General features: G+C 63.2%; 60 protein-coding genes, 1 tRNA gene and 2 pseudogenes (2 of these 63 running past the window's edge). 37 read left to right on the plus strand and 26 right to left on the minus strand.

Features of this window, described 5'->3' with window-relative positions; genetic code table 11:
- On the minus strand, positions 1–524 hold the 5' portion of the coding sequence (locus FLM21_RS17730) for a S24 family peptidase (RefSeq protein WP_148716851.1). 244 nt of this gene lie to the left of the window's left edge; only the first 524 of its 768 coding nucleotides appear in the window; the start codon lies at positions 522–524; the stop codon falls past the left edge of the window.
- A gap of 105 nt (positions 525–629) precedes the next feature.
- On the opposite strand from FLM21_RS17730, the gene FLM21_RS17735 reads away from it, so the two are divergent.
- Together FLM21_RS17735 and FLM21_RS17740 are read left to right on the plus strand one after the other, a co-directional pair.
- Positions 630–833 (plus strand): helix-turn-helix domain-containing protein, encoded by a 204-nt coding sequence (locus FLM21_RS17735; RefSeq protein WP_148716852.1) that lies wholly within the window; start codon positions 630–632, stop codon positions 831–833.
- Positions 834–873: 40 nt separating this feature from the next.
- Entirely contained in the window at positions 874–1,161 is a 288-nt protein-coding gene (locus FLM21_RS17740) for a hypothetical protein (RefSeq protein ID WP_148716853.1), read from the plus strand.
- 226 nt (positions 1,162–1,387) lie between these two features.
- Here FLM21_RS17740 and FLM21_RS17745 read toward each other — a convergent pair whose 3' ends face one another.
- Positions 1,388–1,636, minus strand: a complete 249-nt coding sequence (locus FLM21_RS17745) for a hypothetical protein (protein ID WP_148716854.1) — start codon at positions 1,634–1,636, stop codon at positions 1,388–1,390.
- Between the two features lie 29 nt (positions 1,637–1,665).
- Here FLM21_RS17745 and FLM21_RS17750 point away from each other — a divergent pair, with 29 nt between their 5' ends.
- Together FLM21_RS17750 and FLM21_RS17755 are read left to right on the plus strand one after the other, a co-directional pair.
- Entirely contained in the window at positions 1,666–2,349 is a 684-nt protein-coding gene (locus tag FLM21_RS17750; RefSeq protein ID WP_148716855.1) for a toxin YdaT family protein, read from the plus strand.
- Positions 2,342–2,641, plus strand: coding sequence for a hypothetical protein (locus FLM21_RS17755; RefSeq protein ID WP_148716856.1), 300 nt, complete (start codon positions 2,342–2,344; stop codon positions 2,639–2,641). Before FLM21_RS17750 ends, FLM21_RS17755 begins: the two co-directional genes overlap by 8 nt.
- Here the strand turns inward: FLM21_RS17755 and FLM21_RS17760 are convergent.
- Positions 2,634–3,290, minus strand: a complete 657-nt coding sequence (locus tag FLM21_RS17760; protein WP_148716857.1) for a hypothetical protein — start codon at positions 3,288–3,290, stop codon at positions 2,634–2,636. The two genes, FLM21_RS17755 and FLM21_RS17760, sit on opposite strands and share 8 nt — an antisense overlap.
- 27 nt (positions 3,291–3,317) lie before the next feature.
- Between FLM21_RS17760 and FLM21_RS17765 the strand changes: the two genes are divergently transcribed.
- The 3 genes from FLM21_RS17765 (at position 3,318) to FLM21_RS17775 (ending at position 5,284) form a co-directional block, all read left to right on the plus strand.
- Positions 3,318–4,214 carry a hypothetical protein gene (locus FLM21_RS17765; RefSeq protein ID WP_148716858.1) on the plus strand — a complete coding sequence of 299 codons (897 nt, stop codon included), beginning with the start codon at positions 3,318–3,320 and terminating at the stop codon, positions 4,212–4,214.
- Positions 4,177–4,776 (plus strand): replication protein P, encoded by a 600-nt coding sequence (locus tag FLM21_RS17770; RefSeq protein ID WP_148716859.1) that lies wholly within the window; start codon positions 4,177–4,179, stop codon positions 4,774–4,776. Before FLM21_RS17765 ends, FLM21_RS17770 begins: the two co-directional genes overlap by 38 nt.
- Before the next feature lie 67 nt (positions 4,777–4,843).
- A complete protein-coding gene (locus FLM21_RS17775; protein ID WP_148716860.1) occupies positions 4,844–5,284 on the plus strand; it encodes a hypothetical protein in 441 nt (146 codons plus the stop codon).
- Between the two features lie 57 nt (positions 5,285–5,341).
- On the opposite strand, the gene FLM21_RS17780 is transcribed toward FLM21_RS17775, so the two are convergent.
- On the minus strand, positions 5,342–5,791 hold the full coding sequence (locus FLM21_RS17780) for a hypothetical protein (protein WP_148716861.1): 450 nt from the start codon (positions 5,789–5,791) through the stop codon (positions 5,342–5,344).
- Positions 5,792–5,889: 98 nt separating this feature from the next.
- On the opposite strand from FLM21_RS17780, the pseudogene FLM21_RS21425 reads away from it, so the two are divergent.
- The 3 genes and pseudogenes from FLM21_RS21425 to FLM21_RS17790 form a co-directional block, all read left to right on the plus strand.
- Positions 5,890–6,039 (plus strand): annotated as a pseudogene (locus FLM21_RS21425) (transposase); the annotation flags it as partial.
- Positions 5,967–6,998, plus strand: coding sequence for an IS3 family transposase (locus FLM21_RS17785; RefSeq protein ID WP_246120753.1), 1,032 nt, complete (start codon positions 5,967–5,969; stop codon positions 6,996–6,998). The pseudogene FLM21_RS21425 and the gene FLM21_RS17785, both read left to right, overlap by 73 nt.
- 51 nt (positions 6,999–7,049) lie before the next feature.
- Complete coding sequence (locus FLM21_RS17790; RefSeq protein WP_246120755.1) at positions 7,050–7,541, plus strand: DUF4376 domain-containing protein; 492 nt, start codon at positions 7,050–7,052, stop codon at positions 7,539–7,541.
- An 82-nt stretch (positions 7,542–7,623) separates the two neighbouring features.
- On the opposite strand, the gene FLM21_RS17795 is transcribed toward FLM21_RS17790, so the two are convergent.
- Positions 7,624–8,967 carry a hypothetical protein gene (locus tag FLM21_RS17795; protein WP_148716863.1) on the minus strand — a complete coding sequence of 448 codons (1,344 nt, stop codon included), beginning with the start codon at positions 8,965–8,967 and terminating at the stop codon, positions 7,624–7,626.
- Between the two features lie 130 nt (positions 8,968–9,097).
- Between FLM21_RS17795 and FLM21_RS20965 the strand changes: the two genes are divergently transcribed.
- The 4 genes from FLM21_RS20965 (at position 9,098) to FLM21_RS17810 (ending at position 11,060) form a co-directional block, all read left to right on the plus strand.
- Positions 9,098–9,484, plus strand: a complete 387-nt coding sequence (locus FLM21_RS20965; protein ID WP_187359971.1) for a hypothetical protein — start codon at positions 9,098–9,100, stop codon at positions 9,482–9,484.
- Positions 9,485–9,576: 92 nt separating this feature from the next.
- Positions 9,577–10,131: a glycoside hydrolase family protein gene (locus FLM21_RS20970; protein WP_187359972.1), complete on the plus strand. Its 555-nt coding sequence runs from the start codon at positions 9,577–9,579 to the stop codon at positions 10,129–10,131.
- A complete protein-coding gene (locus FLM21_RS17805) occupies positions 10,128–10,718 on the plus strand; it encodes a hypothetical protein (protein ID WP_148716865.1) in 591 nt (196 codons plus the stop codon). The genes FLM21_RS20970 and FLM21_RS17805 overlap by 4 nt, the downstream gene beginning before the upstream one ends.
- 18 nt (positions 10,719–10,736) lie before the next feature.
- Positions 10,737–11,060, plus strand: a complete 324-nt coding sequence (locus tag FLM21_RS17810; protein WP_148716866.1) for a hypothetical protein — start codon at positions 10,737–10,739, stop codon at positions 11,058–11,060.
- A 10-nt stretch (positions 11,061–11,070) separates the two neighbouring features.
- Here the strand turns inward: FLM21_RS17810 and FLM21_RS17815 are convergent, their stop codons facing one another.
- Positions 11,071–11,658, minus strand: a complete 588-nt coding sequence (locus FLM21_RS17815) for a hypothetical protein (protein ID WP_148716867.1) — start codon at positions 11,656–11,658, stop codon at positions 11,071–11,073.
- Between FLM21_RS17815 and FLM21_RS17820 the strand changes: the two genes are divergently transcribed.
- The 4 genes from FLM21_RS17820 (at position 11,657) to FLM21_RS17835 (ending at position 13,959) form a co-directional block, all read left to right on the plus strand.
- Complete coding sequence (locus FLM21_RS17820) at positions 11,657–12,088, plus strand: hypothetical protein (protein WP_148716868.1); 432 nt, start codon at positions 11,657–11,659, stop codon at positions 12,086–12,088. The two genes, FLM21_RS17815 and FLM21_RS17820, sit on opposite strands and share 2 nt — an antisense overlap.
- Before the next feature lie 56 nt (positions 12,089–12,144).
- Positions 12,145–13,250, plus strand: a protein-coding gene (locus tag FLM21_RS17825; protein WP_373281780.1) for an IS3 family transposase whose coding sequence is annotated in 2 segments (ribosomal slippage) — positions 12,145–12,394 and positions 12,394–13,250 — 1,107 coding nt in all. Because the reading frame shifts where the segments join, the coding sequence is not laid out codon by codon here.
- 15 nt (positions 13,251–13,265) lie between these two features.
- Positions 13,266–13,751 (plus strand): hypothetical protein, encoded by a 486-nt coding sequence (locus FLM21_RS17830; protein WP_148716870.1) that lies wholly within the window; start codon positions 13,266–13,268, stop codon positions 13,749–13,751.
- A gap of 13 nt (positions 13,752–13,764) precedes the next feature.
- Positions 13,765–13,959: a hypothetical protein gene (locus FLM21_RS17835; RefSeq protein ID WP_148716871.1), complete on the plus strand. Its 195-nt coding sequence runs from the start codon at positions 13,765–13,767 to the stop codon at positions 13,957–13,959.
- A gap of 37 nt (positions 13,960–13,996) precedes the next feature.
- Here FLM21_RS17835 and FLM21_RS17840 read toward each other — a convergent pair whose 3' ends face one another.
- The 3 genes from FLM21_RS17840 to FLM21_RS17850 form a co-directional block, all read right to left on the minus strand.
- Positions 13,997–14,233 carry a hypothetical protein gene (locus FLM21_RS17840; RefSeq protein WP_148716872.1) on the minus strand — a complete coding sequence of 79 codons (237 nt, stop codon included), beginning with the start codon at positions 14,231–14,233 and terminating at the stop codon, positions 13,997–13,999.
- Between the two features lie 986 nt (positions 14,234–15,219).
- Positions 15,220–15,295: transfer RNA gene (locus FLM21_RS17845), tRNA-Thr, on the minus strand.
- Between the two features lie 55 nt (positions 15,296–15,350).
- Complete coding sequence (locus FLM21_RS17850; RefSeq protein WP_148716873.1) at positions 15,351–15,662, minus strand: DUF2322 family protein; 312 nt, start codon at positions 15,660–15,662, stop codon at positions 15,351–15,353.
- A gap of 100 nt (positions 15,663–15,762) precedes the next feature.
- Between FLM21_RS17850 and FLM21_RS17855 the strand changes: the two genes are divergently transcribed.
- Positions 15,763–16,275: a CREC-EF hand family protein gene (locus tag FLM21_RS17855; RefSeq protein ID WP_187359973.1), complete on the plus strand. Its 513-nt coding sequence runs from the start codon at positions 15,763–15,765 to the stop codon at positions 16,273–16,275.
- Here FLM21_RS17855 and FLM21_RS17860 read toward each other — a convergent pair.
- The 12 genes from FLM21_RS17860 to FLM21_RS17915 all read right to left on the minus strand — a co-directional run bounded on the left by FLM21_RS17860 (position 16,272) and on the right by FLM21_RS17915 (position 25,920).
- A complete protein-coding gene (locus tag FLM21_RS17860; protein WP_148716875.1) occupies positions 16,272–17,309 on the minus strand; it encodes an HD-GYP domain-containing protein in 1,038 nt (345 codons plus the stop codon). The genes FLM21_RS17855 and FLM21_RS17860 overlap by 4 nt on opposite strands.
- Before the next feature lie 52 nt (positions 17,310–17,361).
- Positions 17,362–17,556 carry a Fe-S cluster assembly protein IscX gene (gene iscX, locus FLM21_RS17865; RefSeq protein WP_148716876.1) on the minus strand — a complete coding sequence of 65 codons (195 nt, stop codon included), beginning with the start codon at positions 17,554–17,556 and terminating at the stop codon, positions 17,362–17,364.
- 3 nt (positions 17,557–17,559) lie between these two features.
- Positions 17,560–18,030: a YbaK/EbsC family protein gene (locus tag FLM21_RS17870; protein WP_148716877.1), complete on the minus strand. Its 471-nt coding sequence runs from the start codon at positions 18,028–18,030 to the stop codon at positions 17,560–17,562.
- Positions 18,031–18,369, minus strand: a complete 339-nt coding sequence (gene fdx / locus FLM21_RS17875) for an ISC system 2Fe-2S type ferredoxin (protein ID WP_148716878.1) — start codon at positions 18,367–18,369, stop codon at positions 18,031–18,033.
- A complete protein-coding gene (gene hscA / locus FLM21_RS17880) occupies positions 18,369–20,222 on the minus strand; it encodes a Fe-S protein assembly chaperone HscA (RefSeq protein ID WP_148716879.1) in 1,854 nt (617 codons plus the stop codon). Before hscA ends, fdx begins: the two co-directional genes overlap by 1 nt.
- A gap of 41 nt (positions 20,223–20,263) precedes the next feature.
- Positions 20,264–20,797 carry a Fe-S protein assembly co-chaperone HscB gene (gene hscB, locus FLM21_RS17885; protein WP_373281781.1) on the minus strand — a complete coding sequence of 178 codons (534 nt, stop codon included), beginning with the start codon at positions 20,795–20,797 and terminating at the stop codon, positions 20,264–20,266.
- Positions 20,798–20,814: 17 nt separating this feature from the next.
- Positions 20,815–21,138, minus strand: coding sequence for an iron-sulfur cluster assembly protein IscA (gene iscA, locus FLM21_RS17890; RefSeq protein ID WP_148716880.1), 324 nt, complete (start codon positions 21,136–21,138; stop codon positions 20,815–20,817).
- 50 nt (positions 21,139–21,188) lie between these two features.
- On the minus strand, positions 21,189–21,569 hold the full coding sequence (gene iscU / locus FLM21_RS17895; protein ID WP_148716881.1) for a Fe-S cluster assembly scaffold IscU: 381 nt from the start codon (positions 21,567–21,569) through the stop codon (positions 21,189–21,191).
- Between the two features lie 62 nt (positions 21,570–21,631).
- On the minus strand, positions 21,632–22,840 hold the full coding sequence (locus FLM21_RS17900) for an IscS subfamily cysteine desulfurase (RefSeq protein ID WP_148716882.1): 1,209 nt from the start codon (positions 22,838–22,840) through the stop codon (positions 21,632–21,634).
- 24 nt (positions 22,841–22,864) lie between these two features.
- A complete protein-coding gene (gene iscR, locus FLM21_RS17905) occupies positions 22,865–23,347 on the minus strand; it encodes a Fe-S cluster assembly transcriptional regulator IscR (protein WP_148716883.1) in 483 nt (160 codons plus the stop codon).
- 117 nt (positions 23,348–23,464) lie between these two features.
- Positions 23,465–24,220 carry a serine O-acetyltransferase gene (gene cysE / locus FLM21_RS17910; protein WP_148716884.1) on the minus strand — a complete coding sequence of 252 codons (756 nt, stop codon included), beginning with the start codon at positions 24,218–24,220 and terminating at the stop codon, positions 23,465–23,467.
- A gap of 71 nt (positions 24,221–24,291) precedes the next feature.
- A complete protein-coding gene (locus tag FLM21_RS17915; protein ID WP_148716885.1) occupies positions 24,292–25,920 on the minus strand; it encodes an alpha-glucosidase in 1,629 nt (542 codons plus the stop codon).
- Positions 25,921–26,113: 193 nt separating this feature from the next.
- Between FLM21_RS17915 and glgB the strand changes: the two are divergent.
- From glgB to uvrB, 8 genes and pseudogenes are all read left to right on the plus strand, one after another.
- Positions 26,114–28,276, plus strand: a pseudogene (glgB, locus tag FLM21_RS17920) (1,4-alpha-glucan branching protein GlgB); the annotation flags it as partial.
- A 10-nt stretch (positions 28,277–28,286) separates the two neighbouring features.
- A complete protein-coding gene (glgX, locus tag FLM21_RS17925) occupies positions 28,287–30,356 on the plus strand; it encodes a glycogen debranching protein GlgX (RefSeq protein WP_148716887.1) in 2,070 nt (689 codons plus the stop codon).
- Entirely contained in the window at positions 30,353–31,993 is a 1,641-nt protein-coding gene (locus tag FLM21_RS17930) for an alpha-D-glucose phosphate-specific phosphoglucomutase (protein ID WP_187359974.1), read from the plus strand. The genes glgX and FLM21_RS17930 overlap by 4 nt, the downstream gene beginning before the upstream one ends.
- Before the next feature lie 91 nt (positions 31,994–32,084).
- Positions 32,085–33,359 carry a glucose-1-phosphate adenylyltransferase gene (glgC, locus tag FLM21_RS17935; RefSeq protein ID WP_148716889.1) on the plus strand — a complete coding sequence of 425 codons (1,275 nt, stop codon included), beginning with the start codon at positions 32,085–32,087 and terminating at the stop codon, positions 33,357–33,359.
- Between the two features lie 131 nt (positions 33,360–33,490).
- Entirely contained in the window at positions 33,491–34,924 is a 1,434-nt protein-coding gene (gene glgA, locus FLM21_RS17940; protein WP_148716890.1) for a glycogen synthase GlgA, read from the plus strand.
- A gap of 35 nt (positions 34,925–34,959) precedes the next feature.
- Entirely contained in the window at positions 34,960–37,410 is a 2,451-nt protein-coding gene (glgP, locus tag FLM21_RS17945) for a glycogen/starch/alpha-glucan family phosphorylase (protein WP_148716891.1), read from the plus strand.
- Positions 37,411–37,633: 223 nt separating this feature from the next.
- Positions 37,634–38,137: a MarR family winged helix-turn-helix transcriptional regulator gene (locus tag FLM21_RS17950; RefSeq protein WP_187359975.1), complete on the plus strand. Its 504-nt coding sequence runs from the start codon at positions 37,634–37,636 to the stop codon at positions 38,135–38,137.
- A gap of 7 nt (positions 38,138–38,144) precedes the next feature.
- Complete coding sequence (gene uvrB, locus FLM21_RS17955) at positions 38,145–40,163, plus strand: excinuclease ABC subunit UvrB (RefSeq protein WP_148716893.1); 2,019 nt, start codon at positions 38,145–38,147, stop codon at positions 40,161–40,163.
- 63 nt (positions 40,164–40,226) lie between these two features.
- Here uvrB and FLM21_RS17960 read toward each other — a convergent pair whose 3' ends face one another.
- From FLM21_RS17960 to fhuE, 4 genes are all read right to left on the minus strand, one after another.
- Complete coding sequence (locus FLM21_RS17960) at positions 40,227–41,717, minus strand: hypothetical protein (protein WP_148716894.1); 1,491 nt, start codon at positions 41,715–41,717, stop codon at positions 40,227–40,229.
- Between the two features lie 227 nt (positions 41,718–41,944).
- Positions 41,945–42,148 (minus strand): hypothetical protein, encoded by a 204-nt coding sequence (locus FLM21_RS17965; RefSeq protein ID WP_148716895.1) that lies wholly within the window; start codon positions 42,146–42,148, stop codon positions 41,945–41,947.
- Positions 42,145–43,284, minus strand: coding sequence for a PepSY-associated TM helix domain-containing protein (locus FLM21_RS17970; RefSeq protein ID WP_148716896.1), 1,140 nt, complete (start codon positions 43,282–43,284; stop codon positions 42,145–42,147). The genes FLM21_RS17965 and FLM21_RS17970 overlap by 4 nt, the downstream gene beginning before the upstream one ends.
- 6 nt (positions 43,285–43,290) lie before the next feature.
- Positions 43,291–45,486 carry a ferric-rhodotorulic acid/ferric-coprogen receptor FhuE gene (fhuE, locus tag FLM21_RS17975; RefSeq protein ID WP_148716897.1) on the minus strand — a complete coding sequence of 732 codons (2,196 nt, stop codon included), beginning with the start codon at positions 45,484–45,486 and terminating at the stop codon, positions 43,291–43,293.
- 375 nt (positions 45,487–45,861) lie between these two features.
- Here fhuE and FLM21_RS17980 point away from each other — a divergent pair, with 375 nt between their 5' ends.
- A complete protein-coding gene (locus FLM21_RS17980; RefSeq protein ID WP_187359976.1) occupies positions 45,862–47,052 on the plus strand; it encodes a carbohydrate-binding protein in 1,191 nt (396 codons plus the stop codon).
- A gap of 141 nt (positions 47,053–47,193) precedes the next feature.
- Positions 47,194–47,673, plus strand: a complete 480-nt coding sequence (locus FLM21_RS17985) for a DUF1579 domain-containing protein (protein WP_148716899.1) — start codon at positions 47,194–47,196, stop codon at positions 47,671–47,673.
- Between the two features lie 26 nt (positions 47,674–47,699).
- Here FLM21_RS17985 and FLM21_RS17990 read toward each other — a convergent pair whose 3' ends face one another.
- Positions 47,700–49,007 (minus strand): aminotransferase class I/II-fold pyridoxal phosphate-dependent enzyme, encoded by a 1,308-nt coding sequence (locus FLM21_RS17990; protein WP_148716900.1) that lies wholly within the window; start codon positions 49,005–49,007, stop codon positions 47,700–47,702.
- Between FLM21_RS17990 and FLM21_RS21565 the strand changes: the two genes are divergently transcribed.
- The 8 genes from FLM21_RS21565 to FLM21_RS18025 form a co-directional block, all read left to right on the plus strand.
- Complete coding sequence (locus tag FLM21_RS21565; RefSeq protein ID WP_281284956.1) at positions 49,006–49,128, plus strand: hypothetical protein; 123 nt, start codon at positions 49,006–49,008, stop codon at positions 49,126–49,128. The genes FLM21_RS17990 and FLM21_RS21565 overlap by 2 nt on opposite strands.
- A gap of 60 nt (positions 49,129–49,188) precedes the next feature.
- Positions 49,189–49,983 carry a YggS family pyridoxal phosphate-dependent enzyme gene (locus tag FLM21_RS17995; protein ID WP_148716901.1) on the plus strand — a complete coding sequence of 265 codons (795 nt, stop codon included), beginning with the start codon at positions 49,189–49,191 and terminating at the stop codon, positions 49,981–49,983.
- Positions 49,984–49,997: 14 nt separating this feature from the next.
- Complete coding sequence (locus FLM21_RS18000; protein WP_148716902.1) at positions 49,998–50,714, plus strand: glutamine amidotransferase; 717 nt, start codon at positions 49,998–50,000, stop codon at positions 50,712–50,714.
- Positions 50,711–51,553, plus strand: coding sequence for a pyridoxine/pyridoxal/pyridoxamine kinase (gene pdxK / locus FLM21_RS18005; RefSeq protein ID WP_148716903.1), 843 nt, complete (start codon positions 50,711–50,713; stop codon positions 51,551–51,553). Before FLM21_RS18000 ends, pdxK begins: the two co-directional genes overlap by 4 nt.
- A 2-nt stretch (positions 51,554–51,555) precedes the next feature.
- Positions 51,556–51,795 (plus strand): cytoplasmic protein, encoded by a 240-nt coding sequence (locus FLM21_RS18010; RefSeq protein WP_148716904.1) that lies wholly within the window; start codon positions 51,556–51,558, stop codon positions 51,793–51,795.
- Between the two features lie 12 nt (positions 51,796–51,807).
- Entirely contained in the window at positions 51,808–53,079 is a 1,272-nt protein-coding gene (locus tag FLM21_RS18015) for an aspartate aminotransferase family protein (RefSeq protein ID WP_148716905.1), read from the plus strand.
- A 141-nt stretch (positions 53,080–53,220) separates the two neighbouring features.
- Positions 53,221–54,459, plus strand: coding sequence for an HlyD family secretion protein (locus FLM21_RS18020; RefSeq protein ID WP_148716906.1), 1,239 nt, complete (start codon positions 53,221–53,223; stop codon positions 54,457–54,459).
- A 2-nt stretch (positions 54,460–54,461) separates the two neighbouring features.
- Positions 54,462–54,970 carry the 5' portion of a peptidase domain-containing ABC transporter gene (locus FLM21_RS18025; protein WP_148716907.1) on the plus strand. 1,648 nt of this gene lie beyond the right edge of the window, so only the first 509 of its 2,157 coding nucleotides appear in the window; the start codon lies at positions 54,462–54,464; the stop codon falls past the right edge of the window.

A 54,970-nucleotide genomic window follows, 5' to 3' on the forward strand; every position in this document is an offset into this window, starting at 1 on the left:
TCCATGCTGTCGCCTTCGGCGACGATGGTGGCGCAGCTGGCCGGATTGATGCCTATGCGCTCGGCCCAGCCCCGGCGGAAAGCGTTGCGCTGGCCTTTCTCGTCAATCTCCCACATCACCTTTCCGGCGGTGCCGCAGGCGGCTTGCACATTCAACCGGGGGATGAATACATAGTTGGCCGGGTCCAGCTCGTCTTCGTTATCCCAAGTAGTGACTGGCCGTGGGGGTGCTTTGCTAACGTTTGACGGCGCGAAAGATTGCGGCTTGACGGGGGCGTTTGAGCTCTGGATTTCCCCTGTATGCGCTACATCCAGCCACCCTTCGTGTTTGCCGCAGGCGGCTTCCAGCTTTCGGGCCAGCTTGGCGCCGACGTCCCGAGCCTTCCCGGTGCGTGAAGGTACGCGCGTGATGATCTGGCTGAGGTAAGAAGCGGACGTATCAGCACGGCGTGCGACTTCGGCGGCACTGCCGAAGTCAGCGACGAGTGCGAGCAGGTTCTGCAGACGTATTTCTTCTACGGTCATATCACTTTGTAGCAAGTTGCTATACGTTATGCGATAAGCACGTTGCTATTGCCATTTATTGTGCTCATTGCTAATCTTCGCTCATCTACGCGATGAGGCGAATCCATGAAGCTGTCCGAGCTCACTGTTGCTGAGCGCAACGGCCTGGCCGACGAGGTCGGCAAAAGCCGCGTGTACCTGTATCAGTGCGCCGCCGGTATCCGGCAGCCAAGCCCAAAGCTTTGCCGCGAGCTTGTCGCAAAGGAGCCGCGTCTGACGCTTGCCGAGCTGCGGCCGGATTTGTGGGCCGTGATGCTTTGCTCCGATTGATGCACGAACGATCGCCAGACCAACACCAGCAGGAGGCCGCATGAGCCCACTGCCCTGCCCCGCTTGCTGGTTTGAGTCGTTCGACCGTACCAAAGATCGCCTGCTCATGGCCCGCGAAGAAGCGGGTGGCGCCTTCTGGCTGGCGCTGGTGAACAACGAGGGCGCACCAGTTGGCTGGCTGCACTTCTCGCCGATCACCGTGGCTAAAGGCCAAGTGCTGTTCGAATTAACTGAAATGCGGCCGGCGTCTGGTCCAACGCCCGATCAATCAGGGATGTGGTCAGGTGTTTCAAAGCATCAGCCGGGATTTCCTTCAATCGAGCGATGAGTTTGGATTTTTCTGTTCCCGCCACTCAGGAGGCGCTATGCAAACCCCTCTCAACCCAGATTTCTCGTCTACGCCGGTGCATCAGGCCATCGCGCTCATCGCCCGCTCTCTGCGGGGCGGTGGTGGGCTCGGAATCAATGACTACCGCGCGTTCGGGATCGATCCGTGGCGGACGTATCCCTGCCGCGAGGGCTTCGATGAGCGCGCCCAGTTACTGCTGGCTCAGCTAGCGCGCTATCTCCAGCAGCATGCTGTCGAGCTGGCCGTGGGTGATCTGCCCGGTTTCGACGAGGTGAGCGCCGAACAGGGCGAGTAGCTTGGTGGTGCGGTGTAGCTGAAGCAACTGCTGCCGCTGCTTTTCTTCGGTGGTGATGGCGGGTTCATGGCCGCACAAGGTGTAGAAGATGCGCCGTTCCGTTTCGATGCCTTCTTCCTTGAAGGTGAGATTGGCGAGCAGTTCTGCTTCGGTGGGCATTGGTTTTCCTTGAATTCGGTTCACTGGGCTTGCGGTTTTCCATCCGCCGCATGCTTTTCCGGGCCTTGCCGCCCGGCTTTTTCTTCCGCTGCGGCGCATGGCGCTGCGGCAACTGCACTGTAGGCCTGTTGGAGACGGAAATCATGCGGCATGAGCCACACAAAACAGTGATTGGTGCGGCACGCGACGCTTTACATGCGCTGATGAATCTGCGTGGCTGGAAGTTCGCTTCGCTGGCGCAGCATGTGGTGGAGGTGCACGTGTCTGCGACGGGTGATGTGCACACGTTTCAAGCCGGCGGTGATCCGCTGCGGGCGATGAAAACCAACAGCGAGCGCCTGGCGCGCTGGCTGGACGACGTGACGAAGGACAGCACGCTGCTGCCGGCCAACCTGCTGCCCTCGGTGCTGCTGGCGCTACCACCTGATTTGCGGGTGAGCTGCGCGCAGGCGCTGCTGGATGGCACCGGCCTGGCGGTGTCGCTGGTGGGTGATGGGGATTCGGCTGCGGGCCGGGCGGCGGTGCTGGCTACGGGCATCAAGGAAGGTAGCGAGGCCATCAGTGCACTGGCGGGCTATCTGGCAACGCCGCAGCCGAGCGCCGATCAGGCGCGGGCGGCCTTGGCGGAAATCAGTGAGGCGAGCGCGGCGCATGCCGATGCGCAGCGCCTATTACATGCCGATCTGGTGCGGATGGGGGTGGGGCATGACTGAAATCATGGCGGCCGAGGCGCTGGCCTTGAAGCGTGCCCAGGTGGATGGCTTGGGCGTGCGCGTGTATGTGGCGCTGGCGCGGTTGAGCTCGTGGGGCAAGGTGGTCGGGCCACGCCGGGAGACGCTGACGATACTGGTGGGCCAGATCGGCCCCGTCGCCAGCTTGATGCGGCCGCTGCAGCACCAGGAGCTGGTGCGGGTGATCTGCAATCTGGCATTCGCTGGAGTGGTGGACGATCGCAGCGATGCGCTGGTGTTCGATGTGGTGCTGTTGCCTCGGATTTCTAATTAAGCTTTGCCAAATATGTGTTGGTGTTCAATTTGAAATCGCTAAAGTTCTGTTCAATACCATCAAATATATAGTTAAGTATCGAAAAACGGTCTGCCACATTTGGGATATGCTTGAATGCTTGGTCGTTGGTTGCCGCAGACAAAAGGTTCTCCATGAATAGCTCCATGTCCTTTTGAAACATGAAAAACTGCCCTAAAAGTGCCGGATCATTAATGGTGTATCTCTGCTCAACGGTCCATTTTTTGTAATACAACAGGGAGCTATTAAGCCTTACGAGCGCAAGTAGGCTGTTTAACTGATTTTGAGCATCCAGTGGGTTGTTGAATTTTGAGACGCGCTTGATGAGGCGCCCAAGGAATAACATGTTTTCAATATGGTGTTCGAGCGTTACCAGCATTACGAGAAGATCATTTCTCTCCTTTTCCAGATCCCGTTTGAGCGCTTCGCTTCGACCTTTGTTCGCAATGCGCCATGTCAAGAAAAAAGCAAAAATAGTTCCTAGGCCGCCAACCCACTCCCCGAGCGATCCGAGTTCATATTTTATTGGTTGCTGGATTTTAATAACCCAAGCAAGCGTTGCGAAAATAAAACCGATGGATATGGATGCCACTACATCAGTTTGATGCATCGATAACAGTTGCTTTGTCATGTGAGTCCAGGTTCGCAGTGATTCAATATGAATATTCTACTCAATGAAGCTGAGCAAGCGGCGTTGCTTGAAGCGTCAGCCGATGCTGGCCGTGTTTACACGCTTGGCTTGCGGCCTGCCATGGACATCCGCACGGGGTTGGTGGGCGTATCGTCACCGGTGAGCAACGGTGGGCTGGCTGTGCGCCTGGCGTGGCGGCCGCCGCGTGGGTCCAAGCGTGAGGCCTTTTTGCCCAGCCCGAAGGTGATACGGGGGCTGATCGACGAGCTGGTGCGCGTAGGTCTGGTGAAGCGGTATTCGCTGCAATCCAAAGACGAGATGCGCCTGCAAGTTTTGCTGGTTCTGGCCGATCGCGCCCTCGCTCGTCCGCAGGAGGATGGGCAAATGATGGGCAAAGGCACTCCGCCAAGCGGAAGCCACGCCAGTGCTGGGTTTGCGCCAGATGATGGGCAAATGATGGGCAATGAGGACAGGCAAATATCGGTTAATCGGGGAAAAAACCCTCTCTCCGATCTAGCAGCAGCTGATGCACCACCAGTAGTGAATGGCGCGCGCGAGGCTGGGGCTGCGCTGCCGAGGGAGGTGGCTCTGTGCAAGTTGCTGCGAGCCGAGGGCATCGAAGCGACACCGGCGCTGATGCGCCGTGCGGAAGTGCTGGCGCTGGTGGATCGCAGCAATGCGGATTGGCTGGCTGCGGCTGCCACGGCGCTGCAGCGCAAGCCCGGCGAACGGGTTGGGGTGATGTACCTGCTGCCGATCATGCGCGAGATCGCCAAAACCGCTGGCAATGTGGTGAGGCTGCATGCAGGCCGTAGTGGAAGTGGTCAACGCGCTGGGCGGTTTAACCCGGGGGCGCATCTGGATTCGCTGTTTGGAGGACGGGACGATGACTGCATTGTCGGTAGCGCCCAACGCGTGGACTAAGCGAACTGGCACGGAACGCATCGTGCCGATTCGCGAGCTGTGGAACCGATTGGATGGGATCTTCAGCGGGCAGTGGCGCAGCCGCTTTCCGGACGAGCAGGCGGTGGAGAACTGGTGCCGGGAGTGGGCGGCCGGCCTGCACGATGAGATGGTGACGTTCGCGATGGTGAAGAACGGCTTGGAGCAACTGCGGCGGCAGATGGGCGATGAGGTTTACCCGCCGACGCTGCCGGAGTTCGTGGCGATGTGCAAAGGATTGCCGGACATGGAGTCGGCCTTTATGGAGGCGCAGCTGCAGGCTGGGGCGATGAACTTTGACGAGGATGTGTGGAGCCATCCGGCGATCTACTGGGCGGCAGTGGATTTCGGCATGCAGGCGCTGCGGCTGACGACGTGGAAGGCAAGCAAGGCGCGCTGGGTGCGGTTGCTGTCGGCGCGGTTGAGTGGGGTGTGCTCGCCTGTGCCCGCGAAGCTGCCCAAGCCGGTGTATCGGCATGAGCGCACGGAAGTGGGACTTTCGGCATTGCAGGGGTTGCGGCAGCAGCTGGGGCTGCGCTCCTGAACAAACACAATAAAGCCCGGCACGACCGGGCTAGGTGGCCCTCTCGGATGGAAAATCGGGGGCGAAGATGCAAAACGATGTGGAAGTGGTGAAGCTGTTGGACAACTGGGCAAAATGGTCTTGGACGTTGGCGAGCGGTGGCGGTATGCCAAACCTGTACATGTCGCCAGAGGAACGCTTGAATGCCGGCGGTGCATCGCGCCCGGCCACGGTGGATGAGGAAAGCGCGATGCGGGTGGAGGCGGTGGTGTCGGTGATGCAGGAGAGTTTTCGCGAGCTGCTGCGCAAGCATTTCGTGTTCAAGGCGCACCCTGCCCGCGTTTGCCGGCAGCTGCGCCTGCCTATGGCCGATTACCAGACCCATGTGAACCATGCGGTCGGGGTGTTTGGGGCCCGCTGGTCGGAACTGCGTTTGACACCAACGAAAATGATCCGCTATCTTTCGCTCAACAATTCGAATCCGCTTCGGCGCGTGTCCACCCGGGAAAGGGTGGCATCGCACGTCTAGCAGAAACGAAGCAACAACCCCAGCGCAGCGATGCCTGGGGTTTTTTGTTGCCCGCTGTTAGCGCTGCGCAGCTGGTGCTTGGTCCGGCCCAAACGGGTTCTTCACGACGTTGAGCAAGCAAGACGAATAGACAGCGGCAAACGAACGATCAATCAGCTCGCCGCCCGGGAAGAGCGGTGTGAAACTCTTGTCAAGCTTGCCATTGCGGACCACCGAACGACTGGAAACGGATTCTGTGCTGAACTCGGTCACGCCGAAGGCGCGATCACTTAGCAGTTCGGAAGTCAGCGAGATGTTCACCTTGTCGCCAAGGTCGAGCGTCACATACAGCGGTTTTGTGCAGTTGCATGGCCCCATTACCGACAGCAGTTCTTTCGGAGGGGCTTCTTTGAAGCAGTAGCTGATGCGAGTACCGCCACCTCGATTCAGGATGTTCAGCGCCGCTTTCCCCAGCCCCGCGACAAATGAAGGTTGGAATAGTGCGGCAACCACAAAAAAGGTCAGCACAATGAATGCCTCTCTTGGCTTTTGAGCGTACGACGTCCCCCCAAGTTTGAGTAGCACGCAGCTTTAGAGTCCAATCCCTTCCATCAAGGAGACTGGACGTGAAGAAACGCTTTTCCGAAGAACAAATCATCGGCTTCCTGCGCGAGGCCGAAGCGGGCTTGCCCATCAAGGAACTGTGCCGCCGGCACGGTTTCTCCGAAGCCAGTTACTATCTCTGGCGCAGCAAGTTCGGCTGCATGAGCGTCTCCGACGCCAAGCGGCTCAAGGAACTCGAGGCCGAGAATGCTCGGCTCAAGCGCATGCTGGCCAATTCGATGCTCGAAAACGAGGTCATCAAGGAAGCACTGCAAAAAAAGTGGTGACCGCACCAACGCGACGCGAGCTGGTGCGGTTCCTCGCCGGACGGGGTCTGAGTGAGCGCTGGGCGTTGCGCATCGCCCGAATGAGTCCGAGCGCCTTGCGCTACCGGCCCAAGCCGGATCGGAACGGCATGTTACGGCAGCGGATCGTCGAACTGGCGCAGCGCCATCGTCGCTACGGTGCAGGGATGATCTATCTGAAGCTGCGCCAGAGCGGCTGGGCAGTGAACCACAAGCGGGTAGAACGGCTATATGCACTGGCCGGGCTGCAAGTGCGGCGACGCAAGCGCAAGAAGGTGCCGCCATCGGAGCGGCAGCCGCTGATCCGGCCGCAGGTCGCCAATGCGGTCTGGTCGATGGACTTCGTGTTTGATCGCACGGCCGAAGGACGAGTGATCAAATGCCTGACCGTTGTCGACGATGCCACGCATGAAGCCATTGCGGTGATCCCGGAGCGAGCCATCAGTGGCGAAATTCTGACGCGGCAACTGGATCGATTAGCGGTCTCACGCGGCTTGCCGCAGGTGATTCGCACTGACAACGGCAAGGAGTTCTGCGGTCGAGCGATGCTGCACTGGGCGTACCGGCGCGGCATCACGCTGCGGCAGATTGAACCGGGCAAACCGAACCAGAACGCTTACATCGAATCATTCAATGGCCGGCTGCGGGACGAATGTCTGAACGAGCACTGGTTCACCAGCTTGGCGCATGCGCGGGTGGTGATCGAAGCCTGGCGACGGGAATACAACGAGGAGCGGCCGAAGAAGGCGTTGGGCGGGCTGACGCCATCGGCCTATGCCCGGCAGCTAGCGAGGAAGAAACCGGTAATATCGGGGGCCGGACTCTAAAGCGAAATGCTATTCATGAGGGGGTGACGTCGCACCTGCTACGCGATCGCGTTGATTGCCGACTACTTGGCCAATGACGCTTGGCCGGAGGATGGCAAGCCAATCAGCGATGAGCTATTCGCCGAAGTGGTGCTTACCCGCTCGCCTGAGAAAGAGATGCAGCCCGGACCCGGCGGGCTGCCTATCCTGGTTGATCGGCCTGGCCCGACTATCGAAGAGCGACGTGCCAGCGCAATGCTGCTGCTTCCCGCTTGGGAGGCGTCGGAGCGCGCCGCGGGAATCGACCATGCCGGCCGGCGCTGGCTCACAACGCCAGAAGCGCTGCAGGACATTCGCGATTCCCTTTTGGCTGCCTTGGTGCCGGGCAACCAATGGATCGACGCTAACCGCAATGCGGTGCCCATGGATCTTCCCGGGCTGCAGGCGCTCTGGCAGGCCTGCGTCTCGCGCGGGGCGTTGATCTATCAGCGCCGGCTGCAGATGGAGGCAGACATCGCCGCCATGACTGCCGAAGCAATGCAGGCTTTTGTACCTGGCTGGTGATTATGTTATGCAATATGGCCCCGCTTCGGCGGGGATATTTTTATTGTATGTATGCGTCCAGCGTTTTGCTTTGTTTACATCTTTACTTTTTGTGCACGCCACTAAAGGCAAAGCCTACCTTTAGGCTGCCTTTTGATTCATTATCCAAATCGGCTCTCATACCTTCATGAACATTGCCGCCCTTCGTATGTTCTGCAAACACAACCTTGTATGACATATTTCCGAGATTTGTTACGCTTTTGAAAGATCCCTTCACGCTTGGTGTTGTTGAATATCCTGCCGTTGGGGAGCGGAGCATTTTGAGGGTGTCTTTCACCTGCGTTTGTGCATCCGTCGTCAAACCGCCGGATTTAAACTCCAACATCGTTCGCTTAATTTCTCCATTTTCCTTTCTTACCAACTTGAGCATGTCAGGCTTTCGCCCCTTGGTCTTGTTTGCATAATCACCGAGCCCGACTTGCGGATAATATGCTCGACTCTTTTTTTGCTCCTGCGTCATTTTCGAATATTTTTTATAGTAGGAATAATACTGTCTTGCTTCATTTTTCCATCCTTTTTGTAGCGAGGAGTCATGTGCATCCCTATCGAAATTCGCTTTCGCTTCTTTCATTGCACTGAGCAATCGCTGTTGGTTGGCATCATGCCCTGTCTGTGCACTTCGCTTCTCAATTTTTTCCCAAATTCCTTCCGCCTTCGGTAGCGTTCGCAAGCGTTTTTCAGCGGTTTGAGCGGACGAGTCTACTGGCTGTGCAATGCTAGCGAAGCTCGTACTGGCTTGATTGGGAGTGGGAATGCTTGACCAGTTTGTATTGGGCTTTTGTCCCGTGGTTTTTTTAGCAGTGTCGATTACCGGAAAATGATATGGCGAACTCGAAGAAGTGGGCTGTTGAAACGAAGAATTAGATGAGCTTGGCTTCGGCATGCCAAGTCCGCCCCCAAGACCCGTCGAAGTAGATATAGGGTCAGATTGGATTTGGAGTGGTTGAAAAGTCGGCCGAACAATTTTGCTCGTGCTCTTAGGCGCATAGCTCGGAAAGGCATTCTTTGAAGAGCTATTCCCTTGTCCACTTGGCTTAGGCTGATATTGGCCACTCGTACTGGAACTTGCAATCGACTTAGGAGCTTTGAACGGTGGGAGATTTAACGGGCCGCTGCTTGATGTAGCACTGGAAACAAATGTTAACGGAGCGTATCCCTTCTTTAGGGTCTGCTTCGCTTGCCTTCTTGGCTTAGGCGTTGTTCCTTGCGAATTCCCCGACATGATGAGGCGGTCACGGAATGACCCACTTAGCACTCGATCCTGATCAGGATGCGTATTCCGGCCTGGGGATGATTGCTCGGCAGGCTTCGTCACTTTATACGAGGAACTATCGGCAAAACTACGTTTTCGCTTTGCTTGCTGTTCACGATTTCCCCCATCATTCATGACCATCTCCTTGACGTTGATTAAAGGAACTTAGCCCAAAGCGTAAAAAAAGCAATCTGCATGTTTTCTGACTCAAATCACTGAATTCAACCTTTGCCCGCATTGCGGGCTTTTTCTTTTGGAGCGTACCGTGCCCGCCCCTACTGAAATGCCAACGAAGCATTCGACGCCATATCCCACCTGGGAGCAATTCCAGCAGATGGAAAAGCGCCAAGACGCCTTGGAAAAGCGTCAGGACACCACCGACCGCCGCCTGGATTCTGGTGCGGGCGAGTTCGCGGAAATCAAGAAAGCGCAGGACACACTGCGTCAACAACAGGCCGCCCACGGCCAGACCGTTGCCGAGGTCCGGGAAATCCTGGCCGAGCTGCGCGAGCTGGTGGAGAGCTTCGGCAACCTGAAAGGCACCATCCGCGTGATGCGTATAGCCGGCGACGTGATTCGCTGGGGCTGCACGCTCGGCGCTGCTGCGTTGGGCTTGTGGGTCGCCTTCCGCAGCCTTGGGGGTGGCCTGTGATCGCTCGATCGTGGTGGGGTATTTTGCAGCGCGGTCAGGTGCGGATCAGTGCGGCCGTTGCTACCGTAGCCAGTGCGGCCTTTGCAGCGGCAGTGCTGAATTTGGCCGCACCGACAGTGAAGCTGTGGGAAGGCGAGCACAAAGACAAGGCGACCGGCGAGCACGTCGCCTATCTGGATATCGCCGGCATTCCGACAGCGTGCTACGGCCAGACCGGTAAACACATCCGCGCTGGCCAGCGATACACCGATCAGCAATGCAACGAGATGCTGGCGCGCGAATTGCGCGCCAAGTGGGACGAAGTGTCGCTTTGCCTGCGCCAGCCTCCTGGCTATCTGCCGCAGCATGGCGCTGCCTTCCTGATCCGCGCCTACAACATCGGCAGCCAAGCCGAATGCGCCTCGGCGGCCACGCGCTATGCGCAACGGGGCGACTGGCGCAATGCCTGCCGGGCGTTGCAGACGAACGACTACGGTCGGCCGGCCTGGAGCTTCATCAAGACCGGCAAGCGCCTGTCCGACGGCAGCCCCGAACTGCGCTATGTGCAAGGCCTGGCCAACCGGCGCGCCGACGAGCGCCGCATCTGCGAAGGCCGGTTGACCGATGCCGAGCGCCGCACCTTGGTAAGGCTGGGGGTGTCGCTATGAGCCGCCTGCAAATCATCCTGGGGGCCGTTGGTGCGGCCGTGATCCTGTCCCTGGCGGGCTGGGTCGGCTACCTGCTCGGCGCCGACGACACCCCGGTACCCGAAAACACGGCGCCGGCCGCCAGGCAGGTGCAGCGCGACGGCAGCATGGTCGCCGAGCGTTCGCCCGATCCCTCGCCATCCCCGCCGCCTCATGTGCTGCCCCGCGGCAGCCAAGAAGAGCGCCGGGTGTCCGTCACCGTCAGGCCAACCAAACAGCCGGCACCGACCGTGGCACCGGACGGCAGCGTGCGCTGCGAGTGCCCGCCCGTCACGGTTGATCTGAGCCTGGTGCAAGTGGATGGCGGCCGCCGGGTGGTCGCCAGTAGCCCAGATGGCCAAGTGATCAGCGCGCTCGACGTGCCGATCGATCCGGCGCCATTGCCGCCGCCTGAGCGGGCTTGGGCGGTCGGGGTTAGCTACAGCACCGCGCAACGCTGGGGCGTGTGGGCTGAGCGGGATATGAGCCGGGTCCGGGTCGGGCTCGATCTGGAGCAAGGCGGCGGCGGCGACGTGGTCGCGCGTGCCCGGCTCGGCTGGAAATTCTAGGGGGCACAAATGCAAGACATGAACATCGTTTGGGACAGCTTGGTCCCTGGCCGGTCGCCGTACTTCGTGCCCCGTGTGGGCTGGCGCAACGGCATCACCGAGCTGCAGTTGACCGTTACCGGCGACGGGGCGGTGAGCGTGACACTCAACTTTTACGGCAGCAATGACGGCATCGGCCTGGTGCCGCTCGGCACCCTGGCCGTATCCGGCACAGCGACGCCAGCGGTGCCGCTGACTGCGTCGGACTCCATCACGCGGCCGTATCGGTTGTTGCTGGCTGAATTGGTCAACCCGGTAACGGGTGCGCCTACCCGCATCCTGCTCACGCAATCGGGGGTGTGATATGCCGCTTTTAGCAACTGCAAAAAGAGGCCGCACGCCTTTTCCCGCCGGCCGAATCCCGCGCGTGGCCCTCTTTGGCGATTCGTTCGTCGCACTCTTTCACTGGTTGACCGGCGGCCATACCAAGACCATGGATCAAGCCATTTTTGGCTGGATGCTGGCATTGATCGGCTACCACCGCTTTCAACTCACGGTCTTTGCGGGTGTTGGTGGCAATACTGGGCCCATGATGCTGGACCGGTTCTGGCGTGACGTTGGTTCGAAAGCCGATCAATTCGACATCCTGCTTGGTGGGCAGAGCTGCGCGAATGACTTCTTCGGCTTTGACTTGAGCGTCGATACGTCCTACGCCGCTTCGCAGACCATGATCGATGTGCTGTGCAACCAGCTCGGCAAGCGGGTGGCGTTTCTGACCTCGGCGCCCCAGGCCGCCGCACGCAGCAACTACACGCAGGCCCGACAGGACCGTGGCCCCGCCTATGATCGACGCCTGCAGTCGCTGCAGGCGGTAACGGACAACTTGGTCCTGCTGCCGACGCGTCGATCGTTGGTGAACTTGAGTGACACCGCCATCGGCGCGCCGCGCGCGGGCCAACATGACGGGCACCGATGGCATCCACGTCATCGGTCCAGGAGGCTACGACTTCGGCAAGGCCGCAGCGCCGGTCATTCAAGACTGGTTCCCGAAGATCGTCCGTAGTTTTAGTCCTCGCGAGGGCGTTGGCGACGGCTACAGCGGCAACCTGCTGCCTGTTGGCATGTCGGTGTTCGCTGGTGTGCCGGTGGCTGTCAGCGGCGGCGGTACCGGGGTTAGCGGCGTGGTTCCGCCTGGCTACGCCCTGGCCCGCGTCGGTAACCCCGCCACGCCGCTTGCTACGTGTGTGGGGTCTATGGTCCCCGACCCTGACGGCGACTGGTTTCAGATGGAAATCAACTGGGGGGGCGCATCGGCGCTTGAACAGTTCCAGTTTGGCGTTGCGTCTGGGTCCAGCTTTCACGGGCAGGTTGCCGCTGGTGATGTGGTCTGACCTTCCCCCACCCAGCTATACCAAGAATTAGTTAGCATGACGGCCAAGGAGCCCGCATGCGCAAGTCCCGTTTTACCGATGAACAGATCATCGCCATCCTCAAAGAGGCCGAAGCAGGTCTGCCAGCTGTCGAGCTGTGCCGCAAACACGGCATCTCGGATGCCACTTTCTACAAGTGGCGCGCCAAATTCGGCGGCATGGACGTCCCCGAAGCACGGCTCCTCAAACAACTTGAAGACGAGAACAATCGCCTCAAGCGGCTGGTCGCTGACCAAGCCCTCGACATCCAGATGCTCAAGGAAGTGCTGGCAAAAAACTGAGCCGGCCCGCTCAACGCCGTACTGTTGCACGCCAGTTGATGCTGGCGCACGGCATCTCGGAACGGCGGGCCTGTGCATTGGTCCAGATCGCGCGCAATACCCTGCGCCATCAGCCACCGCCTGACCCCAATGCGGTATTGCGGCAACGCCTGCGTGAGCTGGCTGCACAACGGCGGCGCTTTGGTGCGCCGCGGCTGCATGTGCTGCTACAGCGGGAAGGCTGGCGTATCAACCACAAGCGGGTGGAGCGGCTTTACCGTGAAGAAGGCTTGTCGTTGCGTTTACGTCATCGCAAGAAACGCCCCAGTCACTTGCGCGTGGTGTTGCCGCTGGCAGCCGGACCTGATCAGCGCTGGGCGATGGATTTTGTGGCAGACAGTTTATGGAATGGCCGACGTATTCGCCTGCTGGCGATCATCGACACCTGGCATCGTGAGGCCGTCTGGATCGAAGTGGATCACTCACTCTCTGGTGTCAGAGTGGCACGGGTACTGGAGCAACTGCGCCTGGGTGGCCGCTTGCCCGCGCTGATTCAGGTCGACAATGGTCCGGAGTTCACCAGTCGGGCACTGGATGAATGGGCGCATCGCCATGGGGTGAAGCTGCAATTCATCCGGCTCGGCAAACCGGTGGAGAACGCCTTCATCGAGAGCTTCAATGGCCGACTAAGGGAGGAGTGCCTGAACCAGTTGGTGTTTCACAACCTGGCCCAAGCCCGAACCATGATCGAATCTTGGCGACAGGACTACAATCATGTCCGGCCGCATAGTGCCCTGCAGTACCAGACCCCGATGCAGTATTGGGAAACCCATCAACCCCAACATGAGCAAATCGCTAACTAATTAGTGGTTCACTCCGTGGGGGAAGGTCAGGTCGACTTCACCGCCGAGTACCGAATTATCAATGCGGGCGGTGGGCGCGTTCAGCGGTTCATCCACCGCATGCTGCACCAGAACAATGGTGCGGTGTGGGCTACCGGTACCAACTACGCCGCCGGCCAGCTGGTGCGCGGTGGCTCGCAGGACAACACGGTCTATCGCGCCGTCAACGGGGGTGTCAGCGGCGCCACCAAGCCCATGCACGCCAGTGGCCAAGCCAGCGATGGCACGGTGACTTGGGAGTACGTCAGCGCGCGGTTGTTGCTGATGGACTGGAATTCGCCCGGCGCCAACGACGCAGACTACGGCTTCGGCGCCGCGGCGGTTTCGATTACGCCGGGAACGATCCCGCAAGCGATGCCTTGGGCGCCAGGCCTATCGCAATCGCTGTTTAGCGTCGGCGGCCTCGGTACCGGCACCACCATTCTGCAGACCCGGCTTCCGCGGCCTCGCAAACAGCTTTAACCAGGAGACAAGCATGCGTATTGAGATCGAAGAGCACGGCGAGCGCTTCGCGTTTGAAGTTGTGGCCAATCCTGGCCACGAGCAGCAGCTTGCCGACGATCCGCCGCAGGATCGGGCGTCCATCGACGCTGGCGAGGTCTATGGCTGGTGGGAAGTTACTCGCGGCCAGGCGCCAACTGGCAAGGCTGAATACGAACCGCAGGGTTGAAATGCAAAAGGGCCGGTTGCCCGGCCCTTCCTCACTTTTACTCGCGCTTTCGCGGCGTCGGCTTGCGCGGCGCATCTTTGCGCTTCGACTTGCCATTGTTGCGATCACCCTTCATCGGGCGGTCCTTCTCTGGCGTTGCCGGTTTTGCCTTCGTGCCCTCGCGGATCACAATGCGAAACGGGCGGCCGTTGGCCCGATAAATGCGTTTGCCGTTCACGGTAATGAACTGGCGGTAGATGACTGTTGCGCCATCTGGGACAGCAGAGTTGGCCATGATGGCTTTCTCCAGTGGTTGCCCCGGGCTGGCCTGCTAACTTCCTGCACCGCTTTTACAGATCATTAAGACACGATCTAGCCGTGTAGTAACTCTGGAGTTATAGTGGTGCTGTTGACGGTCCCGTCATCAAGCCGGTCGAGGAAGCCCAGTAAAATCCTCGTCCGCACTAACAATCAAGGTTGCAGCCTTGATCGTTAGGTAGCAGTCGCAATGGTCAGTTCTTCGGAACTGGCCATTGTTTTTTGTGAGCTATTTACAGCTCAGAAATATTTATTGAATTTAAAGATCGTTGAGGCGTGGAGCCGGTTTGCTGGGAGGTTTGTGAACACAACATATAGTGTGTTTTCTCTCCGATGCACACGACTGTATCCAAAGCGTTGGACGTTTTCAACAGCGAAGTTGCAAAACTTACTAGGGCGCAGTACGAGGTAATAGCGTGCCTATTATTCGGTAATCGAAATATCAGTCTTGGTAATCATGAAATCGCTGAATTCCATGCATTTCGAGTGATTTGGCGTTATCTAGGGTGAAGAGCACTAGTTGACACTACCGTTTATCGGGTCGCAACGCCCCCGCACGCGCCTGGCTAGATGGCGATGCACTCCGGGCGGGCGAGCACATGCGCCTTGAGCCCCATGGCCAAGCCATCCGCGCAGAGCTGATCGAGATCGAACACGGTAGGGTGACGCACAGTTTCCGCATGGGCACGGGGCTCGCTATGGGCTGCTTGATGATGCGTTGCCTAAGCGAAGTGACCTACCTGGTGCTGTACCAGCGGGAGGGGCTATGGGTGCCGCGGGAGGTAGACCAAAAGCCTACGAACGGTCTGGGTCGCTACACGAGGGTGAAGCGCCAGTAACTCGGAAGCGAGCTCCCACCATCTGCGTCGGCGAAAAAAAACGCAGACCGAAGTCTGCGTTTTTTCTTCACTACGCCAATTTTACGCCAGATACCGATTAAGTCATTGATATCTAACGGTGTCTTGGTGCCGGCGGCAGGAATCGAACTCGCGACCCCCTGATTACAAGTCAGGTGCTCTACCAACTGAGCTACACCGGCGAAGCGCCGCATTCTACGTCAGCGCCGCGCGGCAGACAACCGCCATCGGCATGGCTCACGCAGCAATCAGGCGGATGGCCAGCGCCTTGCCTTCGGCCTTGATCGCGGAAAGGCGATCGATGTTCGGATGCTTGCCGGGATGGGTGAGCGCGTCGGCAGTGTGCTCGCGGTACAGCACCAAGCCGCGATCAGCCGCAATAGCGTCGATGGCACCGAATTCCTGGAACAGCGCATGGTAGAGCCTCAGGCTGCCGGCTTGGCCGGGTTTGTTCTCGATACGGGCCACGATGGTGTCGCCATCCAGCAGCTCGAGCGCGGCAAGGTGATCGACGGTGGGCAGGGTGGCCAGGGTTTCGGCAAAGTTCATCGCTGTTCTCATGACGGTGTGCAATTCGGTGTCAACCCGCGTGCCTGGCAAGGCGTTGATGACCTGCCCGGGCAATACCGATCACTCAATGGAGAAACCGATGAAACGCTGGACGATCACCCTGCTGGCAGCGAGCTGCGCTGTGGGCGCAGTCTGGGCGGCCGATGGTAGCTGGAAGCAGCCGTTGCCGAAAGAGATGAACCGCGCCGATTTCGTGCGCCATGCCGAGGAGCGCTTCGCCGCGCTCGATGCTGACAAGAACGGCATCGTCACCGAAGCCGAGCGTAAGAGCGCCTGGGAAACCAAGCGCACCGCGCATCAGCCGCTGCCGGACCAGACCGAGGCGCAGTACCTCGATGCCGCCAAGACACGCTTCCAAAAGCTGGATGCCGACAAGAACGGCGTACTGACCGGCGCAGAGCGCCACGCCGGCCGCCCGGCACATCATGGCCGGCACGTCGGCTTCAAGGGGCAATGGCCGCAAGGTGACGTCAACCGCGCCGATTTCGTCCGTCAGGCCGAAGCGCGCTTCGATGCACTCGATGCCGACCACAACGGCGTGGTGACTGCCGAGGAATTCAAGGCGGCACGCAAGGCCAAGCCGGCTGGCTAACCCCGAGCAGACGAGCCGCCGAGCTGCGCGCCGACGGCTTCGTCCTGCCATACCTCGGTCAAGCGGAAGAACTGCGCCACCTTGTAGGCGTCAAGCACGCCGGTGACCGTGTGTTCCTCGGCGCGGGTGTCGCGCTCGTGGCGGCGATTGAGGATGCGCCCCTGGGCATCGAACAAGGTCATTACCAGCGGGGCACTTTCCAGCTGACCCGGCCGCTTCACCACGCCGATTTCCCCGTTGAGCAACTGCACCACCGAGCCGGGCGGATAGATGCCCAGCGTCTGGGTGAGCAGGCGCCCCAGCTTGCTGTCGATATCGCCCGAGAGCGTCTGCTGCAGGGCGATGTCGGGCCGTTGTGCGTTCCGCCAGGCGCTCTGCGTCAGCAGTGCGCAGTAGCGGTCAGCAAGGCCGATCAGCCGCGCCTCGAATCGGATGGCGGTACCGGACAGCTTGTTGGGGTAGCCGCTGCCGTCGGGTGCCTCGTGGTGCTGCAGCACGCAATCGAGCCATAGCGCATCGGCGACACCAAGCATGCGCAGCATGTCGCGACCGCGTTGCGGATGCAGCTGGATCTCCTGGCGCTGCTCCGGGGTCGGTGGGGTATCCTGCGCCGCCAGCCTGTCCTGCAGCGTGAGCATGCCCAGGTTCATCGTCAGCGCAGCCGCCACCACGGAGCGCCGGTCGGTGGACGAATAGCCCAGCCGTCGTAGCGCCAATTCGACCACCACGGCCACATCGGCGGCATGGCGCACGCCGTAGGGCTCTTCCTGGCTGAGCAGGATCATGGCAATCGCCAGATCCGGATGGCGATCACACGCGGCCTGGATGGCCTCGACCACCTGGCCGATGCGAGCGACGAAGCCCAGCGTGCTGGCCGATTCATCGAGCGCCGCCACCAATGCAGCCGCCAGCGCGGTGCGCGATTGGCGCACCAGGCGGCCTGCAGTCAACTGCGCCGGTTCGGCGAGATTCTCGATCGGGCTGGCATCCATCGGGTGGAACTTGGCTGGCGTGGAGATGACGCCGTTATGCACCAGATGTCAGCATCTGGTCAATTGCGGCGAACCCGTCGGTTGAACTGCCGACTCAGTCGGCTTCGTCGATCCAGGTCATCTGGATTGCTTCGAGGATCTTCTCGCCACAGTGCTTGGGATCGTCGTCAAAACCGGGCAAGGCCATGACCCAGTTGCGCAGGTCGACGAAATTGACCTTGAGCGGGTCGATGTCCGGATGGGTGTCGGCGAGTGCAATCGCGATCTCGCGGCTGTCGGTCCACTTCATGGTTTACTCCTTGACGCTGGCGACACGGCCAGCAGTCAAAGCGACGAGTTGCTGGGGCTGGATGCGGAACACGCTGTGCGGCGTGCCAGCAGCAGCCCACACTTCGGTGTGCTGCAGCAGGTCTTCGTCGATCAGCGTGATCGGGGGCTCGGCATGCGCCAGCGGCGCCACGCCACCAATGACAAAACCGGTACGGCTGCGGACGAACTCGGCATCGGCACGGCCGACCTTCTCGCCCAGCAACAGCGCCACACTCTTCTCGCACACGCGATTGGCGCCGCTTGTCACCACCAGCACATGGCGCTCACTCTGCTTGGCCTTGAGGATCACCGATTTAGCGATCTGCGCCACCGTGCAGCCGATGGCGTCGGCTGCCTCCTGCGAGGTGCGGGTCGACTCGGCGAAGCTGCGGATCTCCGCGAAGACGCCAGCCGCCGCCAGCGCAGCAGTCACGCGGACCTGGCTCTCGCTCATCTAGTGATGCTCGCGGGCGTGGTTGATCGTGTATTTGGGCAGCTCGACGGTAAGGTCGGTTTCCGCCACCACGGCCTGGCACGACAGCCGCGACACCGAGGTCAGGCCCCAGGCCTTGTCGAGCAGGTCTTCCTCGGTCTCCTCGGCCTCGTTCAGGCTGGAGAAACCCTCGCGCACGATGACGTGGCAAGTGGTGCAGGCACAGGATTTCTCGCAGGCATGCTCGATCTCGATGTCGTGTTCGAGCAGCGCATCGCAGATGGTGGTACCCGGCTCCACATCCAGTACCGCGCCCTCGGGGCACAGGTCGGCATGGGGCAGGACGATGATCTGGGTCATTACAGTTCCTCGATCTTGTGGCCGGTCAGGCCCTGCTGGACCGCACGGTCCATGCGGCGGGCGGCAAATTCCTGGGTGGCGTGGTTGAGCGCATCGGTCAGCTCGCGCAGCACATCTGCATCGTGGCCGGCCATGGCCGCGGTCAGGCGCTCGATCTGGTCATCAACGGCGCTGCGCTCTGCTGGGCTCAGCAGATCGCCATCGCTGGCAAGCGCCGCCTGCGTAGCCGCGATCAATGCCTCGGCTTCGACCCGCGCCTCGGCGAGCTTGCGCGCTTCCATATCGTCGCCCGCATGGCGTATCGAATCCTGCAGCATGCGGCCGATTTCTTCGTCGGACAGACCATAGCTCGGCTTGACGGTGATGCTGGCCTCGGTACCGGTGCTCTGCTCACGGGCCGACACCGATAACAAGCCATCGGCATCGACCTGGAAGGTGACGCGGATGCGCGCTGCGCCCGCCACCATCGGCGGGATGCCACGCAGCTCGAAGCGCGCCAGTGAGCGGCAATCGGTGACCAGCTCGCGCTCGCCCTGCAGCACATGCACCGCCATTGCAGTCTGGCCATCCTTGAAGGTGGTGAAATCCTGCGCACGCGCGGTGGGGATGGTGCTGTTGCGCGGAATGATCTTCTCGACCAGGCCGCCCATGGTTTCCAGCCCGAGCGACAGCGGGATCACATCGAGCAGCAGCCACTCATCGTCACCCTTGTTGCCGGCCAGCACATTGGCCTGCATGGCAGCGCCCAGCGCCACCACCTTGTCCGGGTCGAGATTGGTCAGCGGCGGCTGACCAAACAGCTCGCCCACCGCGCGGCGCACATGCGGCATGCGGGTGGCGCCACCGACCAGCACCACGCCCTTCACGTCGCTCACGGTGAGCCGTGCATCGCGCAGCGCGCGGCGCACCGGGTTGATGGTCTTTTGCACCAAGTGGGCAGTGATGGCTTGGAAAGTCTCGGCCGACAGTTCCAGATCGATCACCATATCATTGGTCAGCTTGGCGGTGATGCGGGTGTGGTCGTGCTCGGTCAGTGCTTCCTTGGCTTCGCGGGCGCGGGTCAGCAACAGCCGGGTATCGCGCTCGGACAGTTGCGACAAGCCCGCCTGCTCGAGAATCCAGCAATACACGCGATGATCGAAATCGTCGCCGCCCAGCTGCGAATCGCCGGCCGTGGCGCGCACTTCGAACACGCCGCGGGTCAGCTCAAGAATGGAGACGTCGAAAGTGCCACCACCGAGGTCATAGATGACGTAAGTGCCTTCGGCCGCGTTGTCGAGGCCATAGGCGATCGCCGCAGCGGTGGGCTCGTTCAGCAGCCGCAAAACATTGAGGCCGGCAAGCTGCGCCGCGTCCTTGGTGGCCTGGCGCTGCGCGTCGTCGAAATAGGCCGGCACGGTAATGACTGCGCCCGCCAGCTCGCCACCCAGGCTTTCCTCGGCTCGCGTCTTCAGCGCACGCAGGATGTCGGCGGAGACCTGTACCGGGCTCTTCACGCCAGCGGCGGTGACGAGTTTGAGCATGCCCGGCTCATCGACAAAGCGGTACGGCGTGGCGGCGTCGGCCACATCGGCAAGGCCACGCCCCATGAAACGTTTGACCGAGACCACGGTATTGGCCGGGTCCTGGTTCTGCCTGGCCTGCGCCTCGTGGCCGACGACGATCTTGTCGGCGGTGTAGTGCACCACCGAAGGCAGCAGCGTGCGGCCGTGATGGTCCGGCAGGCATACGGCGCTGCCACTGCGCACGGTGGCAACCAGCGAATTGGTGGTCCCGAGATCAATGCCGACCGCCAGCCGGTGCTGGTGCGGCGCGGCGCTCATGCCGGGTTCGGAAATCTGCAGAAAGGCCATGGAGTTCGGGATCGGGCTTGTGCCCGGATTTCAGCTAGGGATCAAAACAGCGCGGCTTCGATGGCATCGCCGACTTCGGCGTCGAGCTTTTCCATGAAGCGCAGCTTGCGCACCGCCACTGCGGCCGCGTCGTTGTCACCGCGATCGAGCAGACCACCAAGCTCAGCTTCCAGCGCTGCCGTTTCGCCGCGCAGCTCGGCACCGAGCCGTTCCAGCGCCTCGACGTTCTGGCTGGCCTTGGCCTCGGCGATGGCCTCGCGCCATTCCATCTGGCTCATCAGGAAATCCATCGGCATCGCCGTGTTGGTTTCTTCCTGGGTGTCGACACCGACGAGCTGCAGCAGGTAGCGCGCCCGGGCCAGCGGCGACTTCAGCGTCTGGTAGGCCTCGTTGATGCGCGTGGCGATCTGCAGCGCAAGCCGCTTTTCGGCGTCAGATGCGCTGGCGTAGCGGTCGGGATGGTATTGCGCCTGCAGCTCACGGTAGCGCGCGTCGAGCGCGGCGCGGTCGATGGCGAACAGCTCGGGCTGGGCGAACAGATCGAAGTGGGAGCGGGAGAAGTCGAAGCGCATCATGGGTCGCGGCGACTGCGTCACACGCCGAAGCTCTCACCACAACCGCATTCATTCTTGACGTTGGGGTTGTTGAACCTGAATCCTTCGTTCAACCCTTCCTTGGCGTAGTCGAGCTCGGTGCCATCGATATAGGGCAGGCTCTTGGCATCGGTGAAGATCTTGACGCCATGGCTTTCGAATACGACGTCGCCATCGCCTTCCTGGTCGACGAATTCCAGCTTGTACGCCATGCCCGAGCAGCCCGAGGTCTTCACCCCGAGCCGCACGCCCAGGCCCTTGCCACGCCGGGCCAGGAAGCCGGCCACGTGGTTGGCGGCGCGTTCGCTCAAAGTCAATGCCATGAAGTTGCTCCTTGCGGCGGCGGCAGGCTGTACCTGCCGACCGGCTGGTGTTAGTCGTGCTTCTTCTTGTAGTCCGCCACGGCGGCCTTGATCGCGTCTTCGGCGAGGATCGAGCAGTGGATCTTCACCGGCGGCAGCGCCAACTCTTCGGCAATCTGGGTGTTCTTGATTGCCAGTGCTTCGTCCAGCGTCTTGCCCTTCACCCACTCGGTGATCAGCGACGACGAGGCGATGGCTGAACCACAGCCGTAGGTCTTGAACTTGGCGTCTTCGATCACGCCACCGGCGCCGACCTTGATCTGCAGTTTCATCACGTCGCCACAGGCCGGTGCACCGACCATGCCGGTGCCGACGCTGTCGTCGCCCTTCTCGAACGAGCCGACGTTACGGGGATGCTCGTAATGGTCGAGAACCTTTTCGCTGTATGCCATTTGCTGTACCTCCGATTCCTTGCGGGACACCCCGCGGTCTATCCTGCCTGTGCGCGGTGCGCTTAGTGGGCGGCCCACTCGATGGTGCTGAGATCGATGCCGTCCTTGTACATTTCCCACAGCGGCGACAATTCGCGCAGCTTGCCGATCTTGTCGTGGATCAGCTTGATGGTGAAATCGATGTCCTCGACCGTGGTGAAGCGGCCGATGGTGAAGCGGATGGAGCTGTGCGCCAGTTCATCGCTGCGGCCCAGCGCACGCAGCACATAGGAAGGTTCCAGCGAGGCGGAAGTACAGGCCGAGCCGCTCGACACCGCCAGTTCCTTCAGCGCCATGATCAGGCTTTCACCCTCGACGAAGTTGAAACTCACATTGAGGTTGTGCGGCACGCGGCGATCCATGTCGCCGTTCAGGTGGACTTCCTCGATATCGCTGATACCGGCCCACAGGCGATCGCGCAGCATGCGGATGCGCTCAAGCTCTGTGCCCATTTCCTCGCGGGCGATCTTGTAAGCCGTTCCCATGCCGACGATCTGGTGGGTGGCCAGCGTGCCCGAGCGGAAACCGCGCTCGTGGCCGCCGCCGTGCATCTGTGCCTCCAGCCGCACCCGCGGCTTGCGGCGGATGTACAGCGCACCGATGCCCTTGGGGCCGTAGGTCTTGTGCGCCGACAGGCTCAACAGGTCGACCTTCAGCGCGGCAAGATCGATTGCCACCTTGCCGGTGGCTTGGGCGGCATCGACGTGGAAGATGATGCCCTTCTCGCGGCACAGCTCGCCGATGGCCGGGATGTCCTGAATCACGCCGATCTCGTTGTTCACGAACATCACCGAGACCACGATGGTATCCGGGCGGATGGCGGCCTTCAGGTCGTCGAGGCTGATCAGGCCGTTGTCCTGCACGCCAAGGTAGGTGACCTCGAAACCTTCGCGTTCCAACTCACGCGTGGTATCGAGCACGGCCTTGTGCTCGGTCTTCACGGTGATGACGTGCTTGCCCTTGTCCTTGTAGAAATGGGCTGCGCCCTTCAAGGCCAGGTTGTTCGATTCAGTGGCGCCCGAGGTCCAGACGATCTCCTTCGGGTCGCAGTTCAGCAACTTGGCCACTTCCTCGCGCGCCTCCTCGACAGCGCCCTCCGCCTCCCAGCCGTAGGCGTGCGAGCGACTGGCCGGATTGCCGAAGTGCTCGGTCAGCCAGGGGATCATCGCCTGCGCCACGCGCGGGTCGACCGGGGTGGTCGCGGAATAGTCGAGGTAGATCGGGGTATTCATTTCAGCTCCAGGTGTGGCGGCCGGTCAAAGCGAGGGGGCCGCGCCCGTCAATTCCTTGTGGCGTTGATCGATCAGCACGCATTCGGTCTTGCGGCGCTGTTTTTCGTGCTGCTCGTCGATCAACTGCGCCAGCGTGATGCCGGACAGGTAGTCGTAAATGGTGCGATTGAGGCTGGCCCACAGGTCGTGCGTCATGCAGCGCTTGTCGTCCAGACAGTTTTCCTTGCCGCCGCACTGTGTGGCATCGAGCGGCTCGTCCACCGCACAGATGATGGCCGCCACGGTGATCTCCGCCGCTGGCCGCGCCAGACAGTAGCCGCCGCCTGGGCCGCGCACGCTGTCCACCAGCTCGCGTCGACGCAGCTTGCCGAACAGCTGCTCCAGGTAGGACAGCGAGATGTGCTGGCGCTCGCTGATGCCGGCCAGCGTGACGGGACCACCTGCCTGGCGCAGCGCAAGATCCAGCATCGCAGTAACGGCAAAACGACCTTTGGTGGTCAGGCGCATCGCGGTTCGGGCTCTCTCGGTTCGGTGTTCAGTTCGGGCGAATGGTAGCAATAACCCACTGTTTTAGTCAACTAAAAACCCGACTCGTTCAGTCGGGTTTTTAGTGCCGAACCGGCTTCAATCGACAATCTTGTTCAGGTAGCCCGGATCGAAGCGATCACCTGCCGCGCGTTCCTCGGCGCAGTCGACGCCCAGCTGCTCCAGCTTCTTCAGGATGGCCTCGACCTTCTGGTCGGTGATCACGGTATGGTCGAGCAGGCCGTGGATGGCCTTCACCACCGGATCGTTCATGTCGCTGGAGATGCCATAAGCGGAGAAGCCCAGTTGCTCGGCCTTCTCCTCGCGCTCGCGATCACGCTTGTCGACCTGGCGAGCCAGGTTGGCCACCATCACCGCGCCGGCCGGCACATCCTTGATCACCACCGCGTTCGGGCCGATCTTGGCGCCCTCGCCGATCTCGATCGGGCCGATCACCTTGGCACCAGCGCCGACGACCACGCCCTGACCCAGTGTCGGGTGACGCTTGCCCGGCTTGCTGGCAAGGCCCAGGCCACCAAGCGTGACACCCTGATACAACGTGCAATCGTCGCCAATCACCGTGTGCTCGCCAATCACCGTGCCCATGCCATGGTCGATGAACACGCGGCGGCCGATGGTGGCCCCTGGATGGACCTCGATGCCGGTGAGGAAGCGGCCAACGTGCGACACCAGCCGCGCCAGCCACTTGCAGTCACGCGTCCACAAGCCGTGCGCCACGATGTGCAGCGTCAGCGCATGGAACCCCGGGTAACAGGTGACCACTTCCCACACGGTACGGGCGGCGGGATCGCGGTCGAAGACCACGCGCAGGTTTTCACGCAGGCGGTCGAGCATGGGGGCACTCGGGGTGGCGGGGAAAGTCGAGTATTTTACTCAAGTTTCGCCCGGCGTGTAAGCGTCTGAGCTCAGGCCGTCAGCGCTCCGATGTAGCCGCCCCACGGCTGTAATTGCAGCATGCCCGCCGTCACCGCCGCGCCGGTGAGGCCATGGCCATCGAGGGCGCGCACCTCGCGCCAGGCCTTGGGAAGTTTCAGCGTCTGCGCAGTGCCACTGAGATTGAACGCCAGCAGCAGTTGATCCCTGCCCTTGCCGCGAGTGAACAGCAGGATCGGCTCCGGCGCCTTGAGGAAATCGATCGCCCCTTCGATCAGCTGGGGATGGCGGCGGCGCCAGGCGAGGAAGCGCCGGGTGAAGTTCAGCACGGAGGCCCGTGGCTTGTCCTGAGTATCGACCGCCAGCGCCAGATGCTCCGGTGGCACCGGCAGCCAGGGCGCGCCGGTGGTGAAGCCCCCGGCCGCTGCGGTCTGCTGCCAGGGCATCGGGGTGCGGCAGCCGTCGCGCCCCTTGAAATCGGGCCAGAACGCCTTGCCGTACGGGTCCTGCAGCAATTCATAAGGAATATCCGCCTCCGGCAGGCCGAGCTCGTCCCCTTGATACAGGCAGGCCGAACCGCGCAGCGTGGTGACCAGCACCTGCATCAGCTTGGCGAATTGCGCGCCGCCGGTGCCCTTGCCCCAGCGACTGGCCACGCGTGCCACGTCGTGATTGCCGATGGACCAGCAGGCCCAGCCGGGTACGTCATGCCGCGCCAGCGCGGCGTCCATCTCCTCGACCTGGCGTCGGATATGCGCGGCGGAGAACTCCTCGGTCAGCAGGTTGAAGCTGTAGGCCTGGTGCAGCATATCGCCATCGCTGGTGTATTCGGCCATGCGCGTCAGCGAATCATCGTCGCCCACCTCGCCGACACTGGCCGCGCCATAGCGGTCGAGCAGCTTGCGCAGCTTCTTCAGGAACTTGAGGTTCTCCGGGCGCGACTTGTCGTAGCGATGGCGCTGCATGCCGTAGGGATTGACCGCGCTGACCGTGGTGGTGTCCGCATGCAGCGCGGGTTTGTTGTCGCGTAGCTTGCGATCGTGGAAGTGGTAGTTGCAGGCATCGAAACGGAAACCGTCAACGCCGCGCTTGAGCCAGAATTCGACGCTGGCGAGGATGGCGCGCTGTACTTCGGGGTGGTGGTAGTTGAGGTCGGGCTGGCTGGTGAGGAAGTTGTGCAGGTAGTACTGGCGCCGCCGGCTGTCCCACTGCCAGGCGCTGCCGCCGAACACCGACAGCCAGTTGTTCGGCGGCGTGCCATCCGGTCGCGCCTCGGCCCAGACGTACCAGTCCGCCATGGGATTGTCGCGGCTGGCACGCGATTCGACGAACCAGGGATGGCTGTCGGCGGTGTGCGACAGCACTTGATCGATGATGATGCGCAGGCCGCGCGCATGGGCGGCATTGAGCAGTACATCGAAATCGGCCAGCGTGCCGAACAGCGGATCGACGTCGCAATAATCCTCGACGTCGTAGCCGAAATCCTTCATCGGCGATTTGAAGAATGGCGAAATCCACAGCGCGTCGACATTGAGTGATGCCAGGTAATCCAACCGCGTCAGGATACCGGGCAGATCACCGACGCCGTCCCCATTGGCATCCATGAAACTGCGCGGATAGATCTGGTAGATCACCGCGCCACGCCACCACGCTTTCGCCATCTTCTCCTCCGGATTACGGAAGCAACACGTCAGCGTGACGTGTTTGCTCCGAAAGAAGTTTCTTATGCACAATGTGGCAGCAATGCTGCCATGCAGCAACCGTGCTGACGCAGGGCCGTCTATAAATCCAACACAAGGCAGCGCGACTGCCGTAGCTCCAGGTTATCCGATGTCCAGCACCCTGCCCCAAGCCACCGTCGACGCCCTGTTCCGCGCCGACCACACCGACCCTTACGCCATCCTTGGCCTGCACGACCACGACGGGCGCCAGATCGTGCGTACGCTGCAGCCGGGCGCACAGCATGTCGCCGTGATCGACGCGGCAAGCGACAAGCGCATCGTCGATCTGGTTCGCCACGATGAGCGCGGTTATTTCGAAGGCATCATCCCGCGCCGCAAGCATCGCTTCGCCTACCGGCTCGCCATCACCTGGGGCGCAGAGGAAGTGGAGCACGAGGACCCCTACCGCTTCCCGCCAGCCTTGGGCGAACAGGATCTGTGGCTGCTGTCCGAGGGCACGCATCTGCGCCCTTATGAGCGACTGGGTGCGCACTGGCGCGAGCTCGAAGGCATCGGTGGCGTGGCCTTTGCCGTGTGGGCGCCAAACGCCCGTCGCGTCTCGCTGGTCGGCGACTTCAACCAGTGGGACGGCCGCCGCCACGTGATGCGACTGCATCGCTCCTGCGGTGTGTGGGAAATCTTCGTCCCCAACCAGCCACCTGGGCTGAACTACAAGTTCGAGATCGCCGATCGCCATGGCGCGATCTACCAGAAGGCCGACCCCTACGCCTTCGCCGGCGAGCTGCGCCCCGGCACTGCATCGAAGATTGCCGGCCTGCCCGACTGGATCGCGCCGTCAGATAGCCGCCGCCGTGCCAATGCATTCAATGCGCCGGTCTCGATCTACGAAGTGCACCTCGGCTCCTGGCGCCGCGTGCCGGAGGACGGCAACCGCTGGCTCAGCTATCGCGAGCTCGCCGACACCCTGGTGCCCTACGCCGCCGACCTCGGTTTTACCCACCTCGAACTCCTGCCGATTAGCGAGCATCCGTTTGATGGTTCCTGGGGCTACCAGCCACTGGGACTCTATGCACCGACCAGCCGCTTCGGCTCGCCGGCCGATTTCCGCTACTTCATCGAGAAGGCGCACGAGGCAGGGCTCGGCGTGCTGCTCGACTGGGTACCTGGCCATTTTCCGTCCGACCCGTTTGGCCTCGCCTACTTCGACGGCAGCCACCTCTACGAGCACGCCGACCCGCGCGAGGGCTACCACCAGGACTGGAACACGCTGATCTACAACTTCGGCCGCAACGAAGTGCGCAACTTCCTGATCGGCAACGCGCTGTACTGGATCGAGCGCTTCGGCATCGATGGCCTGCGCGTCGACGCCGTGGCCTCCATGCTCTACCGCGACTACAGCCGCAAGGAGGGCGAGTGGGTTCCCAATGAGCATGGCGGGCGCGAGAACCTGGAAGCGATCGCCTTCCTGCGTCGCGCCAACCAGGTGATCGGCGTCGAGCGTGGCGAAGCGATCACGCTGGCCGAAGAATCGACCGCCTTCCCCGGCGTGAGCCGCCCGCCCGAGATGGGTGGCCTCGGCTTTCACTACAAGTGGAACATGGGCTGGATGCACGACACGCTGGGCTATATGCAGAAAGACCCGGTGCATCGGCGCTACCACCACAACCAGATGACCTTCGGCATGGCCTATGCCTACAGCGAGAACTTCGTGCTGCCGCTGTCGCACGACGAAGTGGTACACGGCAAGGGCTCCCTGCTGTCGCGCATGCCCGGCGACACCTGGCAGCAGTTTGCCAACCTGCGTGCCTACTACGGCTTCATGTGGGCGCACCCGGGGAAGAAGCTGTTGTTCATGGGCGGCGAATTCGCCCAGGGCCGCGAATGGGACCACGATGCCAGCCTGGACTGGCACTTGCTCGATCCGGCCGTGGGCGGGCCGTGGCACAGCGGTGTGCAGGCACTGGTGCGCGACCTGAACCGCAACTACAAGACCGAGCATGCGCTGCATGCACAGGACTTCGACCCGGCCGGCTTCCAGTGGCTGGCGGTGGACGATCACGAGCACTCGGTATTCGCCTTCCTGCGCCGCGCGCCGGACAGCGAAGCGGTCATCGTGGTCAGCAACTTCACACCGGTACCGCGCACCGGCTATCGCTTGGGCGTGCCCGAGCCCGGCCGCTACGTCGAGCTGGTCAACACCGACTCGACCTTTTACGGCGGCAGCAACACCGGCAACGTGGCCTGCGACAGCGAACCGGTACCGGCCCAGGGCCAGCCACATTCCATTGTGGTGACGGTGCCGCCGCTCGCCACCGTCTACCTGCGGCGCGGCTGAGGACGCCGCGATGACTAGGCTCAGGACCGGCTCGCCCTATCCGCTGGGCGCCAGCGTGACCAAGGATGGGGTGAACTTCGCCGTCCACGCCGGCTACGCCAGCCGAGTGGAGCTGTGCCTGTACGACGCGCACGGCCACGAGGAGATCGCGCGGCTGGACCTGCCGGCAAGCACGCATGGCGTGTGGCACGGCCTGCTGCCGCATGCCACCGCCGGCCTTGTCTACGGCTACCGCGTGCACGGCCCCTGGGCACCGCGCGACGGTCATCGCCACAATCCGAAGAAACTGCTGCTCGACCCGTACGCCCGCGCGCTGGTCGGCCAGTATCGCGACCACCCGGATTTCGAGGGCATGGACCTCGGCAACCCGGGTCAGCCCGACCCGGTTGACAACGGACCACTCGCAGTCAAGGCGCAGGTGGTCCACGAAGCCTACGACTGGGGCGACGACACTGCGCCCGCCACGCCGTGGTCACAGACGGTGCTCTACGAAGCGCATGTGCGCGGCCTGACCATGCGTCACCCGGCCATTCCGCCGGAGCTGCGCGGCAGCTACGCCGCGCTGGCCCATCCGGCGCTGATCGCCCATTTCAAGCGGCTGGGCATCACCGCGCTCGAACTGTTGCCGGTGCATGCGCACGCCGACGAGCCGCGGCTGCAGCGGATGAACCTCTCCAACTACTGGGGCTACAACACGCTGTCGTTCTTCGCCCCGGAGCCGCGCTACTGGTCCGGCCAGGAGGGCAGCACCCCGCTGTCGGAATTTCGCGATGCGGTGAAGGCACTGCACGCTGCCGGCATCGAGGTCATCCTCGACGTGGTGTTCAACCACAGTGCCGAGCTCGACGCCGAAGGCCCCACACTGTCGCTGCGTGGCTTCGACAACGCCAGCTACTACTGGCTGGCCGGCGACGGCGGCTTCGAGAACTGGACCGGCTGCGGCAATACGCTCAACCTCACCCAGCCGCGGGTAATCCAGCTGGTGATGGACAGCCTGCGCTACTGGGCGGTGGCATGCCGCGTCGATGGCTTCCGCTTCGATCTGGCACCGGTGCTGGGCCGCACACCGCGCTACTCGGCCATCGCCCCGCTGCTGGCCGCCATCGCGCAGGATCCGCAGCTGGCGCGGCTCAAGCTGATCGCCGAACCGTGGGACATCGGCCCCGGCGGCTATCAGATCGGTCAGTTCCCGGCCGGCTGGGCCGAGTGGAACGACCAGTACCGCGATACCATGCGCCGCTTCTGGCTGCACGACGGCGTGAGCCGCGGCCAGTTCGCCCGCCGCTTCGCTGCCTCCAGCGACCTGTTCCACCAGCGCGATCGCCGGCCCTGGGCCAGCGTCAATTTCGTCACCGCGCACGATGGCTTCACCCTCGCCGATCTCGTCAGCTACAACCGCAAGCACAATCTTGCCAACGGCGAGCACAACCGCGACGGCCACAATCAGAACCTCAGCTGGAACTGCGGCGTGGAAGGACCGACCGACGATGCCGACATCCAGCTGGTGCGGCTGCGGGCACGCAAGGCACTGCTGGCGACGCTGCTGCTGTCACAGGGCACCCCCATGCTGCTGGCCGGCGACGAGCTGGGCCACAGCCAGAGCGGCAACAACAATGCCTATTGCCAGGACAACGACCTGACCTGGCTGGACTGGGGCAACGGCAAGGCGCCGCTGGCGGACTACATCGGTGAACTCGTTGCACTGAGGCGCGCTTGCCCGGCGCTGCGCTCGGGGCAATGGTGGCCGGAGGACACGGCGAGCGATCACGATGCGGTGGAATGGCGCAACCCTTCGGGCGAGCCATTGAAGTCGCACGACTGGGAAGACAGCGCCGGGCGGGCGCTGATGATCCAGCTGTCGGGCTTCTTCCTGATCCTGATCAATGCCTCGGCCAATCAGGTGCCGTTCCGTCTGCCGGCCGGCTGCTGGCGCGTGAAGCTGGCCAGCACCGAAGACCGCGACAGCGTGCTCTACCAGGGTGAATGCCGGGTAGCGGCGCGCAGTCTCACCATCCTGACCGAAGATGCCTGCGAGCCGGGCCTCTTCGCCAATCCGTTCTTGAAAGAGGAAACTCCATGACCACGGTAGCGACGCAGCCCTTCTCCGGGCAAAAGCCCGGCACCTCGGGCCTGCGCAAGAAAGTGACGGTGTTCCAGCAGCCGCACTACCTCGAGAATTTCGTGCAGAGCATCTTCGATGCACTCGGCGGCATTGCCGGCCAGACGCTGGTGGTGGGCGGCGACGGCCGCTACCACAACCGCGAGGCCGTGCAGACCATCATCAAGATGGCCGCCGCCAACGGTGCGGCCAAGGTGCTGGTGGGTGCCGGTGGCATCCTCTCCACCCCGGCCGCCAGCTGCGTGATCCGCAAGTACGGCACCTTCGGCGGCATCGTGCTCTCGGCCAGCCACAACCCGGGCGGCCCGGATGGCGACTTCGGCATCAAGTACAACATCGCCAACGGCGGCCCGGCCCCGGAGAAAATCACCGAGGCCATCTACGCCAAGAGCCAGACGATCACCAGCTATCACATTGCCGAAGCCGCCGATTACGACATCGATACGCTGGGCAGCGGCGAGATCGGCAGTTGCCGGATCGAGGTGATCGACCCGGTGGCCGACTATGCCGAGCTGCAGCAGCAGTTGTTCGATTTCGACGCGATCCGCGCCTGGTTCGCCGCCGGCCACACGCTGTGCTTCGACGGCATGCACGCCGTCTCCGGCCCGTACGCCCATCGCATCCTGGAAGGCCTGCTCGGCGCCCCCGCTGGCACCGTGATCAACGGCACGCCGCTGCCCGATTTCGGCCAGGGCCATCCAGACCCGAATCCCGCTTATGCCACTGAGCTGGTTGCGCGCATGAGCGGACCGGACGCGCCCGATTTCGGTGCAGCCAGCGATGGCGATGCCGACCGCAACATGGTGGTCGGCCGCGGCATGGCCGGCGAGCCGTTGCTGATCTCGCCCTCCGACAGCCTCGCCATCCTCGCCGCCAATGCCACGCTGGTGCCGGCCTACCGCGCCGGGCTCAAGGGCGTGGCCCGCTCGATGCCGACCTCGACCGCGGTCGACGCCGTGGCGCGCGCGCTGGGCATTCCCGCGTTCGAGACACCGACCGGTTGGAAATTCTTCGGCAACCTGCTGGATGCCGGCATGGCCACGCTGTGCGGCGAGGAAAGCTACGGCACCGGCTCCGACCACGTGCGCGAAAAGGACGGTCTGTGGGCGGTGCTGTTCTGGCTCAACCTGCTCGCCACCACCGGCAAGAGCGTGGCACAGATCGTGCAAGAGCACTGGAGCCGCTTCGGCCGTCACTACTACAGCCGTCACGATTTCGAAGGCATCGCCACCGAGAAGGCCGACGCGCTGATGACCGCGCTGCGCGGCAAGCTCGCCACGCTGGCGGGCCAGGGCAGCCACGGCCTGGTGATCGCCGAAGCCGACGATTTCGCCTACACCGATCCGGTCGATGGATCTGTATCGCGCCAGCAAGGCGTGCGCATCGTGTTCCAGGGCGGCTCGCGCATCGTGTTCCGCCTCTCGGGCACCGGCACCGAAGGCGCCACGCTGCGCGTCTATCTGGAGCGCTTCGTCGCCGACCCGGCCGGCCATGGCGAGCCGACGCAGACCGCACTGGCGCCGCTGATCATGGCGGCACACGAGCTCGCCGGGATCGGCCAGCACACGGGGCTCACCGAGCCGACGGTCGTGACCTGAACCACGGGCTCCTGCCCGAGGGGCAGGCCCGACTACGGACCGGCGGCGACAGCACCGCCGGCCGCTTCGACGAGGGAGCTAGGAGAGGAACATGGAAACCCAACTGATCGACAAGGCCACGCTGGCGCGCCAACTGCCCAACAAGGCGGTGGCGCTGGTGCTGGCCGGTGGGCGCGGTTCGCGGCTGAAGGCATTGACCGACCACAGGGCCAAGCCGGCCGTGTACTTCGGCGGCAAGTTCCGCATCATCGATTTCGCACTGTCCAATTGCCTGAACTCGGGCATCCGCCGCATCGGCGTGGTCACACAGTACAAGTCGCACTCGCTATTGCGCCACCTGCAGCGCGGCTGGGCCTTCCTGCGTTCCGACATGAACGAGTTCGTCGACCTGCTGCCTGCGCAGCAGCGCGTGGACGAGGAACACTGGTACCGCGGCACCGCCGACGCCGTGTACCAGAACATGGATATCATCCGCAGCTACCGCCCCGAGTACGTGGTGATCCTGGCCGGGGACCACATCTACAAGATGGATTACGCCCGGATGCTGGTCGATCACGTGCTGCAGCAGGCCAACTGCACCGTGGCCTGCATCGAAGTACCGGTCGAGGAAGCCACCGCCTTCGGCGTGATGGCCGTGGACGAAACCCGCAAGATCACCGCCTTCGTCGAAAAGCCGGCCAACCCGCCCGCCATGCCGGGCAAGCCCGATACCGCGCTCGCGTCAATGGGCGTCTACGTGTTCAACGCCGAGTACCTGTATCGGTTGCTCGACGAGGATCTGGCCGATCCGGAATCCGATCACGATTTCGGCAAGAACATCATCCCCAAGGCCGTGACCGAAGGCAGCGCGCTGGCGCACCCGTTCTCGCTGTCGTGCGTGAAGAGCGATGTGGACGGCAAGGAATACTGGCGCGACGTCGGCACCGTCGATGCCTATTGGGCCGCCAACCTCGACCTCGCCTCGGTTACGCCGGAGCTCGATGTCTACGATGAGACCTGGCCGATCCGCACCTACCAGGAACAACTGCCGCCGGCCAAGTTCGTGCAGGATCACAATGGCAGCCACGGCATGACGCTGAACTCGCTGGTGTCCGGCGGCAGCATTGTCTCCGGCTCGCTCGTCATCAATTCGGTACTGTTCTCGCGTGTGCGCGTGCACTCGTTCTGCACCATCGATTCCTCGGTGATCCTGCCCGAGGTGACGGTGGGCCGGAATTGCCGGCTACGCCGCTGCGTGATCGACCGCGGCTGCCAGTTGCCCGACGGCACCGTGATCGGCGAGAACGCCGAGGAAGACAAGCGCCGTTTCCACCGCTCCGACAACGGCGTGGTGCTGGTCACCAAGGACATGCTGGCCAAGCTGTGAACGCCCGTGGTCGGTGGAGCTCCTGACTTGCAATCAGGTGCTCCACCGCCAGGATCGAATTCAAGGAATACACACGGATGTCGCGAAAGCCCGCCAAGATTGACGCCCCTACCGCCAGCGAGCCCCCTGCCATGCGCGTATTGCACGTCTGCTCCGAGCTGTTTCCCCTCCTCAAGACTGGCGGCCTCGCCGACGTCACCGGGGCGCTACCGCCCAAGCTGATCGAGCTGGGGATCGATGTGCGCGTGCTGGTGCCGGGCTTTCCCGCGATCAAGGCGGGGCTCGCCGAGGAAGGCGACGTGACCCACCTTGATACGCCGTTCGGCCCGGTGCGGCTGTGGTTTGGCCGGCTGGGTGCAGTCGGCATCTACGTGATCGACGCGCCGGAGCTGTATGACCGGCCCGGCAATCCCTACGAGGACGCGGCCAAGCAACCCTATGGCGACAATCATCGCCGCTTCGCGTTGCTCGCCTGGGTCGCCGCCGAACTCGCCAGCGGACTCGATGGCTTCTGGCAACCCGAGGTGGTGCACGGCCACGACTGGCATGCCGGGTTGACCCCAGCCTATATCGCCGCGCGTGGCCATCCGGCCAAGACGGTGTTCACCGTGCACAACCTCGCCTACCAAGGCATCTTCGGGCCGCGCGAGTTCGCCGAGCTCGCTCTGCCCGGCCACTTCTTCGACGTGAACGGCATCGAATTCAACGGCGATGTGTCGTTCATGAAGGCCGGCCTGTTCTACGCCGACCACGTGACGACGGTGTCGCCCACCTATGCCCGCGAGATCACCACGCCGGAGCAGGGTTGCGGCCTGCAGGGCCTGCTGCAAAGCCGCGGTGCCAGCCTGACGGGTATCCTCAACGGCGTGGATGAAGCGGTGTGGGATCCGGCGCACGACGCGCTGATCGCCACCGCCTTCACCGCCGAGAAACCCACCGGCAAGGCCAAATGCAAGGCCGCGCTGCAGGCAGACATGGGCCTCACCGTCACCGACGAGGTACCGCTGTTCGCCGTAGTCAGCCGGCTCACCGAGCAGAAAGGCCTGCACCTGGTGCTGCAGGTCCTGCCGCAGATCGCGGCGGCCGGTGGCCAGTTCGTGCTGCTGGGCAGCGGCGACCCTGGGCTGGAAGCAGCCTTCCGTACCGCTGCCGAACTGCATCCGGGCCAGGTCGCCATCCATATCGGCTACGACGAGGCGCATTCGCACCGGGTGATGGCGGGTGCCGACGTGGTGCTGGTGCCCAGCCGTTTCGAGCCCTGCGGCCTCACCCAGCTCTATGGCCTGAAATACGGTGCGCTGCCACTGGTGCGCCGCGTCGGTGGCCTTGCCGACACCGTCATCGACTGCGCGCTGGAGAACCTTGCGGACGAAAGCGCCACCGGCTTCGTGTTCCAGGATTTCACCGTGGCCGGCATCGCCGCCGCCACGCGCCGCGCCTTCGCGTTATGGGCGCGCAGCAAGGAATGGAAAGCAGTGCGTCGCCAGGCCATGCGCCGTGACTTCGGCTGGCAGGCCTCGGCCGCCGCCTATATCGATCTGTATCGCCATCTGCTCGGACGTTGAGTCCGACTCGCCATCCAAGACATGCGGAGAGAACCATGACCATTGATTTCGTGCACGACTCCCCCGGCAACGACGTCGCCTCGCTCAAGCGCTCGATCGCCAACAAGCTGGTGTTCGCCATCGGCAAGGACCCGATCACCGCGCAGCCGCGCGACTGGCTGTTCGCCACCATGCTGGCCGCACGCGACCGGCTGGTCGAACGCTGGATGCGCACCACCCGCGCCCAGTATTCGCAGGACGTGAAACGCGTCTACTACCTGTCGATGGAATTCCTGATGGGCCGCGCGCTGACCAACGCGCTGCTGGCCATGGGCCTATACGAGGACGTACGCCATGCGCTGGACGATCTCGGCGTCGACTATGACGAGATCGACGAGATCGAGCCCGATGCCGCCCTCGGCAACGGTGGCCTCGGCCGGCTGGCCGCCTGCTTCCTCGACGCGATGGCCACACTGGGCCTGCCCGGATACGGCTATGGCATCCGCTACGACTACGGCATGTTCAAGCAGCGCATCATCGAGGGCAACCAGGTAGAAACGCCGGACTACTGGCTGGCCAACGGTTACCCGTGGGAGTTCGTGCGCCCCGAGGTGCAGTACCTGGTGCGCTTTGGCGGCCGGGTGCAGGAGGAAGGCCACAAGAGGATGCGCTGGGTCGAGACGCACGACGTGTTCGCCGAAGCCCACGATCACATCATCCCGGGCTACGACACGCTGGCGACCAACACGCTGCGGCTGTGGTCGGCGCGCGCCTCGAACGAAATCAACCTGACCAAGTTCAACCAGGGCGACTACTTCGCCGCGGTCGAGGAAAAGAACCTGTCCGAGAACGTGTCGCGCGTGCTCTATCCGGACGACTCCACCTACTCGGGCAAGGAATTGCGGCTGCGCCAGGAGTACTTCTTCGTCTCCGCCAGCCTGCAGGACATCCTGCGCCGCCACGTGCGCGCCTATAACACGGTGGCCAACCTCGCCGACAAGGTGGCTATCCACCTGAACGACACCCACCCGGTGCTGGCCATCCCCGAGCTGATGCGCGTGCTGATCGACGATCACCACATGACGTTCGAAGCCGCGTGGAAGATCGCCACCCAGGTGTTCAGCTACACCAACCACACGCTGATGAGCGAAGCGCTGGAAACCTGGCCGGTCGACATGCTGGGCCGCGTGCTGCCGCGCCACCTGCAGCTGATCTTCGACATCAACGACAACTTCCTCGACGAGGTGCGCGACAAGCTGGGTGACGACACCGAGCTGATCCGCCGCGTCTCGCTGATCGACGAGCACGGCGAGCGCCGCGTGCGCATGGCCTACCTCGCCGTGGTCGCCAGCCACAAGGTGAACGGCGTCTCCGCGCTGCACTCCGATCTGATGGTGCAGTCGATCTTCGCCGACTTCGCCAAGCTCTACCCCGAGCGCTTCACCAACAAGACCAACGGCATCACGCCGCGCCGCTGGCTGGCGCAGGCCAACCCGGCGCTGTCCGACGTGATCGACCACTACGTCGGCAAGACCTGGCGCGGCAACCTCGACGAGCTGGCCGAACTCAAGCAGCACCTGGACTACCCCGCTTTCGTCAAGGCGGTGATGGAAGCCAAGTTCGCCAACAAGCAGCACCTGGCCCAGCTGATCGCCCGCAAGCTCGGCGGCGTGGTCGATCCGCATGCGCTGTTCGACGTGCAGGTGAAGCGCATCCACGAATACAAGCGCCAGCTCTTGAACGTGCTGCACGTGATCACCCGCTACAACCGCATCCTCAAGCACCCGGATCGCGACTGGGTGCCGCGCGTGGTGATCTTCGCGGGCAAGGCCGCCAGCGCCTATCGCATGGCCAAGCTGGTGATCAAGCTGATCAACGACGTGGGCGTGAAGATCAACAACGATCCGCGCATCGGCGACAAGCTCAAGGTGGTGTTCATCCCCAACTACGGGGTGAGCCTGGCCGAGGTCATCATCCCGGCAGCCGATCTTTCCGAGCAGATCTCCACTGCCGGCACCGAGGCATCGGGCACCGGCAACATGAAGTTCGCCCTCAACGGCGCGCTCACCATCGGCACGCTCGACGGCGCCAATGTCGAGATCCGTGAACAGGTCGGCGAGGACAACATCTTCATCTTCGGCAACACCGCCGACCAGGTGGAAGCGCTGCGCCGCAACGGCTACAACCCGCGCAAGTACTACGAGGAGGACGAGGAGCTGCACGAGGTGCTGAACATGCTGGCCTCCGGCTACTTCAGCCCCGGCGATCCCGAGCGCTACCGGCTGATCTTCGATGTGCTGGTGAACTGGGGCGACCACTACCAGCTGCTCGCCGACTACCGCAGCTACATCGATACCCAGGACCAGGTGGACGAGCTTTACCGGCACAAGGAGGAGTGGGCCCGTCGCGCCATCCTCAACATCGCCGGCATGGGCAAATTCTCCGCCGACCGCACCATCCGCGAATACGCCGACGAGATCTGGAACGTGACGCCGGTGAAGCTGTGAAACCCGGCCCGGACCACAGAAACATTTGCGCAAATTGATTTGCGTGTTAGCCTGATCGGGCGCAAGTGCCGGAACCCCAAGGACCGGTCTTGGAGCAACCCCTGTTTGACGCGGCCCCTGGCCGCGTTTTTTCTTGGGCTGCCCGGCAGGCGGCATGGCGCAGCCGGGCCTCGTCTTTGCCGGCGGCTGGCCCTACAATCGTCGCTTGCTCCCAGGTTCCGTCATGCCCACCGCCACTCCTGAAACGGCGCTCGCCGTGCTGCAGCAATTCCGCCTCGTCGTTTCGGCCATGCAGGGTCAATACCAGCGCATGCACCGGCAGACCGGGCTCTCCGGCGCGCAGCTGTGGTTCCTGCAGGAGATCGCCAGTGAGCCAGGGCTGACGCTGGGCCAAGTGGCGCAGCGGCTGGCCATCCACCAGTCCACCGCCAGCAACCAGCTGGAAAAGCTGGTACGGCGCGGCCTGGTGCTGCGCAACAAGCAGGCAGTGGATCGCCGCGTCACCCGCCTGCAGCTGACCGAGGCCGGGCACGCAGCGCTAGCCGCCAGCAGCGGACCGGCACGCGGCTTGCTGCAACAGACACTGCTCACCATGCCCGAGCCTGAACTGCAGATGCTGCATGCCGCGCTTTCCGCGCTCGGCCAGCGGCTCGGCCCCTGGCTTTCCGAACACGATGCCCACACCCCCCTGGCCACCCTGTTGGGTCAGCCCGGCCAAGACGAGTGAGACCGCCATGTACGTCGAATTCCCCAACTCCCCGTACAAGCTGTTCCAGCCTTTTCCGCCGGCGGGCGATCAGCCCACCGCCATCGGCCAGCTGGTCGAAGGGCTGGAGGACGGCCTGAAGTACCAGACGTTGCTGGGCGTGACCGGCTCGGGCAAGACCTACACCATGGCCAACGTGATCGCCCGCACCGGGCGCCCGGCCATCGTGATGGCGCCGAACAAGACGCTGGCCGCACAGCTCTATGCCGAGTTCCGTGAGTTCTTCCCCGAGAACGCGGTCGAGTACTTCGTCAGCTACTACGACTACTACCAGCCCGAAGCCTACGTTCCCAGTCGCGACCTGTTCATCGAGAAGGATTCGTCGATCAACGAGCACATCGAGCAGATGCGGCTCTCCGCCACCAAGGCGATGCTGGAGCGGCCGGACTGCATCATCGTCGCCACGGTGAGCGCGATCTACGGTATCGGCGATCCTTCCGACTACCACCAGATGATCCTGCACCTGAAGGAAGGCGAGAAACATCCACAGCGCGACATCATCAAGCGACTTTCGGCGATGCAGTACGACCGCAACGAGATGGACTTCGGCCGTGGCACCTTCCGTGTGCGTGGCGACGTGATCGACGTGTTCCCGGCAGAAAACGCCGAGCTGGCGCTGCGCATCGACCTGTTCGACGACGAGGTGGAAAAGCTCAGCCTGTTCGATCCGCTTACCGGCCACGTGAAGAGCCGGGTCGGCCGCTACACCGTGTTCCCGTCCAGCCACTACGTGACGCCGCGCGATACCGTGCTGCGCGCTGTGGACAAGATCAAGGACGAGCTGCGTACCCGGCTGGAGTTCTTTCACAAGGATCAGAAGCTGGTCGAAGCGCAACGGCTGGAACAGCGCACCCGGTTCGATTTGGAAATGCTCAATGAAATGGGCTTTTGCAAGGGCATCGAGAACTACTCGCGGCATTTCTCCGGCAAGGCGCCGGGCGAAGCCCCGCCGACGCTGATCGACTACCTGCCGGCCAATTCGCTGATGTTCCTCGACGAAAGCCACGTGATGATCGGCCAGATCGGCGCCATGTACAAAGGCGACCGCGCGCGCAAGGAGAACCTCGTCGACTACGGCTTCCGCCTGCCCTCGGCACTCGACAACCGCCCGCTGCGCTTCGAGGAATTCGAGCGGATGATGCCGCAAACGGTGTTCGTCTCGGCTACACCAGCCGCTTACGAGGAACAGCACCAGGGCCAGGTGGTCGAGCAGGTGGTGCGCCCCACCGGCCTGGTCGACCCGGTGGTTGAAGTACGGCCGGTCGGAACGCAGGTCGACGATGTGCTCTCGGAGATCAACAAGCGCGTCGCCGTGGGCGAGCGCGTGCTGATCACCACGCTCACCAAGCGCATGTCCGAGCAACTGACCGAGTATCTGGCCGAGCATGGCGTGAAGGTGCGCTACCTGCACTCGGACATCGAAACGGTCGAGCGCGTCGAGATCATCCGCGACCTGCGCCTCGGCGTGTTCGACGTGCTGATCGGCATCAACCTGCTGCGTGAGGGCCTCGACATCCCCGAGGTCTCACTGGTGGCCATCCTTGATGCCGACAAGGAAGGCTTTTTGCGCAGCGAGCGCAGCCTGATCCAGACCATCGGCCGCGCCGCACGTAACCTCAACGGCACCGCCATTCTCTATGCCGACACCGTCACCGATTCGATGAAGCGCGCCATCGGCGAAACCGAGCGCCGCCGCGCCAAGCAGATGGCGTTCAATACCGAACACGGTATTTCGCCCAAGAGCGTTACCAAGCGCATCAAGGACATCATCGACGGCGTCTACAACGAGGAGGACGCCGCCGCGGCGCGACTGGAGGCCAAGCGGCTGCGCATGGTCGACGAGCTGGACGAGAAACAACTGGCCAAGGAGCTCAAGCGCATCGAGAAGGACATGCTGGAAGCCGCCAAGAACCTGGAATTCGAGAAGGCCGCCAAGCTGCGCGACGAACTCAAGCAGTTGCGCGAGCGGGTGTTCGGCGCCGAATAGCCGCTACGTGCGTTACTGGTGAGCAGGGCGGCCACCAGGCCGCCCTGCTCCATGACGGCGACGTCAGTTGTAATACGCCGAGGTCGGCCCCGCCCACAGGCTCGGCACATCCTTGGCCTTGGTTCCCGGCACCAGGTTGGCCTGATACATGCGGAACTCGCCATTGGCGGTACCCGCGGTGGGGAATAGCAGCTGCTGCGAGTAATCCAGCTTCATCAGCTCGACACTACCACTCGATTGCACCGTGTAGCTCTGCCCAGCCGCCACCGTCACCGGTGCCGCCAGCGTGCATTTGCGCAGACCGTAGCCCAGGCTTGGCGTGCAGCTCGATTGCGCGCCAGTGCTGATATTGCGCAGCGTCAGCGCCCCCACATTGCTGCCCGAAGCGGTAAAGCCGCCTACTTCGGTAAAGGTGCGCGCATAGCGGGTATTGGCATAGGTCACGGTGCAGCCGACGCAATCGGCGCTGTAGGCGTAATACGGCTGGCCGCCGAGCCGGGTGCCATTGCTCAAGCGGAAGCCATATTGCGGCAGCCGCGTGGCCGGATGCGCCAGATCCCGGTCGTTCATGTAGGAGCGATACTGGCCGTTCTCCGACCCATACTTCCAGCTGTTACCGTTGTCGGAGGACCACGCCACGTGCTCGCGCGGATCGAGCGACATCAGCGCGCCCTGCGCATTCGGGTTCAGTTCGTTGCGGGCGTGTGGCCCCGCCAGGGTGGTGTCGGCCAGTGGCATGTTGAACGAGAAGAAGTTGCCAGCCGGATCGGCGTGCGCATTGCTGATCACCACGCCGTACATGGTGCCGCCCTGCAGCGTGGCCGGCGTGTTCACCCAGGCCAGCACCGGGGTCGAGCCGTCGAGCTCGGCCTTGGCCTCGTTATGGCGGGTGCAGGCATTGACGGTTTCGGTGGCGATCACCGCGCCCGGCAAGCCGGTGGCCGGATTGATCTGCACCAAGTTGGCCCGCAGCAGACCACCATCCCCCTTGCCGTAGCCCGCGACATTGGGCTCGTCGCAGCTGGCGCCACGCAGCTTGAAGCCAAAGTAGAACCGATCGATAGTGATGGTGCCCGTCGGCACGAAGCGCAACAGCGTGCGGTAGCTGGCCGCCTTCAGCGGCGAGTCGTTCACGTTCTCGATGCCGATGGGCAGGGCCGCCGCCCGCCCACCGGCAGCCGGTACCGGCGTCGGGGTGGCCACCGGTGTGGGCCGGGGCGTGGGGGTTGGGGCCGGTGTGGGCGTTGGCGAACTGCCACCGCACACCGCACCGATGATCCAGGGCTGACCACTGCCTGCGGCACCGCTGTTGCTCGTCGGGTTCTGGCCCTGTGTCCAGTAGGCCGCCGTGTAATTGCGCCCCGCCTGACTCGCCACGGAACCGCCCCAATACACGGTGCCACTGTGCCATGCCGGCTGGCATGCCACTGCTGCGGCCGCCAAGTTGGGCGCTGCAGAGGGCATGGCCACATCGGCCTCGTCCCCGCCGCCACATGCACTCAACATCGCTGTGGCTATACCGGCCACGCAGCCACTTTTGCTCCACTGCTTCATGTTGCCTTCTCCATCTTTTCGAATATGCGCCAGCAAAAGAAAGCGCTTTCATATTGAAGTGTGCCATGACGAAGGCATCGAAAATATCCGATGCCCGATTAGCGGCAATCAAATAAGCGTGAAAGGAAAACGGGTGGGACGTCGGCAGGAAATCTTCCTGCCGACCGAGAAGAGACAAACGAGGTGCAGACCGGCCTCCGGCATCAAGCTGCCAGCCGGGGCGGGTTCTAGCGCGATGACTTGGGGCCCGGGCGGCACCAGCCGAACCAGATGCCAACCACCACGGGAAGCGCGAGGCAAATTCCGGCGGCCACATCGCCAGCACCACCATCGCTGAACAGGCCGGCCACGAGGCCGACGCTGGTCAGCACGCCGAGGATCATGGGCCAGCCCCAGATGGCAAGGCCGGTGCGATTCGTCGTTTTCTTCATGCTGCCACTTCCATTTTCATGCCCTGCTTCTTCGGCTCGGTGGCACGCCCTTTGCGCAGCCAAAGATAGAGGCCACTACCCAGCACGATGATGGAGGCGATATCCAGCAATGCCCACAGTATCTTCATCGGCATGCCGGCGTAGTCGCCGAAATGCAGCGGCTGCGACACCAGCAACGCCGTCAGATACCACGGCAGGCGTGGCGATGCGGTCACCTCGGCGGTGCGCGCATCCACCAGCACCGGCTGCAGCAAGCGCGAGGTGAGCGGCTCGTCGCCACGCAGGAAGAATGTGGTGTGATGCGGGCTGGAGAACGCCGTGCCCGGGAACGCAACAAACGACAGTTGTGTGCCCGGTTCCGTCTTCAACGCCACATCCAGCGAGCGTTGCACCGAGGCGCGCTCGGCCACGGGCACCGTCGCCCGCCCCTGATAAGGCGCCAGCAGCACGCTGAGCTTGTCGTACTGCCAGTACTTGATCAGCAGATCGGCCCAGGTATTGATCATGCCGGTGCCGCCGACCACGAACAGCCAGACCAGCGTGACGGCGCCGAGCAGGTTGTGCAGGTCCAGCCATTTCACGCGCGGGCGGCGATCGCGGCGCACTGCGCCGAAATCGAGCTTGCGCATGAAGGGCGCATATAGCACCGTGCCGCTGACGATGGCCACCAGCAGCAGCAGGCCCATCAGCCCGAGGAAGAGCTTGCCAGGCAGGCCGGCAAACAGATCCACGTGCAGCTTGAACATCACCCACATGAAGCCTTCGTCGAAGCGCGGCTGCGCCAGGACCGCGCCGGTGCGCGCATCGACCGCCACCGAGCGGAAATCGTCGGTGGGGGCCGGCGTGGGCGTCATGGTGACGAACCACAGATCCTGGCTGTCCTCAGGCTGGGAGACGAACTGCACCACCCGGTCCGGATGCTGGGCACGGGCAATGTCCAGCACACGATCCAGACTGATGCGCGGCGTACCTGCCGGCATCCGCGGCGCTTCCACCTCGGTACCGAGCAGATGCCCGATCTCGTGGTGGAAAATCAGGGGCAGCCCCGTGATACAAAGCAGCAGCATGAATACGGTACAAACGAGGCTGCTCCACTTGTGTACCCAGGACCACGTCCTGATCGTCTTGTTTTGCATAGCCGATTAGAACTTGTAGTTGGCGCTCAGGCTGACGCTGCGCGGCGCGCCGTACGTGATCTGGCTATACGCGTCGAACATGCCGTAGTAGGTCTCGTCGAACACGTTGTTGATGTTGAGCTGGGCCGATAGCTGACGGGTGATGTCGTAACGCGCCATCAGGTTGACCAGCGCGTAGTCGTCCTGCTCGATCCGTTCGGTCACGCCCAGCGGGTTGGTGGCATTGGTGTAGGTCTTGCCTTGCCAGTTCACGCCACCGCCCACGGTCAATGCATTGCCCAGTACCGGCAGACGATAGCTGGTAAACAGGCGCAGCAGCTTGCGCGGATAGATGGTGTTGATGTCCTCGCCGTTGGCATCGGTCAGCTTGAACTGCGAATAGCCAGCGCTGACGTTCCAATCCTTGAGCACCTCGCCGGACACTTCGAACTCGAAGCCCTTGCTGGTGGCACCCGACGATGCACGGTAGGCGGTTTCCGGCGGCACCGTGCCTGGGATGATCTGGCCGGTGCTCTGGCCCAGGTTGTCCTGCTTGATGCGGAACACCGCGAGCGATGCATTGAGGCGGCCTTCGAAGAAGGAACTCTTCACGCCGGCTTCCGTGGCATTGCCCTCGACCGGATCGAGGTAATTACCGTTGATGTCGCGCAGTTGCTGCGGCAGGAAGATGTTGGTGTAGCTGGCGTAGACCGAATAGTTCTGGTTCAGGTCATAGGTGATGCCAGCGTACGGCGTGAGCTCGTGATCGAACTCCATGCTGTACGGATTGGTGAACGCATCGTCGCCCGATTGCTTGTAGTTGGTCACACGCAGGCCCAGCAGCACCTTGAGCGGGTCGGCCAGATTCAGTTGCATCGCACCGTACAGCGCATCCTGGCGGATTTCCTTGTCGCCGTAGTAGGCGAGCGGACTCCACGATGGCTCGGGGAACGAACCATCCCAGTTGTTGAAGTCAGGCGCCGTACCCGCGCTGAAGCCCGGCGTGCCGGCACGGCTCTGGGCGTCGAACTGCTGGCGCGAGCTCACGTAGCCGACGGCCAGTTCGTGCTTGCGGCCAAACAGTTGCAGCGGGCCATTGGCCTGCACCCCAAAATCATCCTGCTTGGTGCGGGTGTTGTAGGAGCCGGGGAAAGTGGACATGCCAAGGCCGGTGTTGCGATCCGGCGCCCCGGATAGATAAAGCAGATAGGAATCGGCCTCGCGATCGCCGTGGCTGTAGGTCGCCTTGATGGTCCACTCATTGGCAAAGCGGTGCTCAAGTGCGGCATAAGCGTTTTGGTACACCGAATTCCAGCGCACCCAGTCGGCCGAAGTGGACTTGGACCGATCCCAATCCGTACGGCCACCATCGGCGTAGAACACCGGCAGGCCGCCCCACATGGAGCCGCTTGGGTCGTTTTCCTGGCGGCTGTAGCCGGCAGTCAGCAGGGTATTGTCGGTCAGGTCGACCTCCACCGTGGCAAACAACGTGCTGGTTTCTTCCTCGCGCAGATCGAGGTAGCTGTCGCTGCGCTTGTATTCACCGACCACGCGACCACGCACGGTCTTGGCTTCGTTCAGCGGCGTGGCCACGTCGACGGTACCGCGTAGCTTGTTCCAGCTGCCGAATTCCAGCGCAGCGCTGCCGGTCAGCTCCTTGGCGGTGGCACGCTTGCGCACCAGGTTCACGGCAGCCGAGGGCTCGCCAGCACCCGCAGTCAAGCCAGTGGCGCCACGCACCACTTCCACCCGGTCGTAGATCGCGAGGCTGCTCAGGATTTCGCCGGAGCTCCACGGCTGATCCCAGGTGGTCGGCACGCCGTCGATCATCAGCGAGTTGATATCGAAGCCGCGCGCGGTGAACTGGCCGCGATCGGTTTCGTACTGGTTCACCGACACGCCGGTCACATTGTTCAGCGCATCGGTGATGGTTTGCAGGTTCTGGTCTTCGATGCGCTGGCTGGTCACCACCGACACCGATTGCGGCGTTTCGCGCAGCGACAGGCTGAGCGGCGTCGAGGTCTTGACCTTGCCCGTGGTGTACGACTGCGTACCTTCGGTGCTTTCACCCAGCCCTTCACTGCCCGCGGTGACGGTGACGGTCGGCAGCACGACCTCTTTTTCCGGCTCTGCCGCCTGCGAGAAGGCCGGCAAGGCCAACCCGATCATCAGCGTGAGGGTTTTGATCTGGAATCGATTATGTGTCGAGGTTTTGAGCGGCATGGGCGAAGTGCACTTCTTGAAGAGTGAGTCGATCGGGTGAGGCACGCTCCCTGAAACGTGCCCTTATACGATAATGATAACATATCTCATTTGCAGTTAAAGAATTTTGCTTACAACATTTCGATTCGTTGATTGATGTCAAATCGCGTCAATTTCGCGCATATTGCAGACAAATCAGCCTGTAAATCCCTCGAAAACGGTTTGGCGAAAATACGAAAACCAGGAAAGCACTGAATCAGAAACGGCAAAGTAAGCTTTATTTGCCTGCCCTGCCCTGTGCCCTCCAGCCATCGCCGACCGATGCCCTCATCCTCCACGCATGCCTTCGGCATGATGAGCACGCGCAATATGCGCGATAGAAGGATGGAGACAACAATGAAAGCAACAACAGCAATCGCATTGGCACTGGCCAGCAGCGCGGCTTTTGCGGCACCGGCATGGCAGGCCGGACAGGTCTACCAGGCGGGAGATCCCGTCACCGTGGCCGGCATCGACTACCGCGCGCAGTGGTGGACGCAAGGCCAGGCCCCGCAGACCCATAGCGGCCCGATTGGTGGCGGCCAGCCCTGGCTGGTGCTGGACCCAAACCAGCCGCCGCTGGCCTGCGGCGATGTCTGGCGCAACGAGACCGCCTACGCCGGGCGCGCCGTGGCGAGCCGCCTGGGCCGCAACTACCTTGCCAACTGGTGGACACGCGGCAACGATCCGCAAGCGGCGGGCAGCCGCGAGGTGTGGCGTGATCTGGGGCCCTGCAACTATGTGCAGCAATACACGTTCACGCTGAACGCGCCGCAGGTGCCGGTGCTGCAGTTCGACAATGCCACGCTCGGCAATGATTACGCGATCGAGGTGATCCTGCCCGCTGGTTTCCAGCCGGGAACAAGCTACCCCGTGCTGTACGTGCTCGACTGGTTCGCCCTGCGGGATGCCTTCCTGATGCAATACCAGCCGCTGCAGGAAGCCGGACAGCTGCAATCATTCATCGTCGTGGGCGTTGGCTGCGCGCAGGATGAATTCAGCTGCTGGGCGCGGCGCGGGCGTGACTTCACGCCGACGTACACGGCCAGCGAAGACGGCTACTTCCGCACCGACTTCGGGCTGCAGGGTGCGCCGGAGGTCCAGATCACCGGCCGTGCGCCGCAGTTCCTCTCCTTCCTCAAGCAGCAGCTGATGCCGCGCATTGAAACGCGCTACCTCACCGATCCGGCCAAGCGCGGCATCCATGGCACATCGTTCAGCGCGCTGTTCGGCAGCTATGCACTGGTACATGACACTCCCACCTTCAGTCGCTACCTGCTGAACAGCCCGTCGCTGTGGTACGACGAGCACAAGATCGTCACAGAGGCCCAGCTCAGCACGACGGGCCAGTACGCCAAGGTCCAGCGCGTATTCGTCAGCGTGGGCAGCGAGGAGCCATCGGACTTCCGCCAGGATGCCGACACCTTTGCCGCGCTGTTGCGCAGCAAGCAGGTCGCCGTCGGCGAAGCCACGCTGGCCGGCGAAACGCATGAATCGGCACCGCTAGCGGCCACCGCCGCCGGCCTGCTCGACAGCTACGCGCGCTGATGGCGCTCGGGGCAGGCCGGCTGTCTGCCCTACCGTCCATCCCATGGCATCGGCCGGCCATTCGGCTGGCTGACGCCATGCTGGCGATATCGCTGTCTATGCTGGCTGGCACCCGCCCCTCCCCCAATTCAAGGAGCTGCAATGAAGACCGATCCCGCGCAACAACACCGCTGGCTGCAAAAGCTGCTCGGTGAATGGACCTACGTTTCCGAAGCCGACATGGGCCCCGACCAGCCGCCGTACAAGGGCGAAGGCAGCGAGTCGGTGCGCGGACTCGGCGAGTTATGGGTGTTGCTCGAAGGCGAAGGCAAGATGCCGGATGGCACGCCGGGCACCATGCTGATGACGCTGGGCTACAACCCGGAGACCAACCGCTTCGTCGGCAGTTGGGTCGGCTCGATGATGACGCACCTGTGGGTCTACGACGGTGAGCTCAACGACGCCGGCACCGTGCTGACGCTGTCCGCCACCGGCCCTGATTTCGAGCACCCTGGCCAAACCCGGCACTACCACGACGTGATCGAGCTCCTCAGCGACAGCGAGCGGCTGCTCTATTCCGAGATCGAAAACCCGGACGGCAGCTGGACGCGCTTCATGGAGTCGCGCTACACCCGGCGCTGATCACCGCAGGCCCGGCCACGCTGCGCCTAGTAGATGGCGTGTGTTGCCGGGCGTAACGCTGCGGCGATGTCCGCTGCCAGCCAATCAACCTCCTCGCCCTCGACCGTCCCGCTGCAGATACGCACCGCCGGCGCGCTCAACAGGCGGAACGGCTTGCCCGCCTGGATCGCCCAGCCGCGCGAGGCCAGCACCTGCACCACGGCCGTTTCATTGTGGACTGGCAACCACAGATGCAGGCCCTCGCCGCCACCGGCCAACGCGACGCCCTGCCCCATCAGCGCCTGCCGCAAGGCCTCGCGCCGCGCCTGGTACCGCTGCCCCACCCGGGTGATGGCGCCTTCATCCAGCATCTGCTGCCACGCCAGCGCCACGATACGCTGCAGCACCGTGCTGACCCAGCGGGGGCCCAGCGCATGTCGGCGCTGCATCGCCCGCAACACCGGGCCATTGCCGGCGGCAAACGCCACGCGCAGGTCCGGCCCGAGGAACTTGCTGACCGAGTGCACGTAGATCCATTCGCTGCTGAATGCGGCAAGCGGCGGCGGCGGCTCCGCACTGAGCGGCCCCCAGTGATCGTCGATCACCAAAAGACAATCCGCCGCCCGCGCCAGTGCAAACTGCCACGCCTGCCAGCGCTCGCGCGTAATGCCCACCCCGGTGGGATTCTGCGCCCGCGCAGTCAGCACCACTGCGGCAGCCTGTTGCAACTCGTCCTGCGATGGCGGCACCACCCCCGCCGAATCCAGCCGCAACGGCACCGGCTTGAGGCGCAGATTGGCCAGCAAGGCCAGCAACGGAGGCCAACACGGATCCTCGACCAGCACCGCCGAGCCGGGCCGGCAGCGCTGCATCAGCGCGCGCTCCACGGCATCGAGCACGCCGGAGAACAGTACGATCTCGCCATCCGCACCGGCAGGCCGGAACAGTTGCTCTGCCGCCAGCGCCAGCAAGGGCGCATGGTCACTGCGCGCGTCGTAACCGGAGATATGCGGGCGCTCGGCAAACCATTCGGGCAACAACCGCGGCAGCAATGCTTCGTCGACGTTGCCCGAGGCCAGGTCGCGCAAGCCGGCCGCCAGCGTGGACTGGGCGGCAAACGCATCGGCGACATCGGCCACCCGCGTGCCGCGGCGCCCATCCGTCTGCACCGTGCCGGCGTCGCGCAGCAGTTTGTACGCCGCCGCCACCGTGTTCGGATTGACACCAAGCTGCCCAGCCAGCGCGCGCAACGCCGGCAATTGCTGGCCCGGCCGCCATTGGCCGAAACGGATCAGGCGCTCGATCGACGCCGCGATCTCCATCGCAGTGCCGCCCTCAACCTCGTATGTACTCATGCAAAAACCATTTCGTGGCAAACAGGATGCCCCTGGCAACGAATCCGCTCCACTGCCAGGGGCTGCCAGTATCGCCGAGTCGCGGGTGGCGCGCATCCCGCAGCACATCGTCGCCGCTTGACGCAATGACGTTGCGATTGTTTAATGAACCAATACATACATATTTTTGTATTAGTTCAAAATGAAAGATACCTCACCCAACCCGGGCCCAAACTATTCCCAGGCGCAGACACCGGCAGCGCTGCTGGCCAACTTCGCAGCCGTACAAGCGCGCATCGACGCGGCCTGTGCCCGGGTGGGGCGCGATCCGGCCGAGGTGCAGTTGCTGCCCGTTTCCAAGACGATCGATCACGAACGGCTGCGCTGGGCATACGCCGCCGGTTGTCGCTGCCTGGGCGAGAACAAGGCCCAGGAACTCGCGGCCAAGCAGCAGCGACTGACCGAGCTGGCGGATCTGCGCTGGATCGCGATCGGTCACCTGCAAACCAACAAGGCCAAGCTGGTGGCCCAACACGCCAGTGCCTTTCATGCACTCGATAGCCTGCGGCTGGCCGAGGTGCTGCAACAACGCCTGGCCATGCTGGATCGCCAGCTCGATGTGCTGGTGCAGGTGAACACCTCGGGCGAGCCCAGCAAATACGGCCTCGCCCCAGACCAGCTGGCGGATTTTCTCGCGACGCTACCGCGTTTCGATCGGCTACGGGTGGGCGGCTTGATGACGCTGGCCGTGCAGTCGCCAAACCCGCAGCAGGTCCGTGGCTGCTTTTCGCTGCTGCGCCAATTGCGCGCCACGCTGCGGCCACACCAGCCCGCCACGATCCGGCTCGATACGCTGTCGATGGGCATGTCCGGCGATTTCGAGCTGGCCATTGAGGAGGGCGCCACCCAGGTTCGCGTCGGCCAGGCGCTGTTCGGCGCCCGTGCCCTGCCACACCAGCATTACTGGCCGGATCAGCCGGCCCCCCATTCCAACTGACCCGGTCCATCGCCATGAAAACACTGCTCGCCCTGCGCCACCTCCACTTCGAAGATCTCGGCACGCTGGAAGCCGTGTTCAGCCAGCGCGGCTACCGCATCGACTATGTGGATACCCCCATCGCGGCATTGGGCGCCGTCGACGTCAATGCTGCAGACCTGCTGGTAGTGCTGGGCGGGCCGATTGGCGCCTACGACGATGCACCCTACCCCTTCCTGCTAGAGGAGCTCGCACTGATCCAGCAACGGCTCGCCAGTGGCCTTCCGCTGCTGGGCATTTGCTTGGGGGCGCAACTGATCGCCCGGGTACTGGGCGCCCGCGTACAGCCCATGGGCGTGAAGGAGATCGGCTACGCGCCGCTGACGCTGAGTACCGACGGCCTGCAATCGCCGCTGGCAGCGCTCGCCGGGCAGCCGGTATTGCACTGGCATGGCGACCAGTTCGACATCCCGCCCGGTGCCCAGCACCTGGCCGGCACTGCGATCTGCCCGAACCAGGCCTACGCCCATGGCACCAATGTGCTGGGCCTGCAATTTCACCTGGAACCCGATCCGGCGCGGATCGAACGATGGCTGGTCGGCCACGCCGGCGAACTGGCCGAGGCGACGATCGACCCACGCCAACTCAGGGCGGCTGCGGCAACACATGGCCCGGCCCTCGCGGCTGCAGCGGCGCAAACCATAAACAGCTGGCTGGATCAGTTGGTGGCCCCGCAAGGAGCAAGACCATGATGCCGGCCGATACCACGCCGGGCCCCTTGCCGATCGACGTGATCTCCATCCAGTCGCAAGTCGTGTATGGCAGCGTGGGCAACAGCATTGCCGTGCCGGCGCTGCAACAGCTGGGCTTGCGGGTTGCCGCCGTACCCACGGTGCTGCTCAGCAACACGCCGCATTATCCGACGCTGGCCGGCGGCGCCGTGCCGCTGCCATGGTTCGAGGGTTATCTCGCCGAGCTGGAAACACGTGACGTGCTGCGCCATGCCCGCGCGATCCAGATCGGCTACCTCGGCAATGCCGAGCAGGCAGCAGTGCTGGCGCAATGGCTGCGTCACGTTCGCGAACGCTGGCCCGCCATCCGCATCCATCTCGATCCGGTGCTCGGTGACAGCCATTGCGGGCTCTACGTGGCACCGGCACTGGTGCCGGCCTACCGCACTCAACTCTTGCCACTGGCCGACGGGCTGACCCCGAACGGCTTCGAACTCGGCGCACTGACCGGTTGCCAGCCCGATCGGCTCGATGACGTGATCGCCGCCGCCCAAACACTGCTGCCGCGTGCACGGGGCTGGATCGTCGTCACCTCGGCGTTGCCACCCGAACTGGAGCCCGAGCAGGTGACGATGGCCGTGGTGCAAGGCGATCAGGTAGAACGGATCCGGCAGCCCCGGCTGCCAGTCGCCTTCTCCGGCACCGGCGACCTGTTCGCCGCCACGCTGACCGGCTTGTTGCTGGCCGACGTTCCACTGGCGGAGGCAGTACGCCAGGCCGGCGCACATGTGGCGGCGGTATTGGCGCACAGCCACGCCGGCGGCTGGAATGAACTCGATCTGCTTCCCGCAAGGCGCTGACCATGGACAAGTACCGGCTCGTGATCTGGCAACACGAGGCGTTGCTGGGCTTTTTCGAAACCGAGGCGCGCGATGCCCAAGCTGCAGTGGATGCCCTCACCCGGCAGCTCCCCGCTACCGCTGGATTTCAGTGCCAGCTTCAAGTGGCCAGTGGCGAGCGCCGTATCCTGGAAAGCGGGCCGGATGGCCTGCGCCTGCTCGGCATCACCACGGAATTCCAACCCGTCCCGCAACCTGCCTGACCGGAGTGCTTGATGTCGACCACCAGCCCGTACCTGATGCCTTCCTATGCCCGCCAACCGGTGGCGTTCACCCGTGGCGCCGGTGCATGGCTCTGGGACGAGCAAGGCCGGGCCTACCTCGACGCCATTGCCGGCGTTGCCGTCACCAATCTGGGCCACGCCCATCCCGAAATCAGCCGGGTGATCACCGAGCAAGCCGGGCTACTGCTACACACCTCCAACCAGTTCGGCATTCCGTGGCAAGCCCGCCTTGGTGAACAACTGTGTGCGCTCGCCGGGATGGAGCGTGCCTTCTTCTGCAACTCGGGGGCCGAAGCGAACGAAACCGCGCTCAAACTCGCCCGCCTGCATGGACAGCGGCGCGGCATTGCCCAGCCACACGTGGTGGTGATGGACAACGCCTTCCACGGCCGCACACTCGCCACGCTGGCGGCAAGCGGCAACCCGGCCATCCAGCAGGGCTACGCGCCGCTGCTGCCGGGCTTCATCCGCGTGCCGTTCAACGATGAAGCAGCACTGACCAACCTGGAGTCGAACCCCGAGATCGCCGCCGTGCTGATCGAACCAGTACAAGGTGAAGCCGGCGTCCATATCGCCAGCCCGGCCTACTTGCAGCAGTTGCGCCAGCTGTGCAACCAGCACGGTTGGTTGCTGATGCTGGACGAAATCCAGACCGGCCTCGGCCGCACCGGCCGCTGGTTCGGCCACCAGCACGCGGGAATCACGCCGGATGTCATCACCGTGGCCAAGGCGCTCGGCAACGGTCTGCCGATCGGCGCCTGCCTGGCGCGCGGTCCTGCAGCGACCCTGTTCACGCCGGGCAGCCACGGCTCGACCTTCGGTGGCAATCCGCTGGTCTGCCGCGTCGGCAGCCGGGTGCTCGAACTGCTGGCAGAGGAAGCCCCGCCCGAGCGGGCCGCCGCACAAGGTCAGCACCTGCTCTCGCGCCTGCGTACTGGGCTCGCACACTGCAATTCAGTCCGCGATATCCGTGGACTAGGCCTGATGATCGGCATCGAATTGAACGCGCCATGCAAACCGCTGGCCACGCAGGCGCTGCATGACGAAGCGCTCATCATCAACGTGACCCGGGAGCAGACCATCCGCCTGCTGCCCGCGCTGATCTGTTCGGATGCGGAACTCGACGAGATGGCGGACAGGTTGATACGGGCGGTGAAGCACTACGAATCCCGTGCCACCGCCGGCGACGACAAGGCGAAAGATCATGCGTTGCTCTGCAACGCTTTCACCCAAAGCCAGCAAAACAACAGCCACCTTGCATGATATTTGCAATGCAACGTCGGCGCAGACTAGTATCGACGCGGTTTTCAGCCTGGCTTTCCGCCCACGTCGGCCTACAATCGCCCACAGCAGACAGCCCTTCCTTCGACCGCCCTCGCCCGCCTGATGGTGCTTTAGCTACGCATGGACTCCCTGTTTCGCCAAGAGGCAATGAATGCCCAGCAGGAAAGCCAGTACGGCGGTGTCGTGCTCTTGCAGCCGTTGTCGTTCTCGCTGGTGGCCATCGCGGCCGTGGTTATCGTGCTGGCCGCGTTTGCCCTCTTGGTGTTCGGCCAGTACACGCAGAAGGTCGCGGCGCAGGGCAGCCTACAACCGGTCGGCGGCATCACGCGGCTGGCCAGCGATCGCCAGGCCATCGTCACTCGGATGCAGGTGAAGGAAGGCGACCGGGTCAAGGCGGGGCAGACCTTGTTCACGCTGTCGACGGAAAAGGAAAGCACCGACGGCACGCGGGTGCATGCCTCGATCAACGCCGCCTACGATAGCCAGATCAAGAGCCTGGATGCCGAACTCGCAGCGCAACGCCGGTTGATCGACGATGAAACGCGATCGAGCCAGGAGCGGCTGGCGCAGCTGAAGCTGGCGCAGCGCGATCTGGAGAGCGAGATCAAGACCCAGCACGAGAAGATCGACATCGTCTCTGCCGTGGTCGCCAAATACCAGGAGCTGGAAAAGACGCAGTTCGTCTCCGCACTGGCAGTGCGCCAGCAGGAAGCCCTGCTGCTCGACCAGCGTGCCCGCCTATCCGAGCTCAACCGCAACCAGCGGCAGATGCAGATGGAGGTCCAGCAACTGGAATCCACGCTGGCACAGTTGCCGACCAAGCTGCGCACCACCGAGCAGCCGCTGCGTCGCGAGATCGAGACCTACCGCACCTCGCTGCTGCGCAACGACACTGAGCGTGAACAGCAGATCGTGGCAACGGTGGACGGCACCGTCTCCGCAGTGTTGCGCCAGCCCGGGCAGAACGTGACAGCCGGCCAGACCGTGCTGACGCTGGTGCCGGCCGATGCGCCATTGCAGGCGGAATTGCTGGTACCCAGCGACGGCATCGGATTCGTGCGGCCCGGCAACAAGGTGGTGCTGCACTACGATGCCTATCCCTACCAGAGCTACGGCCTGCAACACGGCCGCGTACTCTCGGTGTCGCGCAACACGTTGCGGCCGGATGAGCTGCAGACCGACAGCAAGAGTTCGGTCTACCGGGTGCAGGTGGCGCTGGACCAGCAATGGGTCGATGCCTATGGCAAGCGCCTCACCTTCAATGCCGGCGAAACACTGCAGGCCAAGATCCTGGTGCGGACCAAGACCGTGCGTGAATGGCTGCTCGACCCGATCTACGCGATGCGCGGAAAACTGTGACCATGGATGTACGTAGCCTCACCGACCGCATCGCCTTCCGCAGCGGCGCACGCCTGCCGATGATCTACCAGACCGAGGCCTCCGAATGCGGCCTCGCCTGCCTTGCCATGGTGGCCAACTACTACGGCCACGATTTCGATCTGTCGTCGTTGCGCCGCGAACTGGGCACCTCGCTCTCCGGCATCACGCTGGGGCATATGGTCGACCAGGCCAACCAGCTCGGGCTCACCAGCCGGCCGCTGCGGCTGGAGCTGGACGAACTCGATCAACTGCAACTGCCCGCAGTGCTGCACTGGAACTTCAGCCACTTCGTGGTGTTGAAGCGCGTGAGCAAGAAAGGCCTCGTCATCCACGATCCGGCCATCGGCATCCGCACCGTGACCCGCAGCGAAGCGGATACCGCGTTCACCGGCATCGCACTGGAGCTGATGCCCGGTGCCGACTTCGAGCCGCGCGAGGCCAAGCAACGCATCAGCCTGCGCAAGCTGATCGGCACCGTGCACGGGCTCAA

The sequence above is a fragment of the Chitinolyticbacter meiyuanensis genome, from assembly GCF_008033135.1.
GTDB lineage: Bacteria > Pseudomonadota > Gammaproteobacteria > Burkholderiales > Chitinibacteraceae > Chitinolyticbacter > Chitinolyticbacter meiyuanensis.

What these genes read in the sequence shown, in the direction of transcription:
- FLM21_RS17755 (WP_148716856.1), top strand. Translation starts at nt 2,342, where the DNA reads ATGACTGAAATCATGGCGGCCGAGGCGCTGGCCTTGAAGCGTGCCCAG.
- FLM21_RS17815 (WP_148716867.1), bottom strand. Translation starts at nt 11,658, where the DNA reads ATGTTGGCCCGCGCGCGGCGCGCCGATGGCGGTGTCACTCAAGTTCAC.
- FLM21_RS17870 (WP_148716877.1), bottom strand. Translation starts at nt 18,030, where the DNA reads ATGAGCGAGAGCCAGGTCCGCGTGACTGCTGCGCTGGCGGCGGCTGGC.
- cysE (WP_148716884.1), bottom strand. Translation starts at nt 24,220, where the DNA reads ATGCTCGACCGCCTGCGTGAAAACCTGCGCGTGGTCTTCGACCGCGAT.
- FLM21_RS17835 (WP_148716871.1), top strand. Translation starts at nt 13,765, where the DNA reads ATGCGTATTGAGATCGAAGAGCACGGCGAGCGCTTCGCGTTTGAAGTT.
- FLM21_RS17995 (WP_148716901.1), top strand. Translation starts at nt 49,189, where the DNA reads ATGAAAGATACCTCACCCAACCCGGGCCCAAACTATTCCCAGGCGCAG.
- FLM21_RS17745 (WP_148716854.1), bottom strand. Translation starts at nt 1,636, where the DNA reads ATGCCCACCGAAGCAGAACTGCTCGCCAATCTCACCTTCAAGGAAGAA.
- FLM21_RS17855 (WP_187359973.1), top strand. Translation starts at nt 15,763, where the DNA reads ATGAAACGCTGGACGATCACCCTGCTGGCAGCGAGCTGCGCTGTGGGC.
- FLM21_RS17970 (WP_148716896.1), bottom strand. Translation starts at nt 43,284, where the DNA reads ATGCAAAACAAGACGATCAGGACGTGGTCCTGGGTACACAAGTGGAGC.
- glgA (WP_148716890.1), top strand. Translation starts at nt 33,491, where the DNA reads ATGCGCGTATTGCACGTCTGCTCCGAGCTGTTTCCCCTCCTCAAGACT.
- FLM21_RS17805 (WP_148716865.1), top strand. Translation starts at nt 10,128, where the DNA reads ATGAGCCGCCTGCAAATCATCCTGGGGGCCGTTGGTGCGGCCGTGATC.
- iscU (WP_148716881.1), bottom strand. Translation starts at nt 21,569, where the DNA reads ATGGCATACAGCGAAAAGGTTCTCGACCATTACGAGCATCCCCGTAAC.
- iscR (WP_148716883.1), bottom strand. Translation starts at nt 23,347, where the DNA reads ATGCGCCTGACCACCAAAGGTCGTTTTGCCGTTACTGCGATGCTGGAT.
- iscX (WP_148716876.1), bottom strand. Translation starts at nt 17,556, where the DNA reads ATGAAGTGGACCGACAGCCGCGAGATCGCGATTGCACTCGCCGACACC.
- FLM21_RS17775 (WP_148716860.1), top strand. Translation starts at nt 4,844, where the DNA reads ATGCAAAACGATGTGGAAGTGGTGAAGCTGTTGGACAACTGGGCAAAA.
- FLM21_RS17820 (WP_148716868.1), top strand. Translation starts at nt 11,657, where the DNA reads ATGACGGGCACCGATGGCATCCACGTCATCGGTCCAGGAGGCTACGAC.
- FLM21_RS17795 (WP_148716863.1), bottom strand. Translation starts at nt 8,967, where the DNA reads ATGAATGATGGGGGAAATCGTGAACAGCAAGCAAAGCGAAAACGTAGT.
- FLM21_RS17740 (WP_148716853.1), top strand. Translation starts at nt 874, where the DNA reads ATGAGCCCACTGCCCTGCCCCGCTTGCTGGTTTGAGTCGTTCGACCGT.
- FLM21_RS17985 (WP_148716899.1), top strand. Translation starts at nt 47,194, where the DNA reads ATGAAGACCGATCCCGCGCAACAACACCGCTGGCTGCAAAAGCTGCTC.
- FLM21_RS17770 (WP_148716859.1), top strand. Translation starts at nt 4,177, where the DNA reads ATGACTGCATTGTCGGTAGCGCCCAACGCGTGGACTAAGCGAACTGGC.
- FLM21_RS17760 (WP_148716857.1), bottom strand. Translation starts at nt 3,290, where the DNA reads ATGACAAAGCAACTGTTATCGATGCATCAAACTGATGTAGTGGCATCC.
- FLM21_RS17950 (WP_187359975.1), top strand. Translation starts at nt 37,634, where the DNA reads ATGCCCACCGCCACTCCTGAAACGGCGCTCGCCGTGCTGCAGCAATTC.
- FLM21_RS17765 (WP_148716858.1), top strand. Translation starts at nt 3,318, where the DNA reads ATGAATATTCTACTCAATGAAGCTGAGCAAGCGGCGTTGCTTGAAGCG.
- glgX (WP_148716887.1), top strand. Translation starts at nt 28,287, where the DNA reads ATGACTAGGCTCAGGACCGGCTCGCCCTATCCGCTGGGCGCCAGCGTG.
- fhuE (WP_148716897.1), bottom strand. Translation starts at nt 45,486, where the DNA reads ATGCCGCTCAAAACCTCGACACATAATCGATTCCAGATCAAAACCCTC.
- fdx (WP_148716878.1), bottom strand. Translation starts at nt 18,369, where the DNA reads ATGACCCAGATCATCGTCCTGCCCCATGCCGACCTGTGCCCCGAGGGC.
- FLM21_RS17735 (WP_148716852.1), top strand. Translation starts at nt 630, where the DNA reads ATGAAGCTGTCCGAGCTCACTGTTGCTGAGCGCAACGGCCTGGCCGAC.
- FLM21_RS17960 (WP_148716894.1), bottom strand. Translation starts at nt 41,717, where the DNA reads ATGAAGCAGTGGAGCAAAAGTGGCTGCGTGGCCGGTATAGCCACAGCG.
- FLM21_RS17965 (WP_148716895.1), bottom strand. Translation starts at nt 42,148, where the DNA reads ATGAAGAAAACGACGAATCGCACCGGCCTTGCCATCTGGGGCTGGCCC.
- FLM21_RS18020 (WP_148716906.1), top strand. Translation starts at nt 53,221, where the DNA reads ATGGACTCCCTGTTTCGCCAAGAGGCAATGAATGCCCAGCAGGAAAGC.
- FLM21_RS18000 (WP_148716902.1), top strand. Translation starts at nt 49,998, where the DNA reads ATGAAAACACTGCTCGCCCTGCGCCACCTCCACTTCGAAGATCTCGGC.
- FLM21_RS17850 (WP_148716873.1), bottom strand. Translation starts at nt 15,662, where the DNA reads ATGAACTTTGCCGAAACCCTGGCCACCCTGCCCACCGTCGATCACCTT.
- FLM21_RS17900 (WP_148716882.1), bottom strand. Translation starts at nt 22,840, where the DNA reads ATGAATACCCCGATCTACCTCGACTATTCCGCGACCACCCCGGTCGAC.
- FLM21_RS18015 (WP_148716905.1), top strand. Translation starts at nt 51,808, where the DNA reads ATGTCGACCACCAGCCCGTACCTGATGCCTTCCTATGCCCGCCAACCG.
- FLM21_RS17990 (WP_148716900.1), bottom strand. Translation starts at nt 49,007, where the DNA reads ATGAGTACATACGAGGTTGAGGGCGGCACTGCGATGGAGATCGCGGCG.
- iscA (WP_148716880.1), bottom strand. Translation starts at nt 21,138, where the DNA reads ATGGCATTGACTTTGAGCGAACGCGCCGCCAACCACGTGGCCGGCTTC.
- pdxK (WP_148716903.1), top strand. Translation starts at nt 50,711, where the DNA reads ATGATGCCGGCCGATACCACGCCGGGCCCCTTGCCGATCGACGTGATC.
- uvrB (WP_148716893.1), top strand. Translation starts at nt 38,145, where the DNA reads ATGTACGTCGAATTCCCCAACTCCCCGTACAAGCTGTTCCAGCCTTTT.
- FLM21_RS21565 (WP_281284956.1), top strand. Translation starts at nt 49,006, where the DNA reads ATGCAAAAACCATTTCGTGGCAAACAGGATGCCCCTGGCAACGAATCC.
- hscA (WP_148716879.1), bottom strand. Translation starts at nt 20,222, where the DNA reads ATGGCCTTTCTGCAGATTTCCGAACCCGGCATGAGCGCCGCGCCGCAC.
- FLM21_RS17810 (WP_148716866.1), top strand. Translation starts at nt 10,737, where the DNA reads ATGAACATCGTTTGGGACAGCTTGGTCCCTGGCCGGTCGCCGTACTTC.
- glgP (WP_148716891.1), top strand. Translation starts at nt 34,960, where the DNA reads ATGACCATTGATTTCGTGCACGACTCCCCCGGCAACGACGTCGCCTCG.
- FLM21_RS17915 (WP_148716885.1), bottom strand. Translation starts at nt 25,920, where the DNA reads ATGGCGAAAGCGTGGTGGCGTGGCGCGGTGATCTACCAGATCTATCCG.
- FLM21_RS17930 (WP_187359974.1), top strand. Translation starts at nt 30,353, where the DNA reads ATGACCACGGTAGCGACGCAGCCCTTCTCCGGGCAAAAGCCCGGCACC.
- FLM21_RS17980 (WP_187359976.1), top strand. Translation starts at nt 45,862, where the DNA reads ATGAAAGCAACAACAGCAATCGCATTGGCACTGGCCAGCAGCGCGGCT.
- hscB (WP_373281781.1), bottom strand. Translation starts at nt 20,797, where the DNA reads ATGATGCGCTTCGACTTCTCCCGCTCCCACTTCGATCTGTTCGCCCAG.
- FLM21_RS18010 (WP_148716904.1), top strand. Translation starts at nt 51,556, where the DNA reads ATGGACAAGTACCGGCTCGTGATCTGGCAACACGAGGCGTTGCTGGGC.
- glgC (WP_148716889.1), top strand. Translation starts at nt 32,085, where the DNA reads ATGGAAACCCAACTGATCGACAAGGCCACGCTGGCGCGCCAACTGCCC.
- FLM21_RS17840 (WP_148716872.1), bottom strand. Translation starts at nt 14,233, where the DNA reads ATGGCCAACTCTGCTGTCCCAGATGGCGCAACAGTCATCTACCGCCAG.